Here is a 57,671-nt window from a genome sequence, read left to right as displayed (position 1 = left end):
TGCGGTCTTTACTGAGTTGTCATGAGTATACGGCAGTGTGAGGAGAAGGTCATTTTTTGCCATTTCTCCCTGTTTTTGAGTGGGTTTTATATTTTACTGCTAGCGTCCTGAGCCATCAGTGATATGCTTTTGCCTGTATTTAGCACTTTTCATATCTAAGTATTTCGGTACTTAGACTAGGCAAGGAGAATCTAGTGTCTGTTTCAATTCAAGGTCAATTCCCAGGTCGCCGTATGCGCCGTATGCGTAAGCACGACTTTAGCCGTCGCCTAATGGCAGAAAATCAATTGTCTGTGGATGATCTAATCTACCCAATGTTTATCCTAATGGGTAAAGACCGCCGCGAGCCTGTAGAGTCTATGCCGGGTGTTGAACGCCTGTCGATCGACCTTATGCTTGAGGAAGCGGATTACCTTTCTAAATTGGGTGTTCCTGCGATTGCTCTATTCCCAGTCGTGAACCAAGATGCTAAAAGCTTATGCGCGGCTGAAGCCCATAACTCTGAAGGCTTGGTTCAGCGTGCTGTACGCTCACTAAAAGAACATGTGCCGAACATTGGCGTTATCACAGATGTCGCGCTAGACCCGTTCACCACCCATGGCCAAGATGGCATCATCGATGACGATGGTTACGTGATGAATGATGAGACAACAGAAGTGCTGATCAAACAGGCACTGTCTCACGCTGAAGCGGGTGCTGACGTGGTTGCCCCATCGGACATGATGGACGGTCGTATCGGTAAGATTCGTGAAGCGCTAGAAGAAGCGGGTTATATTCACACTCAAATCATGGCGTACTCTGCGAAATACGCGTCGTGCTACTACGGCCCATTCCGTGATGCTGTCGGCAGTGCGTCTAACCTGAAAGGTGGTAACAAGAAGAACTACCAGATGGATCCTGCAAACAGTGATGAAGCCATTCACGAAGTCGCTATGGATCTTAACGAAGGTGCGGACATGGTGATGGTGAAACCGGGCATGCCTTACCTAGATATCGTGCGTCGTGTGAAGCATGAGCTGCAAGCTCCGACGTATGCATACCAAGTGTCTGGCGAATACGCGATGCACAAAGCGGCGATTCAAAATGGCTGGCTGAAAGAGCGCGATACAGTAATGGAATCACTACTGTGCTTTAAGCGTGCTGGCGCGGATGGCATCCTAACTTACTTTGCTAAAGATGTAGCTGAGTGGCTAGCTGAAGACAATGCAAAGGCTGCTGAGCATTTAAGAGAAAAGTAACGACTTTAGGTTAAGTTAAAAGAGTATTTAAAGGGTTGGCCGTCGTGCCAACCCTTTCGTTTATGAGGGTGGAAAGTATGTCAGTCATCGTACGTGAAGGCTCGCTGGAAGAAGTGGTTTCGGTTGTTGAGCAGATTAATGAGTTTGCTCAAAAAGAGAGTGTGGCTTCTCTTTCACAACGCTTATCAGACAAAAAGGGTTTGATTTTAGTCGCGGAAGAAGCGGGCGTGCTACTGGGTTTTAAGATCGGCTATGAATTGGAGCCGAACACTTTTTACAGTTGGTTTGGTGGTGTATCGCCGCTCGCGAGAAACAAAGGAGTCGCACAGGCTCAATTAGATGTTCAGGAGCAGTGGGTGAAACAACAAGGCTACCAACAACTCAAAGTGAAATCGCGTAATCAGTTTCCTGCCATGTTACGTCTACTATTGAGGAATGGTTATCAGATCGAAAAACTGGAAGAAAAAGAGGATATTCGAGAACATCGCATTCACTTCGTAAAACAGTTATAGGTTTAATCAACGCGTTGAAGTCGTGGCATTAATCAGTCAATTAAAATTAAATGAGATTTATTATCATTTAGTGGTTGACTATTAAATGAGAATCATTATTATTAAACCTGTCTTAGGGAATGAGGAAATGTTCACAAGGATGTTAAGTAATCAAGTATCAACTTGGTTACCCAACAGAATTCTCGCGAACTTGTACTAAGTTCTTTTTGACACGACATTGCTCACATTGCTTCCAGTGTAATTTATAGCTTTTAGGTAAAGCTGTGGTATTCAATTTGAATGGCTTTACCGGTTTTTGCTAGGCGACATCTTCGGGTGTCGCTTTTTTTATGTCTACCATTTCAACAGGATGCATATTTAGTAGCACGTATTTTTATGAATAAAACGCCATCAGCATTCTTTTCCACAATGCAAGATCTTAAAAAGATCGTTGATCATCTGTTCGATCTGTAAATTTTTGCTTTATTTTCAATGGTTTGTTTGTGTTTTCTGCTTTATCTGTCTTAGTTCTCAACAGGGTGGATAAATAATATAAACAGAGTTATCCACAGAACGCCTGTATCTAAGAACAAAAAATAACAACAAATTGATTATATCGAACACAACCGAGTGAACGGATACGGATCGACAACGTGGAATCCAACCAACAGACGTGGCATTCTTAACAGATAATTTCTGTACTTACTGGATACACAAACATTATGGCTCGTATTCCTGATAATCCATTGATTCTGATCGATGGCTCTTCTTACTTATATCGCGCGTTTCATGCTTACCCTGGCACCATGAGCAATGGTGATATCCCAACTAACGCGGTTTACGGTGTAGTTAACATGCTGCGCAGCATGATGCGTCAATTTGCTTCTGATCGTATTGCGGTTATTTTTGATGCGAAAGGAAAGACGTTCCGTGATGACATGTACCCAGAGTACAAGGCTAACCGTCCACCTATGCCGGATGATCTGCGTTGCCAGATCGAACCTTTGCACAACGTGATTCGTGCTATGGGTCTGCCACTTATCTCGATCCCTGGCGTTGAAGCGGATGACGTGATCGGTACGCTGGCTTCGCAAGCATCTAAAGCGGGCATGCCGGTTTTGATCAGTACTGGCGATAAAGATATGGCCCAACTGGTTGATGACAACGTTACTTTGATCAACACCATGACTAACGTAGTGATGGATCGCGAAGGTGTTATCGAGAAATTTGGCATCCCACCTGAACTTATCATCGATTACCTTGCTCTGATGGGTGATAAAGTGGATAACATTCCTGGCGTACCAGGTGTCGGTGACAAAACAGCAACAGCTCTACTGCAAGGCATTGGTAGCATCGAGAAGTTGTACCAAAACCTAGATGATATTGCAGCGCTTGGTTTCCGTGGTTCTAAGACGATGGCTAAGAAGCTTATCGACAATAAAGACAACGCTGAAATGTCTTACCAACTGGCGACGATTAAACTGGATGTTGAGCTTGAAGAGACACCAGAGTCACTCGTAAAAACCCAACCAAACACCGATGAGCTAATTAAGCTATATGGTCAACTGGTCTTCAAATCTTGGCTAAATGAACTCCTTGAGGGTGGTACTGGTGTCGTTGAAGCTGATGAGAAATCTGGCGCTGTACGTAGCAGTGGTTCGTCTGCAGCCTCAACCGTTGAAATGAATACTTCAGCAGTGACGATTGATCGTAGCAAGTACGAAACCATTCTTGATGAAGAGACTTTCAACGCTTGGCTAGAAAAGCTGAAAGCGGCAGAGGTGTTTGCTTTTGACACTGAGACAGACAGCCTAGATTACATGGTGGCTAACCTGGTTGGTCTATCGTTCGCAACTGAAGAAGGTGTTGCCGCTTACGTACCGGTTGCTCATGACTACCTAGACGCACCACAACAGCTGGATCGCGATTGGGTACTAGAGCAGCTTAAGCCGATTCTTGAAGATGATGCACAAGCTAAAGTGGGTCAAAACCTCAAGTACGATATGAGCGTCTTAGCGCGCTACGGTATTGAGATGAAAGGCATCAAGCATGACACCATGCTAGCGTCTTACGTTTTCAATAGCGTTGGCGGTAAGCATGATATGGACAGCTTGGCGTTGCGTTTCCTACAACATAGCTGCATCTCGTTCGAGCAGATTGCAGGTAAAGGTAAGAAACAACTGACGTTCAATCAGATTGAGCTGGGTGAAGCTTCTCCATATGCGGCTGAAGATGCTGATGTAACACTGCGTCTGCATAATCGCTTAATGGAAAACATTGAGCAAGACGAAAAGCTAAAAGCGATCTATGAAGAGATCGAAGTACCGCTGATTCCAGTCATGTCTCGCATTGAACGTACCGGTGTATTCGTTGATGACATGTTGCTAGGTGCACAGTCACAAGAGATTGCGGTTCGTCTTGATGAGCTAGAACAAAAAGCTTACGAGATTGCTGAGCAAGAGTTCAACATGAACTCCCCGAAACAGCTGCAAGCGATTCTGTTCGAGAAAATGGGCCTGCCTGTTATCAAGAAAACGCCATCTGGTTCGCCTTCAACCAATGAAGAAGTACTACAGGAACTTGCGCTAGATTACCCGCTACCTAAATTGATCATTGAGTATCGTGGTCTTGCGAAACTGAAGTCTACTTACACCGATAAGCTGCCGAAGATGATCAATGCTGAAACGGGTCGTGTTCATACTTCGTATCATCAAGCGGTAACGGCGACAGGTCGTTTGTCTTCGACCGATCCAAACCTACAGAACATCCCAATTCGTAATGAAGAAGGCCGTCGTATCCGCCAAGCATTCGTTGCACAGCACGGTTGGAAGATTCTAGCGGTCGATTACTCTCAAATTGAATTGCGTATCATGGCGCACCTATCGGGTGATAAAGCGCTTCTGGAAGCTTTCCAACAAGGCAAAGATATCCACGCGGCAACCGCAGCTGAGATCATTGGCGTTAATATTGAGGATGTGACTTCTGAGCAACGTCGTCGTGCTAAAGCGGTTAACTTCGGTCTTATCTACGGCATGAGTGCCTTTGGCTTGGCTAAGCAGCTAGGTATTCCTCGTGGTGAAGCACAGCACTACATGGATACTTACTTCGAGCGTTACCCTGGTGTGATGCAGTACATGGAAGACACACGCAGCGCAGCTTCAGAGCAGGGCTTCGTTGAAACCATTTACGGTCGTCGTCTGCACCTACCTGAAATTCAATCTCGTAATGGCATGCGTCGTAAGGCAGCTGAGCGTGCAGCGATCAACGCGCCAATGCAAGGTACAGCCGCAGACATCATTAAGAAAGCGATGCTGTTGGTGGATGAGTGGATTCAAGCGGAAGGTGATGGCCGAGTTAAGCTATTGATGCAAGTACACGATGAATTGGTATTTGAAGTGGAAGAGTCATCTTTAGCCGAAATTGAAAGTAAAGTACAAGAATTGATGGAATCTGCTGCTGACCTAGATGTACCGCTTGTTGCGGAAGCGGGTCACGGTGACAACTGGGATCAAGCCCACTAATCAGTTTTTGACCTTATTGAGCAAATTAGTATGAGCCAGTGCACAAACACTGGCTTTTTTTTGTCTCGAATAAAGTTCAATCCCACAAAGGGTTTAAGTGTTTTAATAAAACATTCATGAAAAAAAACTACAAAAATTGTTTTCATTTCTGAGCAATTGTTGTACATTAAATCTCGTAGGGTACAGAGGTAAGATGTTCTATCTTTCAGACCTTTTGTTTCACGTTATTGGATTAGGCTGATTCAGCCGCCCCAGTCAGTATTTGACTGGGGCGTTTTTTCTTGTGCGAAAGAAAAATATTTCCAACCTACCATTCCCCTGAAAAATGCTTCATTTCTAGTGCTTTTGTTACGCTTTTTAAGTGCCTTCTTTATCTATTCCATTCGTTGTGAATTTGGAATTCAATCAGCAATTGGTAATTTAAATCCACACATAAAATGATTGTTTTATCATTTGAAATAACTTTTATTTTACAAAGTGCCGATAAAGGATTGATCGCTCGCGCCTTATTTATCAGTGCATTGAGTGGGTGAATGCTCAATATAGTCCATGATTTTCTGTTGTTTTTCTGTGCTGTATTTGAGGGCTTCGGCGGTGATCTGTATGGACTGCGCCATTGAAGAGATATTGTTGGTCGCTTTTACCAAGGTTTGCTGCATAGGCTTCAAGATCAGTAGGTAAATCGCGGTTAGGGCGATAATAATCACACCCACAACGGCAACCAACGCGATGATGATTTTGGTTTGGATATCATCGATCAGCGTTTGGCTTGTTTGCTTAAAGGCGACGCGTGATTGGTCTAAGGCTTGTGGCAGTTGCTTGAGCGAGGTTTTGGTGGTGTCGGCGAGTTTGTTAATGCTTTCAACCGTTTGATTAAGCGCCAGTTGTTGTTCGTCACTAAGGTTAGGGTTATTAACGATGGCTTGCAGTGACTGAGATATCACCTCCAGAGATTGGCTCGCATCTTGAGCATACCTCTCCATGCCATCAAGGTCTAAAGTCATATCAACGTTGATCAGTGGCGTTTCCGTTGCTTCTTTTTCAGAGGCGAGTCCTGAAAATGAAACCATTATCAGCGCTATTACGATTAGGGGCATTTTCCACATGAGTGTTCCTTTCTCATTGTACTGTTTATAAAAGTTTGTCTTTTAGTATGGTTCACTTCTGTTGTTTGTAACGGGTTTATCTTACTTTTTATTCTCGGTTTTAGAGTTTAACCCGCTAATTTATAGACAAAAAAATACCCCACCTATATAAGGCAGGGTATTGATAAGGTGCGATCCCTTGGAGTCGCGATCGATTCGCTATGTGTTCCCTCTATATAAAGAGGCTACTCTGAATCGTTGTGTTCTTCGCTTTCTAGTTCGTCGATGAGTTGATCAGCAAGCGCTGGCGCGAACCATTCATCCATCTTGTTACGCAGTTGGTCAACACCAATGCCTTTCAGTGAAGAGAAAACATCAACAGCGACATCACCACCGAAAGATTGCGCATCTTTACGAATCTTCAGCAGCTGTGCTTTACGTGCACCTTGCTTCAGCTTGTCGGCTTTAGTTAGCAGCACTTGTACTGGAATACGGCTATCAATGGCCCAGAAAATCATTTGTTGGTCTAGGTCTTTCATTGGGTGGCGAATGTCCATCAATACCACCAAACCTTTCAACGATTCACGTTTTTGAAGGTATTCACCTAGCGACTTCTGCCACTTTTTCTTCATCTCAAGCGGTACTTGAGCAAAACCATATCCAGGTAAATCGACGATATGACAACCGTCCGTCACCTTAAATAGGTTAATAAGCTGAGTACGACCAGGTGTTTTACTGGTTTTCGCCAAGCTTTTTTGGTTTGTAACGCGATTTAACGCGCTAGATTTACCAGCATTGGAGCGTCCTGCAAACGCAATTTCGATCCCTTCGTCTTCTGGTAAGTGACGAATATCAGGTGCACTGGTAATGAAATGCGTGTTTTGATAATGAATTTTTACGCTCACTGTTAACTCCATCTCGACTTTGTGTAGTCGATTGATTACTTTTTTGTGAATTTGTGTAAAATAACCGTGCTCGGCATAAGGTCGCCTATTGTACCATGAGTGGCAACATAGAGTGGTACTGGAAGCTTGATAATTATAATGGAATGTCATGAAGAAATTAGCGCTAATTTTGAGTCTTTTAGCCAGCTGCTCAGTATGGGCTCAAGGTAGTATTGAAGCTGGTAAAGCCAAATCACAAACATGTGTTGCCTGCCACGGTGCTGACGGCAACAGTCTGATCACTCAGTACCCTAAGTTGGCTGGCCAACATGAGAAGTACCTAGAGAAGCAGTTAAAAGAGCTTAAGCTAGGTATGACAAGTGGTGGTAAGCAAGGTCGTAATGAACCTGTAATGGGTGCAATGGCGATGCCTCTGTCTGAACAAGACATGGCTGACCTAGCGGCATACTACGCATCTCTGCCAATCTCTAACAACTCTACTCCTGAGAACGTAGTTGAAGAAGGTAAGATCCTATACACAGCGGGCAACGCAGAGCGCGGCCTAACAGCGTGTATCGCTTGTCACGGCCCTCGTGGTAACGGCACCGAGCTGTCAGGCTTCCCTAAAATTTCAGGCCAACACGCAGAATACATCAAGGCTCAACTTGAAAAATTCCGCGATGGTAGCCGTAATAACGACATGAATGCGATGATGCGTGATGTAGCTAAAAAGTTAACAGACGCAGAAATTGATACCTTATCGAAGTACGTTGGTGGTCTACACTAATTTGTCGGTTTCTCGCTCTTAGCCAGAGTGAAGAAATGTACGTTCGAGCGAGATTGAAGAAGACGCCCCGATCAGAAATGATTGGGGCGTTTTCTTTTTTCAGGCTTCACCAATAGATATTTGTGATGGTTTATCTTTTTGTGTCTAATTTATCAATGTGTGATCAATTAGTGTTCGAAAGTGTGAAGTCGCACTATTGTAGTCTTTTTGTAACACGGTAAAGTAACCGCCATCAGCTAGGAGCTGACTTAGATACGGATGATCATCTAGTCTAACGGTATAGACAGAAACGGATCAGGCTAGGACAGCCCAGCAACAAGGTGTTAGAAAAGGATAGCCAAAACTCATCAGGACGATGAACAACAAACAAATTTGGCATGGAAAGCACCAATAACAAATGGAGATTTGTGTACCAAGTTGAGTATGCAAATTTTGGCCGATATAGGCAGATTTAGAGAGCGATAGGTTTTCCTATCGCTTTTTTTATTGATTTGATGAAAAAACACCCAATACCTCTCCACTATAAACGCAGTTTCTGGTATGTTTCGCATCCCTGTTTAAGGATGTGCTATGTATACTTGTCCCTTATGCCATCACCAAGGCGTGAATCACTATTTTGAAGACAAACGCAGAGCCTATCTGCAGTGTCAGCAATGTGAGCTGGTATTTGTAAAACCAGATCAAAGGTTAGAAGCAAACGAAGAGAAAGCGCACTATGATCTCCATGAGAACGATCCTAGTGATGCCGGCTATCGCCGCTTTTTATCTCGCATCGCGGATCCATTAACAGACAAAATTTCATCTAACTCACACGGGTTGGATTTTGGTTGTGGCCCGGGCCCTACGCTATCTATTATGTTAGAAGAAGCCGGACACACCATGGAGTTGTACGATATTTACTACCACCCAGAAACTTCTGTGCTGGAGAAAACGTATGACTTTATGACTGCCACCGAGGTGATAGAGCATCTCTACCATCCAGATAAGGTGTGGCAGCAATGGTTGAATTTAGTTAAGCCCAAGGGCTGGATTGGTCTGATGACCAAGCTAGTAATAGACGTGGACGCGTTTGCTGGTTGGCACTATAAGAATGACCCGACACATGTCGTCTTCTTTAGTCGTCAAACATTCCAGTTTTTGGCAGAGCGGGATAAGCTCGAACTCGAATTTATTGGAAATGATGTAATTTTACTGAGGAAGACCCAGTAATGAGCCGTAGTAAAAAATCTAGAAAGCCGGGAGCATATGGTGCTCCTGAAGTTATCGTTACTCGTAACCGTAGCGAATCTGACGTTGAAGGTCGTGAACGTAAGCGTCTGAAAAAGCGTAAAGGCCTAAAATCAGGCAGCCGCCACTCAGATGGTAGCGACGCGAAACAGCGTAAAGCAGCGCAAGCTCGCGACCCACGTTTAGGCAGCAAGAAAAAAATCCCACTGATCGTTGAACCAGTGAAGAAGCTAACTAAGCAGGAGCGCAAGCTATCTAACGAGCAAGAGTTAGAGATGCTTGAGAATGATCCACAACTGAACACGCTACTAGACCGTCTCGAAAATGGTGAAAACTTAGGTGCAGGTCTACAGAAGTTCGTTGATGAGAAGCTTGATCGTATTGAGCACCTAATGGGCCGCTTGGGTCTATTAGAGCCAGAAGACGATGAAGAAGAGTTCTTCGAAGAAACGCCGGTAGTATCGAACAAGAAAGCAAATTCTGATGAAGACTTGCTATCTCAATTCGAAGATATCGACTTAGACAGCTTTAAGGGTTAATAGCCAATGAACGTAACCTTATTAGCAATTGCTGGTGGAATTATCATTCTCGGCTTGGGCTCTTACGCAGGTTACCTTCTACTTCAAGTGAAGAAGCAGACGGAGTTGCAAAAGCAGCATCAAGCACTAGCGATTGAAAAACGTAACGCGACGATTTACGAAAACGTAAATACTTTGTGCCTTGCGGGTATTCAAGGCCAGTGTGATTTGCCTGAGATCAGTATCCGAGTGTGTATCATCATGGATAATGTTCAGGGAGATGAGCGTGTCGATCTTGACGCAGAATATCCGGCCCTTTCCGAGCTGTACCATATTGTTAAAGATATGGCGCGCGGAGAAGAAAGGCAGGAACTGACAAAGAAAGAGCGCATGCAGCAGAATCTCACACGCCACAAGGCAGAGACTCGCTTGAACGATGCAGTCATCGAGGATTTGAAAAGGTTGCAGGAGAAGGTTAAGCCTCTTAACAACCAAATCAACATCCAGATGATCTAGTCGCTAAGACTATTAAATATAGAGGCTTGTTTACTACCGGTGTTTTTAAGATGAATTATCTTTAACCCGAGTGCTAAATGAGCCTTCTTACCTTTTGCACCTCCGTATTCCGGTGCATTGTTAGTGATCAAGCTAGCAGTTCTGAGTTTTTATCTAGAAAATGGATTTTGTCTTGAAACGACCTTACAGGTCGTGTGGCAAAATAACCCGTCTATATTTTAATGTATGTAAATTGATTTGAGAGAGCCTAGGTTCTCGCGGATCTAAATTGGAAGTACCGCTATGTCGAGCAAGCCAGTAACAACGAATCAGCAAATCGTTTGGGACCAAGAAATCTTAAACAAGTACAACTATTCGGGACCTCGTTACACTTCATACCCAACTGCGTTGGAGTTCCATGAAGCGTTTACCGTCTCTGATTACGACATGGCGTGTACGCAATACCCAGAGCGTCCACTGTCGCTTTACGTACATATCCCGTTCTGCCATAAGCTTTGTTACTACTGTGGTTGTAACAAGGTGATTACTCGTCACTCGCACAAAGCGGACGAGTACCTAGATGTGATTGAACATGAAATCCGCCAACGTGCCTCTTTATTGAATGGCCGTGAAGTGACTCAATTGCACTTCGGTGGTGGTACGCCAACTTTCCTAAGCAAGGCTCAAATCACGCGTCTAATGATGATCCTACGTGATGAGTTTAACTTTACTGCTGACGCTGAGATCAGCATCGAGGTAGACCCACGTGAGATTGAACTCGATGTACTGGATCACCTGCGTAATGAAGGCTTCAACCGCCTGAGTATCGGTGTTCAAGATTTCAATAAAGAAGTGCAAAAGCTGGTGAACCGCGAGCAAGATGAAGAGTTCATCGTAGCTATGGTCCAGCGTGCTAAAGAGCTTGGCTTCCGTTCAACTAACCTAGATTTGATTTACGGCTTGCCTAAGCAGACTCAAGCATTGTTCGCTGAAACGCTGAAGCAAGTACTTGAGATGAAACCTGGTCGTCTATCGGTCTTTAACTACGCTCACATGCCACAACTGTTTGCGGCGCAGCGTAAGATTAAAGATGAAGACCTGCCAAAAGCTGAAGAGAAGATGGCTATCTTACAAGATACTATCGAGACTCTAACGGGGGCGGGTTACCAGTTTATCGGGATGGACCACTTCGCCCTTCCTGAAGATGAGCTAGCAGTGGCACAGCGTGAAGGTGTGTTGCACCGTAATTTCCAAGGCTACACGACTCAGGGCGAGTGTGACCTAGTAGGCTTTGGTGTGTCGGCTATCTCTATGGTGGGTGACTCTTACGCGCAAAACCAAAAAGAACTTAAGAAATACTACGCTCAAGTGAATGACCTTCGTCATGCGCTTTGGAAAGGTGTAGCACTGGATAACGATGATTTGCTGCGTCGTGAAGTGATTAAGCAGCTTATTTGTAACTTCAAACTCGATAAGACGATGATCGAATCTGAGTTCGCTGTTGATTTTAATCGTTACTTCAAAGAAGACTTAGAGCTTCTGCAAACCTTCATTAACGATGACTTGGTTGAAGTAGACGACAAAGAAATCCGCGTAACGCTTCGTGGTCGTCTGCTGATTCGTAACATCTGTATGTGTTTCGATAAATACTTGCGTGCTAAGGCTCGCCAACAGCAATTCTCTCGCGTTATCTAATCACTCACTCGAGAATCAAAACATAAAAAATGCCAGCATCATGCTGGCATTTTTGTATTCGGCTTACGCTAATCTTAGCTTGTTTAGGCAGGAGTCTCTTTGCGGTCTTGTTTAGCGTTAGCAAGATCAGTTGGCCACTGCTCAAACGGTACCGGGCGGCTGTATAGGAAGCCTTGCGCTTGTGGACATTGCAGCTGTTTAAGCAAGTCAGCTTGCTGCTGAGTCTCAACACCTTCTGCGACTAAGCTAACCTTGAAGCCTTTGGTGATATTGACGATAGCGGCAACAATTGAGCTATCTAGGTTCTCTTTATCGAGCTTGCTGACAAAGCTGCGGTCGATCTTAAGGCAGTCGAATGGCAGTTTTTGTAGGTAGGCCAGTGACGAATACCCGGTACCAAAATCATCAATTGCAATCGAGATACCTAAGGCTTTGAGTGTCAGCATATTGTCGATGACAGTCGGGTCGTTATCTACGATTCGTGACTCGGTGATTTCTAAAGTGAGGTTTTTCGCTGGTAGCTTGGTCTCACTCAGAGTCTTCTTAACTAAATCAATGAACCCACTCTCACTAAGCTGGTCAACTGAGAGATTAACGTGAATAGAGAAGTCTTCACTCCACTTGCCTGACTCAATCGCGATAGCCGTATCTCGGCAAGATTTATGTAGGATCTGCTTACCTATGTCGTAGATGAGCCCGCTCTCCTCGGCAAGAGGAATAAACTCTAGTGGCGAGATAATACCTTCATCCGTTACCCAACGAGCGAGAGCTTCAGCCCCTATGGTTGAGCCAGATTCAAGATCAATGATTGGCTGATAAAACGGTTCGAACTGTTGAAGGTCGATCGCTTTATTGAGGCGCGCCAACATCTTGGTTCTGTGCCTGGATGCATTGCCCATCTCAGAGCTGTAAATACTGACTCGAGCTTTGTCTTGCTTGGCATTACTCAATGCAATGCTGCTATTACGAAGCCACACTGTAATATCTTGCTCGTTGGGCACATGGACAATACCAATCGAGACTTTAATCACCACGCTCTCTGATTCCATTGCAAACGGAGAGGCGAAGGTTTGCAATAAGCGGTTTGCTAGCAGTTGAACTTCACTCTCTTGGGTGACATTTGGTGCGTAGATAGCAAATTCATCACCACCGGCGCGGGCGAGTAGATATTCTGAAGGTAGCATGCCACGTAAGCGCGCCGCGGAGATGATCAACAGTTGGTCACCATTGTAATGACCAAGGCTGTCATTGATGTCGCGAAAGCGGTCAATGCCGACTAAGAAAAGCGTGCCTTTCTCATTAACCGCGCTCTTCTTAGCTGCATCGATAAAACCTTCTCTACTATAAAGCTTAGTGAGCGAATCGTAAGTCAGTTGAGACTGCAATTGCTTAAATGAAGCCTTTAGATTGTTGGCCATCTCATTGAATGCTTCGACCAACATACTGGTTTCATAAATATGGCCAGACTTCGGCATATTGGTATCCCAATCACCGTTGGCAAGGCGCTTTGCCGCATCAGCGGTTGAGGTGATTGGCTGGGTCACGCGGTTGAAGGCGATTAAGCCGAGTAAGATGCCAATGCAACTCACAGTGAGCCCAATCAGCCAGCTATCCCTTTGGTTTTCAGGCAGCTCGCCAAGCAAGTTGGTTTTGGGAATTGACATACCGATAAACCAAGTGATGCCATGTTCATCCTGGTAGGGAGTAATTTGATTGAAGTACTGTTCGCCATCTAAGGTGAATCTGAAGCGTTGGAGCCCCTCTTTTTCAATCAAGTGCTGTTGGTCAACGTAGCTAGCACTCTCGCGTATGACTGGGTTAGCGCTCTCGGTAGCTAATAAGCGTTGGCCTCTATTGGTTTTGCCTGTACCCCAAGAAACCACACTGCCACTGCCAGAGTGAGCGACTAAGCGTTGCTGTTGATCGATGATGTAAACCGACGCATCGGTTTTTTCCTTCACTTCTCTCAAGAACGCGTTAAAGGTGTTGATCTTGATATCACTGACGATCACCGCTTTGAACTCATTGTCGTCATAGATCGGGGCGAGAGCTGACAAGGTGATTTCTTGGCGTTCATCGGCGTTGGCATAGATCGGAGACCATGACGCCTCTTTGGTGTTCACTACTGGGCGATACCAAGGGCGAACTCTTGGATCGTATCCAGAAATGACCGAGCGAATATCGTCACTGATCTTGCTGCCGCGATAGATAACTAGCTGATCTTGAGTGCGGTCATCCTGCACCATTAAGGTATAGCCGTTATTAGCCTCTTTACGAAAACCAACGTAGTTGCCGTCTTCTGAACCAAAGCCGATCACATCCAATTGCGGCACAGCCGTGAAATGGTCAGAGAACTTGTAAAGGATGTAGTCTTGAACCTTGCCAAGGTTTCCTGGCTGATAAAGCTTGTGATAGCCGATGTTTTGGCTTAACGAGAGGTTGGCGTGAAATGGCTTCTCTAAGAATTCATCTAGGCTTTGATGAACATTGTCTGTGAGTGATGTTAGCTGGCGTGCACTAATATCACTCACCATCTCTTTGTAGCTTTGCTTTTGAGTGAAAACCATTACGCCCATAGTGAATAGAAAAATCAGCACGAAGGGCAGAACCACAGCGGTTCTCAATGTAATTTGTGTTTTCAAAGACATCGTTGCTACAACTTTGGTGAATAGTGTACTGTAATTGTACCGACACTATTCAAACCAAGCGACACTTTTTTGGTTAAAAAGTAGCTGCATCGAGAGTCATATAAGGCCTAGTACAGTTCTTTAAGTTTACGAGTTAGGGTGTTTCTTCCCCAGCCCAAAACCTTGGCTGCGTCTTGTTTGTGACCATTTGTATGGTTGAGTGCAGCCTCTAGCAGTATACGTTCAAACTCTGGCAGAGCATAAGTGAGCAGCTCTTTTTCTCCTGAATCAAGTGCACATTTTGCCCAATTAGCAAGCAGCTGCTGCCAGTTATCGCCGGTACCTGATGGTGCGACGGTTTTCTCTTCCAATAGCTCCGGTGGTAGGTCTGAAGGAAGGATTTCACTGCCACTCGCCATCACGGTCAGCCAACGACAAATGTTCTCTAGCTGACGCACGTTACCTGGCCAATTTAGCTGGTTCAGCTTGATTATGGTTTCTGGGTGCAGTGTTTTCACTTCCACACCCAACTCTTCAGCCGCTGAGGCTAGGAAATGATGAGTCAGCTTTTCGATATCTTGTTTACGTTCACGTAGGGCAGGAATGTGAATCCGAATAACATTGAGTCGGTGGAACAAATCTTCACGGAAATCACCTTCATGCACTAGTCGTTCTAGATCTTGGTGGGTAGCGGCAACGATACGAACGTCTACCTTAACTGCTGAGTGACCGCCGACACGATAGAACTGACCATCAGAAAGTACACGCAACAAACGAGTTTGAATGTCGAGTGGCATGTCACCGATCTCATCCAGAAATAGGGTGCCACCGTTGGCTTGTTCAAAGCGCCCTTGGCGAACGCTGTTAGCGCCGGTAAAGGCACCTTTCTCGTGACCAAACAGTTCGGACTCGATGAGGTCTTTCGGTATTGCCGCCATATTTAGGGCAATGAAAGGCTTCTTTGCTCTTGGGCTGTGGCGATGTAAAGCATGGGCAACTAGCTCTTTACCAGTACCCGATTCACCGTTAATCAATACCGATATCGATGAGCGAGATAAACGACCGATAGCACGAAATACTTCCTGCATTGCTGGTGCTTCACCAATAATTTCAGGGGCGTTGGTCTCTTCAGAAGCTTCGTTAGCTTGTTCGCGCTTTTGTTCTTGGCTGTGAGCGATCGCTCGCTCTACGAGGGTAAGTGTCTCATCGATATCAAACGGTTTAGGCAGATATTCAAAGGCGCCTTTTTGATAAGCATTCACCGCAGCATCTAAGTCGGAGTGCGCCGTCATGATAATCACAGGTAGATCGGGAGAGCGTTGGTGCACTTGATGCAATAGCTCAATCCCGTCAATGCCGGGCATGCGGATATCTGACACCAGTACATCGGGTGTCTCGCGTTCAAGCGCAAGTAGTACGCTCTCTGCATCAGCAAATGTTTCACACTTTATATCCGCAGATGAAAGTGTCTTTTCTACTACCCAGCGGATAGAGCTGTCGTCATCGACGACCCAAACGTATCCCTTACTCATAATTCAATTCCTTTGCAGCCAAATCTATTGTGATAATCATTGTTTTTATTGTTCTGTATTCGTTCCTTGCCTGAAGCTTGGTTTCTCCATCGAGAGGCGTTGCTTCGTTTAAATGGGCAAGTAAATCGTAAATGTTGTGTTCCCCGGCCAGCTCTCGACATCGATTTTTCCGTTGTGCTGGTCGATCAGGTTTTGAGATATCGATAGCCCTAATCCAGTGCCCCCTTCACGCCCACTGACCATGGGGTAGAACAGGGTGTCTTTTAACTCATCGGGGATGCCCGGGCCGTTATCGCTGATCTCAATGCGTGCTGCGAGTTTGTGTCGCTGACCATGAATGTTGGCTTGATGCACCGTTCTGGTGCGAATGGTGATCTTGCCAGAGTCCTGTTCTTTTAAAATCTGCGCCGCATTGCTCACGATATTGAGCATCGCTTGTTCAACCTGCGCTGAGTCCATCACAATTGGTGGCAGACTTGGATCGTAGTCTCGTTCGATAGCTAATGTTGAGCCAGATTCGAGCTCGACCAACTGCCTGACTTTTTCGAGTATCTGGTGGAGGTTCTCTTCTGACTTGGTTCCTGGTTTTTGCGGGCCAAGCAGACGGTCGACCAAGGCGCGTAAGCGATCGGCTTGCTCAATAATGATCTGGGTGTATTCATTCAGTGATTGATCGGGAAGCATCTTTCCAAGCAGTTGTGCCGCCCCTCTTAAGCCACCCAACGGGTTCTTTATTTCATGCGCCAAACCACGCACTAACAGCTTCGCTGCTTGTTGTTGTGCATGTTGGTTTAACTCTTGGCTGAGACGTCTTTGTTGGTCGATCTTGCGCATCTCAACAAGTAATAGGGTCTCGCGCTGCCAGGTGATCGGGCTTACCGTCACTTCAAGCATCAGCGGGCGGTTATCGACAACAAAGGTCACGTCACTGTCGGTAATGCTCTGGCCGCTTTGTAGAGGCTGAGTAAGCAGTGCTAGGTCGAGCGAGGCATGTTGGATAAGTTGACTCAGTGGGTGATCAACAATGCGTCTCGCACTTTGTGAAAAGAGCTGTTCAGCTGCCGGGTTGGCGTATCGCACGTATAACTGTTCATCGAGCATCAATGTCGATGTCACCATATTGTCGAGAATGGCGTTGGAAAGATGGTGTGTATCTATGCTGTCGCTTTTGGCTGATCGATTCACTATTTCGTCCTTGAACTGGTGTTTTTCTCACTGCACCAAATTGGTGCGTAGCGAAGTTCAAGTATGGCGCATATCAATCAGAAGCTAAAGATAATTCATAAAAGTCGCGAAAAGCTGCTGAGAACAGGTAAAAATTTGATGTTATCTAGTCTCTTTTAACCCATTGGCCTACTTGATCGTCGCTCGATGTAAATACACGGTGACTGGACTAGTAGATGCAATAAGCTTGCCGCTTCTATGTGCTTGAATTGCAATGGTGTGAGTGCCGCGATCGATATCTTTCAACTGCCAGTTAGGTTGGGTTTGTGGTGCGCCATAGCGTCGCCCATCGAGCATCAATTGCAGCTGCTCACCTATGCCCAGTTTACGGTTGAGTTCGATTTGAATTGAGATGAAGCCACGATTACTGCGAATAGTTTGGTCGTGAATGGGAGTAAGCATAGTAAGAGCTAATGGTGCTGGGACTTCTCGCTCGGTCTGTTGTGTTTTTGGTTGCTCTTGGCTTGGAATAGCCGAGGCGCTTTGTCCGTCAACGGGTTTCGATGGCTCGAATTTAGGTGCGGGTGCTGAGGCTTGAACATCCGGAAGCTCAAGAGATTTAGCCCCCTTGCCTGTAGGTGTATCACTAAAATGAAGTACGCCATCTTCATCTACCCAGGTATAAACCGTTTGAGCAGAGCATGAGAATGCGACTGTTAACCCGAACAGGAACAGTATTTTTTTCATATGGTTGGCCCCTTTCACCGTTAGGTGATTTCACGTTTATCGTTATTTTGTTATTGATTTTATTGTATTTAGTTCGACAGCCTCTGAGGACTTTTGTCTATTATCTAAGGCATGTTACGAAGAAGGAGAGGGTGGGAGAATATAAAAAAGGCCCGCCTGCGAGGCGAGCCTAATATTTAGTCAGCGATTCTTACATGATTGCAGTAAGAAAGCTTATCTACCAGAGATTAAACAGAGTAGTACAGTTCGAACTCAAGTGGGTGAGTTGTCATGTTTACTTTCTCTACATCTTGAGACTTAAGGTCGATGTAAGAGTCGATGAAATCGTCAGAGAATACACCGCCAGCTGTTAGGAACTCACGGTCAGCGTCTAGACACTCTAGAGCTTCTTTTAGTGAGTAAGCCACTGTTGGGATTTCTGCCGCTTCTTCAGCTGGTAGGTCGTATAGATCTTTATCCATAGCTTCGCCTGGGTGGATCTTGTTCTTAATACCGTCAAGACCAGCCATTAGCATTGCTGAGTAGCATAGGTATGGGTTAGCTGCTGGGTCACCAAAACGCAGCTCGATACGACGTGCTTTAGGGCTTGGTACCACTGGGATACGGATAGAAGCAGAACGGTTACGTGCAGAGTAAGCAAGCATAACTGGAGCTTCGAAGCCTGGTACAAGACGCTTGTACGAGTTAGTTGATGGGTTAGCAAATGCGTTGATAGCGCGAGCGTGCTTGATTACACCACCGATGTAGTAAAGTGCCATTTCAGATAGGCCGCCGTACTTATCACCAGCAAATAGGTTAACGCCGTCTTTTGCTAGAGATTGGTGAACGTGCATACCTGAACCGTTATCACCAACTAGTGGCTTAGGCATGAATGTCGCTGTTTTACCAAATGCGTGAGCAACGTTGTGTACAACGTACTTGTAGATTTGAGTTTCGTCAGCTTTCGTTGTTAGCGTGTTGAAGCGAGTTGCGATTTCGTTTTGACCCGCAGTTGCTACTTCGTGGTGGTGCGCTTCTACAACTAGGCCCATCTCTTCCATTACTAGACACATTGCTGAACGGATGTCTTGAGATGAATCAACTGGAGCTACTGGGAAGTAACCGCCTTTAACGCCTGGACGGTGACCTTTGTTACCGCCTTCTACGTCAGAACCTGTGTTCCATGCTGCTTCGATGTCGTCGATCTTGAAGAAAGAACCTGACATGTCAGTTGCAAATTTAACGTCGTCAAATAGGAAGAACTCTGGCTCAGGACCAATTAGAACTGTGTCTGCGATACCTGTAGAGCGCATGTACTCTTCAGAGCGTTTTGCGATTGAGCGTGGGTCACGGTCGTAGCCTTGCATAGTTGCAGGCTCTAGAATGTCACAACGGATGTTTAGCGTTGCGTCTTCTGTGAATGGGTCTAGAACAGCAGATGATGCGTCTGGCATCATTACCATGTCAGATTCGTTGATGCCTTTCCAACCAGCTACTGAAGAGCCGTCGAACATTTTACCTTCTTCGAAGAAGTCTGCGTCAACTTGGTGAGAAGGAATAGAGATATGCTGCTCTTTACCTTTAGTATCTGTAAAGCGTAGGTCTACAAATTTAACTTCGTTCTCTTGGATCAGCGATAGTACGTTTTCTACTGACATCTTGGATAACCTCCAGTGTTATTAATTTGGTATTAGCTCGATTCGGTTGAAACTAGCATTGATTAATGTCTAACAAGTGCATTAATCGATGCTGATTTATCTATAGCCAAAAGCGTGCCAAAAAAATTATTCCATTAATTTCAATATGTTACTTGTTTTACTGTTTCGCCTGCCTCTAGTTTTGCACCAAAATGATCTTTGGTTGCACTGTATTGGTGCGTTTGTTTGTCGATGCACCAATATGAGACAAAAGCGAACACCATTCAGCAATGAATTGCAGACATTGTCAATCCACTTTTGTTATTTAGCCGGAGTTTTGGCGAGTTACTCGCGTACGAGACTTTTTAGAATCCTACAGATTTTGCTAGCCAACACTGTACTGAATCAAAGTTAAGCCAATGTGAATCGCTAACTAAGAAAAAAGCCTTGGTTCAGATCACATATTTCTGGGTTTTTGTCTAGAATCTGGTATATTATTGACCGTTTTTTTAATCAAGCTAGTGGCATTTCCTCTATTTTCAGAGGTCATTTGCGGCTACTTTTATGAGTGAATCGAGAATCCATGTCTACTCCACAGATTGATAAGTTAAGAAATATCGCGATCATCGCGCACGTTGACCACGGTAAAACGACTTTGGTTGATAAACTGCTACAACAGTCAGGCACTCTAGAGTCTCGTGGTGAAGCTGAAGAGCGTGTCATGGATTCGAATGACATCGAAAAAGAGCGTGGCATTACCATTCTTGCTAAGAACACAGCAATCAACTGGAATGATTACCGCATCAACATCGTAGATACCCCGGGACACGCGGACTTCGGTGGTGAAGTTGAGCGTATCATGTCTATGGTTGACTCTGTTCTACTGATCGTTGACGCAGTTGACGGCCCAATGCCTCAAACTCGTTTCGTAACGCAAAAAGCATTCGCACACGGTCTTAAGCCAATCGTTGTAATCAACAAGATTGACCGCCCAGGCGCTCGTCCTGATTGGGTTATGGATCAAGTATTCGACCTTTTCGACAACCTAGGTGCGACTGATGAGCAACTAGACTTCACAGTTGTTTACGCTTCAGCTCTAAACGGTTGGGCAACAATGACTGAAGGCGAAACTGGTACAGACATGGAACCACTGTTCCAAGCTGTTGTTGATACAGTAGACGCGCCAGCTGTTGACCTTGACGGTCCACTACAAATGCAAGTTTCTCAACTAGATTACAGCTCTTACGTAGGTGTTATCGGTGTTGCACGTGTTACTCGTGGTTCTGTTAAGCCAAACCAACAAGTATCTATCATCGGCGCTGATGGTAAGAAGCGTAACGGTAAAGTAGGTACTGTACTAGGTTACCTAGGCCTTGACCGTCACGAAGTTGAACAAGCTAACGCGGGTGACATCATTGCAATCACTGGTCTTGGTGAGCTTAAAATCTCTGACACTATCTGTGACGTGAACAACGTTGAAGCGATGACTCCGCTTTCTGTTGATGAACCAACAGTAACAATGACGTTCCAAGTAAACACTTCTCCGTTCGCGGGTAAAGAAGGTAAGTTCGTTACTTCACGTAACATCCTTGAGCGTCTAGAGAAAGAACTAGTACACAACGTAGCACTACGTGTTGAACAAACAGACGATCCAGACCGTTTCCGTGTATCTGGTCGTGGTGAACTTCACCTTTCTATCTTGATCGAGAACATGCGTCGTGAAGGCTTCGAGCTAGCAGTATCTCGTCCAGAAGTAATCATCAAGAAAGATGAAGATGGCAACCTAACAGAACCGTTTGAAACTGTGACTATCGACGTGCTTGAAGAGCACCAAGGTGGCATCATGGAAAACATCGGTCTACGTAAAGGTGAGCTAACTGATATGTCTCCAGATGGCAAAGGTCGTGTTCGTATGGACTTCATGATGCCTTCTCGTGGTCTTATCGGTTTCCAAACTGAGTTCCTAACGCTAACGTCTGGTTCTGGTCTTCTTTACCATACGTTCGATCACTACGGTCCACACAAAGGTGGCGTAATCGGTCAACGTAACAACGGTGTTCTAATCTCGAACGCAACGGGTAAAGCTCTGACTTACGCACTATTCAACCTACAAGAACGTGGTCGTCTATTCGCTGAGCACGCGGACGAAGTATACGAAGGTCAAATCATCGGTATTCACAACCGTTCAAACGACCTGACAGTAAACTGTCTGAAAGGTAAGCAGCTAACGAACGTTCGTGCATCTGGTACTGATGAAGCACAGGTTCTTTCGCCACCTATCCGTCACACTCTAGAGCAAGCTCTTGAGTTCATCGACGAAGACGAACTAGTAGAAGTAACGCCAGAAAACATTCGTATCCGTAAGAAGCTTCTTACTGAAAACGAACGTAAGCGTGCAGCACGTCCAGCTAAAGCTTAATTGCTCGCTGACTAGCTTCTAGCTAAGTAAATAAGAAAGCCCTGAGTAGCCAAGCTGCTCAGGGCTTTTGTTTTTTAGTGAGCTAAGATACGAGTGCACGAGATGCGGGATACGAAGAGCGTGTTTAGACTAGAGATAGCTAGATACTAAGAGGGAGAGTGTCTTATGTGCCTGTTCTCCCTCATCCATTTCCTATCATCGAATCGTCATTCCAGAGTTGAGGAACGAGATATCTGGAATCTAGCTTTTAATTTCCAGGTGGCTTTCAACGTATTGCACTCGCTCAGCGACCGACATAAACGGCACTTCAACTACCTCATAACCAAGCTCTTGATAGACTTTGACCAGCGCGTGGTGAATCTCTAATGCTTCTTCAAAGGGATAAGGGCGCACTTCATCTTGAACATAGATCGAAGTCTCTGGGCGGCAGAATAAGACTTGTGAGTGATAGCCTTGGCTTGCTTCTCGGTAGGTCGCATCTATCTCTAGGTTAGCCTGAGCCAAATAGCCACAAATGTCGGGAATGGCGCGATCGAGAAAGGCAATCGGATGTTGATTGGCTTGGCCCTTTTGCTTGTCCATCACACCCAAACAAAGCTCAGCAAAGCCGGGAAGGTCTACCCAAGGTAAGATACCGTCTTCAAGCTGACTTTGCTGTTCTATTAACTGACGAGAGGACTCTGCGAAGGTGAGGTAACCCGCATCAGCCAATGCATTAATCAGAGTGGTTTTTCCGGCGCCAGGGCCGCCAGTTATAATGATTGGATTCATACGGGCTTATCTTGTTTTGTCTTTTTAGGCGTTACTTCTGATTGAGTTGAGCAAGGAACTTATCCGACTCAGCAATCGCTGCATTCATCTGTTTGATCGCGTACGTGATGTCTTTTTCTAGACTCATAAACTCACCTTGTAGTGAGCCAACCGCACTCGCATTGAGGTTGTGTTTCAGATAAAGGGTGTTGTCGCGAAGGGTATTGAGTACTGGGCCCATCTTCTTCTCAGCACGCTTCATAGCTGACAGCATGGTTTGGTAAGACGATTTAGTTTCACGCAGCTTTTGCTCACTCGAACGACGTAGGGAATCACTGGTGTAGAGATCGAGCTCGGCTTGCCACTCTTCAAACAGCGCATCAGACACATCTTCAATCGCAGCTATTCGGTCAGTTACATTTTGCGCTGCTTTTTCACTGTCTTGGTATTTATCGTTTATCTTGTTGTAGATGTCTTCTAGGTCGCCGCCACTGAAATTAGTCAGGCTGCTGAGTGCTTCAAGTGCGCTGGTAAACTCTTCCTGAGCATCCTGCTGCGACTCTTTTGCATCTTCTACTCTGTCGACCATGATGTCACGTTTGTGATAACCCACTTGTTCCATTGCAGAGTAATAAGCGGATTGGCATCCAGTAAGAGTAAAAATAGAGAGGACTATAACTATTAAATAAGGCATCCTTGTTTCCTATAGTTAAGTAACGGAATATTAATTAGAACTATGAACGAGTTACCAGGGAGATACAAGTTGAAGATAACAAAGGTCGGCATACTTAGTATCCAGTATTTTCGCTACCTTTTAGCGCGTATGACGCATGATCGAGTCAATGTGAATGCGGGCTATTTGGCGTACATTACCTTGCTTTCAATCGTACCCATGTTGACGGTTTTGCTCTCTATCTTGTCATCATTTTCTGTGTTTGCGGATGTGGGTATCGTGATTCAAAACTTCATCATTACTAACTTTGTTCCAGCATCAGGGGATGCGGTGCATGGTGCCTTGTTAGAGTTTGTGGCTAACACGGGAAAAATGACGGCGGTTGGTAGTGTGTTCTTATTTATCGCCGCGTTGATGCTGATCTCTAACATCGATAAGAACCTCAATTACATCTGGCGTGTTACCGAGAAGCGACGTGCAGTGCTGTCTTTCTCGATGTACTGGATGGTGCTCACTCTCGGGCCAATCTTGGTTGGGGCGAGCATTGCAGCCACCTCATATGTGACATCACTAAGTTTGCTACAAAACGAAGTGGTGTCTGGTGCCTTTAATACTTTGATTCGCAAACTCCCTCTGATTCTCTCTTTCTTTGCGTTCTTTGGTTTATACCTATTGGTACCTAATAAGAAAATCCACTTTTCTCATGCAGCTGCTGGCTCTTTGGTGGCGGCATTACTGTTCGAACTCAGTAAGAAAGGCTTCGCTGCTTACATCACTCAGTTCCCTTCATATCAGGTGATCTATGGTGCGTTGGCGGCGATCCCGATTCTGTTTGTTTGGGTTTATTTATGTTGGTTGATCGTGCTGGTGGGTGCTGAGGTGACGGCTGCGCTCGGTGAGAAGGAAGAGTGGAGTGAGACGCAAAAAATAATGGTACACTCCACGGATAACGACAAAATCACAGAGCAAGGAAACAACAGTGATAGCACTGATTCAGAGAGTAAGTGAAGCTGCCGTCCGTGTTGATGGCGAAGTAGTTGGTGAGATTGAACAAGGCTTATTAGTATTATTAGGCGTAGAAAAAGGTGACGACGAAGCCAAAGCGAAGCGTTTGATGGAACGAGTGACGACTTATCGTGTCTTTGGAGATGAAGACGATAAAATGAACCTCAACGTGAAGCAGGTGAATGGCAAGGTGCTAGTAGTTTCTCAATTCACACTGCCAGCCGATACCAAAAAAGGTACACGAGCCGGTTTTTCTCGTGGTGCTCACCCAGAAGATGCCGAGCGTCTTTACAATTATTTCTCTGACCAATGTGAATCAGTATTGCCAACGGAACGTGGCCGATTTGCAGCCGACATGAAAGTGTCTCTGGTTAATGATGGTCCAGTAACATTCTGGCTGCAGGTTTAAGCTTAAAGGAATAAGCATGTTTAAACTCATAACCCCAACCACCGAAAATCAACTGAACAAGTATTACCATTTTCGCTGGCAGATGTTGCGCGAACCTTGGCGAATGCCAGTGGGTTCCGAGCGTGATGAATACGATGGCATGAGTCACCATCGCATGATTGTAGATGGTCGAGGTCGTCCGATGGCGATTGGTCGTCTGTATATCACTCCAGATCTCGAAGGTCAGATCCGCTACATGGCGGTAAAAAACTCTCGCCGTAGTAAAGGCATGGGCTCACTGATTTTAGTCGCACTAGAGTCGCTGGCTCGCCAAGAGGGCGCTAAGCGCCTGGTGTGTAACGCGCGAGAAGATGCGATCTCATTTTATGAGAAGAACAGCTTTGAGCGTCGTGGTGAGATTAACGACCAACGTGGTCCTGTTCGTCACCAACAGATGGTGAAGCCGCTGGATCCAATGGCAGATGTTCTGCGTAAGCCTGAATGGTGTAATGAGCTTCAGCAGCGTTGGGAGCATCAGATCCCTATCAGCGATAAGATGGGCATCAAGATAAACCAGTACACAGGTTATCAGTTCGAGTGTAGTGCTCAGCTAAACCCGAATCTGAACCCACACAACACCATGTTTGCAGGCTCTGCTTTTACGCTAGCAACACTGACTGGTTGGGGAATGACATGGCTATTGATGAAAGAGCGCGGTCTGACGGGCGATATTGTTCTAGCAGACAGTAATATTCGTTATCGCCACCCTGTGGAGCAAAACCCTGTAGCCTCTACTTCTTTAGATGGTATCAGTGGTGACTTGGATCGCCTCGCATCAGGGAGAAAGGCTCGTATCATTATTCACGTGACCATCCACAGCGGTGACGTGGAAGCGGTAGAGTTTACTGGCACCTACATGCTGATCCCTGACTATAAGAAGATCCTGTCAAGTGACAGCAAGGTGAGCGAATAACTTCACGCTTGCTTGATGATAGGTTGAGTTATGAATTGAAAGCGCTACTCCTCTGGAGTGGCGCTTTTTTGTTGGCAGTCATTAATCGCTGCGTACTCCGGTTGATCAAGCTTGCCAGATATTTGGTTACATGGGTCGGACAGCATAACTGAGAGAGTGTGTTGTTCTGGTTTAAGCAGGTCTAGCTCTCCAGAAACTTCGCCATTCAAAGTTTGAACTCTCTGTGAACCTTCCTCTGCAGCGGATGCACCAATAATGTGCATCGGTTGAAGCGTGAAGCGACCACGGTCAAAACTCGCGTTTAATTCAGGGATTTCAAACACGTTATCGGTCGAGGTTTCAGAAAGCGTATCGTTAAAGGTCATCACACCCTGGCGAACGCTGCCTTTCAGCTGACCAGTGGCTGAATAGCCCAGCATGAGTGAATCGCCGTAGAGACCAGAAGCTTGCAGTTCAAATTCACCATAGCCTGTGGCATCGAGTGGTAAGTCGAGTTGCTGCAGCATTGGTGAGATAGGCAAGCCATCCGCTGAGATGTCGACACTCCACGGTTTGCTGATTTGGTTAAAATCGAGTGTCGCATTAGCTTCGATATAACCCTGCTTCAGTGGAGCAAACAGGCGTGTTAGTGTCCATTTTCCTTGGTCACTGTTCATTTCAATCACAGGTTGAGCGCTGAGAATGCTTTGATAGCTGGCGTCGTTTGCGCTGGCCATCAGTTCTCCTTGCCACAATCCTAGCTTTCTATCTTGCAGCAGTTGAACTTGGTGTCCTTCAATATACAGCCCAGAGACTTGCCAGTAAGGTTTTTGTGCAAGTTGGATGAGTTGGGTGCGTTCTACATTCAATCGTTCTATAGAGGCTTGTTGAAGCTCTTTAAGCCAGGGTGAGAGGCGCGCTACTCGCTGTGTTTTATTTTGGCTTTCAGTGACCCATTTAATGCCCTGTAGGTCGAGCTGAGCCAATCTAATGCTGCTAGGGGTGACCTCACCATTGAGCTGAACGGTGCCTTGCAGAAATTGAGTATAGAAATCTTCAATCAGTATCTGGTTTGGCTCTAGGCTTAGCTTGATATTTGGCTCGATGAAGATGTCATCATCAACAGTGACCCCTTCGGCTTGCAGCGAGAAAACTGCTTTCTGTTGTCGCCAAATCTCGAAAGGCAATTTGATGTTTTCTAGTGAAGCGTCAAAGGCCGCAAGGTGTCTGCCTGGCCATTCGATGTCGCTGCGTAAAATATCTAAGCTGTTGATATGGTTAATATGAATGCCCGCTACGTCCCACTCTTTGCTTAATAGGCTCTGACTTTGCTGCTGGTTGAGGCGTAAGCCATCTACAGTAACATTCACTAGTGACCAATCATGCTTATATTGTTCTGCTTGCCCTGAAATTTTGGCACCGCGCCATTCAAACGAAGCACCATAAAGTGTGCTGTCGCTCGGTTTAAGGTCAAGGTCGATCAGAAGATTATCGAAGGCTTCACCTTGCCAATAGAGTTGTGAAGCGGAAAGTTGGATTTTACCGTAAGGCAGCAGCGTTTGGTTATTGTTAAAGGCTGGCTCGGCAATCTGCAGATCGATGCCTCGCACGTTAAAGCTGTTGGTCGAAAAATCCAGATTATTGATCGCCAACTGGCGGAGCTTGAGGTTTTGCTCGGTTAACAGTGGTGAGAGCGTTTCTAGATCGCTCGCTTCCAACTGGATACCACTGATTAATACAGAGTCTAAGACGAGTTTGGCTTCAATGAGAGAGTCTGGGCTGAACCAGAGATCGACCTTATCGATATACAGAGGTGGTTGCTTTTCTGGTTGGGTATAGGTGATTCCCATTAGGGTGATGTGATAAGGCGTTTGATAGTCGACATCTTCAATGACCACCGGTTGGTCAACCGTGTGCTTGATAAAAAAGTTAGCAACATCCGCACGGTATTGAGTCTGTAGGCTTAATAGCAACGCTGCGATAACCGCAACGGCGATAGCCAACACAATGCCCAACACCATGAATACCTTTTTCATTCCCTAAAAGCCTTACATTTCAATAGTCTTAAAACAGAGTGGAACAAAAAGGGGCAAGCATCAACAAAAAAGCCCCTCAAAAGAGGGGCTTGCTACAAAAATATCGTTTTAAATGGGCGTTCGCTTTTGGCTTAGCCCGAGCAGATGCTTGGATTAGTCTAGTTGTGGACCAGCTGCAACCAGTGACTTACCTTCAGCGTTGTCAGTGTACTTATCAAAGTTGTTGATGAAGCGTTCTGCTAGATCTTTCGCTTTGCTTTCCCATTGTAGTGGGTCTGTGTACGTGTCGCGTGGATCTAGGATCGCAGGGTCAACATCGTGCAGCGCTAGAGGCACTTCTAGGTTGAACATAGGGATAACCTTAGTCTCAGCCTTGTCGATAGAACCATCTAGGATAGCGTCGATGATGCCACGCGTATCTTGGATAGAGATACGTTTGCCAGTACCGTTCCAACCAGTGTTTACTAGGTAAGCTTCAGCGCCAGCTGCTTCCATGCGTTTCACAAGTACTTCAGCGTACTGAGTTGGGTGAAGCGTTAGGAACGCCGCGCCAAATGCTGCAGAGAAGGTTGGAGTCGGCTCTGTGATACCACGCTCTGTACCTGCTAGTTTCGCTGTGAAACCAGATAGGAAGTGGTACTTTGTTTGCTCCGGAGTCAGTTTAGAAACTGGTGGTAATACACCAAATGCATCAGCAGTCAGGAAGATAACCTTTTGAGCGTGACCTGCTTTTGATACTGGCTTAACGATGTTGTCGATGTGGTGAATCGGGTAAGAAACACGAGTGTTTTCTGTTTTAGAACCGTCATCAAAATCGATAGAACCATCGCCACGAACCGTTACGTTTTCTAGCAGTGCATCACGACGGATTGCATTGTAGATTTCTGGTTCTGCTTCTTTAGATAGACGGATCGTCTTCGCGTAACAACCGCCTTCAAAGTTGAAGATACCGTCGTCATCCCAGCCGTGCTCATCATCACCAATTAGCTCACGTTTAGGGTCTGTTGATAGCGTTGTTTTACCTGTGCCCGATAGGCCGAAGAATACCGCCACATCGCCTTTCTCGCCAACGTTTGCACTACAGTGCATTGAAGCGATACCTTGCAGAGGAAGTAGGTAGTTCATCATTGCGAACATGCCTTTCTTCATCTCACCGCCGTACCAAGTACCACCGATGATTTGAACACGCTCTGTTAGGTTGAACGCTACGAAGTTCTCAGAGTTTAGGCCCTGTTTTTCCCAGTTCGGGTTAGTTGTTTTAGCACCGTTCATTACCACGAAATCAGGTTCGAACGTTGCTAGCTCTTCGTCAGTTGGACGAATGAACATGTTCTTAACGAAGTGCGCTTGCCACGCTACTTCTGTGATAATACGTACACTTAAGCGTGTATCAGGGTTAGCACCACAGTAACCGTCAATGACAAACAGGCGCTTGCCAGATAGCTGAGTTGTTACAAGCTCTTTTAGCTCATTCCATACTTCAGTTGTGATCGGTTTGTTATCGTTTTTGCCTTGATCTGACCACCACATGGTATCGCGGGTCGTGTCATCTTTAACAATGTACTTATCTTTCGGTGAGCGGCCAGTAAAGATACCAGTGTCAACAGCAACAGCACCTAGTTCCGTTACTACGCCTTTTTCGTAGCCTTCCAAACCTGGCAGTGTTTCTTCAACGAATAACTGCTCATAGCTAGGATTGCGAAGAACTTCGGTAACGCCAGTAAGTCCGTGCTTAGTTAGATCAATTTGTGCAGCCTTAGTATGTTCCATAACGGTCATAGGTGCTCCTTGTAGGATATTTTGTAGGGATTTTGTATTAATTTTTTATTGTTATCTGCTCACCATGCTAGCAACGAGACTCGGGGGAAACAGGGATACAGCTCAAAAAATATCCATATTAACCGTGTGGTTTTAAGTGTCTCGTCACATATTGGCCTAACTAGTCTATCCTGTACGCAAACCTTTGCGCTAGGGGCGGGAACATTATTAATTGATTAAAATTAAGCAGTGATTTTATTACGAGATGTTACGAAGTTTGCGCTATTTTGATCACAAAAAAGGCCAGCTTAGTGCTGACCTTTTTGGGGTAAATTACGTGTTTTTGGTACGACGTAAATTAATGAACCGTATTGCTGCCTTTATCTGCTGCTTCTGCATACAGTGCATCAACATCGTTCTTGTCGAACGAGTAGTTCGTACCACAGTAATCACAGTGAAGAGCGACGCTACCTTCAGTACTTAGGATGTCGTAAATCTCTTCTTGAGCAACGGTAATGATCGCTGCTGCGCTTCGTTCACGAGAACAACCACAGAAGAATTCAACTGGCTGTGGTGTGAAAAGTTGTACTTTCTCTTGGTTGTACAAACGGTAAAGCAGTTCGTTTGCTTCTAGAGAGAATAGCTCTTCGTTTTTCACGGTGTCTGTTAGCTGCTCTAGGTGCTCGAAGTCATTTGGAGTACCAGTGCCGTCAGGCATAACTTGTAGCAACATACCAGCAGCGTGTGCTTTGCCTTCGTGCTCACCAGTACGCAGCCATAGACGAGTCTTAAGCTGCTCAGAGTTTGCGAAGTAACCTTCAAGTACTTGAGCTAGTGTGTCGCCTTCAAGACCAACGATACCTTGGTAGCGTTCGCCTTTCTTAGGATCAATAGTGATCACTAGGTGGCCTTTGCCCATTAGGTCGTGTAGGCCAGCATCATCGGCTATATCACCTTCAAAACGAGCAACACCACGGATCTTTTGGTTATGGTCGCCATTGATAACTGCTAGAGATACTGGGCCATCACCTTGCAGCTGCATAGTGATAGAGCCTTCAAATTTTAGGGTCGCAGTCAGTAGCGTGGTTGAAACCAATAGCTCACCCAGCAGCTTTTGTACTGGAGCTGGGTATTCCTTGCTAGAAATAATCTGTTGGTACGCTTCATCCATTTGTACCAATTCACCACGTACTGATAGGTCTTCAAATAGGTAGCGATTTAAAACATTGTTTGCCATTTGGCTATTCCTTCTAGCTTATTGATGCTTGAACTTGATGATGTCACGACGTTGCTTTTTATCAGGGCGACGCTCTGGAGCTGGATTGTGTGCGTGTAGCTTGCGTTGTTTCGCAAACTCTTCTCGTTTCGCCAAGCTCTCGGTGGTTTCTTCATAGAGGGTTTGAGCGATCGGCGCTCCGCCACGATGGGCTGAAATTTTCTCGATCGTTACCGTCTTTTCTTCATTACCTTGGCGCAGTGTAATGACTGCACCAAGTTCGACAATCTTACTTGGCTTGCTGCGCTGACCATTATAGTGGACTTTGCCACCATCGACCATATTGCGAGCAATAGAGCGAGTTTTGTAAAAGCGCGCTGCCCACAACCATTTATCGAGTCTGACAGCTTCATTAGAAGTTTTCATATAGGCTGTGCCTTTTTAGTGAGAAGTGAGTAGCATTGAACTGTTATCAACACTATGCGACTTGTTTTATTTGATGATGCTTATCGCATTTGTTAGAAGCTTATGTGGAGGCAACGTGCTTTTTTTTCAAGGAAGATTACAAAATAGCTTAGGTAATGAAGATTTATAGATTGTCTATGATATAGTTTAAGATCTTATGCTTTAAAGAAAGCATGGATAGAATTTAAGCATAAAAAGCTGAAAGTTTAGTAAGTTACAGTTTTCTTAGTTATGGATGGGTCAGTTAAAGTGAACTTTTTAGAGCTCAAAAGTCGTATGGGGAATTCCCCGCTGCTGAGCCGCTTATTAGATAATGGATTTGTGCTTCAGCAGAAACTGAGCCTCGCTATTTGTTGTGTGCTTATTGCAGCCTCTGCATGGATTTTAGGACAGCTTGTCTGGTTTATTGAACCGGCCGAGCAAACCGTCGTGCCTTGGAAAGCAACAGTCTCCTCGTCTGCGACTCCTCAATCAACCTTAGACATCTCTTCTTTGCAAAAGAGCAACATGTTTGGTGCTTACAACCCAAGCAAGCCTGCAGTGGTTGAACAACAAGTGATTCAGGATGCGCCTAAGACTCGCCTTAACTTAGTGTTAGTGGGTGCGGTTGCCAGTTCTAACCCAGAATTGAGCTTAGCGGTGATTGCCAACCGTGGCACGCAAGCGACTTATGGGATTAATGAACAGATAGAAGGCACCAGAGCCAAACTCAAAGCCGTATTAATTGATCGCGTGATCATTGATAACTCAGGTCGAGATGAAACCCTGATGCTAGAAGGCATCGAGTATAAGCGTCTGGCTGTATCTGAACCCGCACCACGCCGCGCTTCTTCTGTGCGTGGTAACAACCCAGCTTCTGCAGAAGAGAAGCTCGATGAAATTAAAGCGAAGATAATGAAAGATCCACAGCAAATCTTCCAATATGTTCGCTTATCTCAAGTGAAGCGCGATGACAGTGTGATTGGTTATCGTGTGAGCCCTGGCAAAGATTCAGAACTTTTTAACTCTGTTGGGCTCCAAAACGGAGATATTGCGACTCAGTTAAATGGTCAAGACCTGACAGACCCAGCTGCTATGGGCAACATATTCCGTTCAATCTCAGAACTGACAGAATTAAACCTGGTCGTCGAGAGAGATGGGCAACAACATGAAGTGTTTATTGAATTTTAAAACTTTGCGTCTAATGAAAGACGAAAGTGTAGGAGAAGTACGTGAAGCATTGGTTTAAGAAAAGTGCATGGTTACTGGCAGGAAGCTTAATCTGCACACCCGCAGCCATCGCTAATGATTTTAGTGCCAGCTTTAAAGGCACTGATATTCAAGAGTTTATTAATATTGTTGGCCGTAACCTTGAGAAAACGATCATCGTTGACCCATCGGTGCGCGGAAAAATTGACGTGCGCAGCTATGACGTGCTCAATGAAGAACAATATTACAGCTTCTTCCTAAACGTCTTAGAGGTTTACGGCTATGCCGTCGTCGAAATGGACTCTGGTGTTCTGAAGATCATTAAGGCTAAGGATTCTAAGACTTCTGCAATTCCTGTTGTGGGTGATCGTGACTCGATCGCAGGCGACAGCGTAGTCACTCGCGTTGTGACGGTCCGCAATGTTTCGGTTCGTGAACTTTCTCCTCTGCTTCGCCAACTGAACGACAATGCGGGTGCGGGTAACGTTGTTCACTACGACCCAGCCAATATCATCCTAATTACTGGTCGAGCGGCAGTCGTAAATCGCTTAGCTGAAATCATCAAACGTGTTGACCAAGCCGGTGATAAAGAGATCGAAGTGGTTGAGCTAAAGAATGCTTCAGCCGCGGAAATGGTACGTATTGTTGATGCACTGAATAAAACCACCGATGCGAAAAACACCCCAGCATTCCTACAACCTAAGCTGGTGGCCGACGAGCGTACCAATGCAATTCTTATTTCTGGTGACCCTAAAGTTCGTAGCCGCTTAAGAAAGCTGATTGAGCAACTTGATGTCGAGATGGCAACCAAGGGCAACAACCAAGTTATCTACCTTAAATATGCAAAAGCAGAAGACTTAGTCGATGTACTGAAAGGTGTGTCGGACAACCTGCAGTCGGAGAAGCAAACTTCAACTAAAGGCAGCTCGTCTCAACGCGATAAAGTCGTGATTTCAGCGCACAGCGATACCAACTCGTTAGTGATTACCGCACAGCCAGATATCATGAACGCACTGCAAGATGTGATTGCTCAGCTGGATATCCGTCGTGCTCAAGTATTGATTGAAGCTTTGATTGTTGAAATGGCAGAGGGCGATGGCGTTAACCTTGGCGTGCAATGGGGTAACCTAGAAACGGGTGCCATGATTCAATACAGCAACACTGGTGCTTCGATTGGTGGCGTTATGGTTGGCTTGGAAGAAGCTAAAGACACCGAGACAACAACCGCTGTATATGATGAGAACGGTAAGTTCCTACGTAATGAAACCACGACAGAGCAGGGTGATTACTCAACATTAGCTTCTGCGCTTTCTGGCGTAAACGGTGCCGCGATGAGTGTGGTGATGGGCGACTGGACGGCTTTGATCAGCGCAGTTGCGACCGATTCAAACTCAAATATCCTATCTTCTCCAAGCATTACCGTCATGGACAACGGTGAAGCGTCGTTTATCGTTGGTGAAGAAGTACCGGTTCTTACTGGCTCGACGGCGGGTTCAAGCAACGATAACCCATTCCAAACGGTTGAGCGTAAAGAAGTGGGTATCAAGCTTAAAGTGGTTCCACAAATCAACGAAGGCGACTCAGTTCAGTTGAATATTGAGCAAGAGGTGTCGAACGTATTGGGCGCGAACGGCGCGGTTGATGTTCGTTTTGCCAAGCGTCAGCTAAATACGTCAGTGATTGTTCAAGACGGTCAAATGCTGGTTCTTGGTGGTCTAATTGATGAACGTGCATTAGAAAGTGAATCTAAAGTCCCATTCTTAGGTGATATCCCAGTGCTTGGTCACCTATTCAAATCAACCAGTACTCAGGTTGAGAAAAAGAATCTAATGGTATTCATCAAGCCAACCATCATTCGTGATGGTATGACAGCCGATGGTATCACTCAGCGTAAATACAATTTCATCCGTGCTGAACAGCTGTATAAGTCAGAGCAGGGCCTGAAGTTGATGGATGACGATAATATTCCAGTACTGCCTAAATTTGGCGAAAGCATGAATTACCCGGCTGAACTTCAAGCCTTCATTGATCAGATGGAAACAGAATAATGGCTGAATTGGTAGGGGCGGCACGAACTTATCAGCGCTTGCCGTTTAGCTTTGCGAACCGTTACAAGATGGTGCTCGAGTATCAGCATCCAGAGCGTGCGCCGACACTGTATTACGTTGAGCCTCTGAAATCGGCGGCGATCATCGAAGTGAGTCGTGTGGTGAAAAATGGTTTTACACCACAAGCGATCACTGCAGATGAGTTTGATAAAAAACTGACCGATGCGTACCAACGCGACTCTTCAGAAGCGCGTCAATTGATGGAAGATATCGGCGCCGACAGTGACGACTTCTTCTCATTGGCAGAAGAGCTGCCACAAGATGAAGACTTACTTGAGTCAGAAGACGATGCGCCAATCATCAAGCTGATTAATGCGATGTTGGGTGAGGCGATCAAAGAAGGTGCTTCGGATATCCATATCGAAACCTTTGAGAAGTCGCTTTCGATCCGCTTCCGTATTGATGGTGTATTACGTGATGTTCTTGCACCAAGCCGTAAACTTGCGCCGCTGCTCGTGTCGCGTGTAAAGGTTATGGCGAAGTTAGATATTGCGGAAAAACGCGTGCCACAAGATGGTCGTATTTCATTGCGTATTGGTGGCCGAGCCGTCGACGTTCGTGTCTCTACCATGCCTTCATCACACGGTGAGCGTGTGGTAATGCGTCTGTTGGATAAAAACGCGACTCGCCTAGACCTGCACAGCTTGGGTATGACGGAAGAGAACCACGAGAACTTCCGTAAACTGATTCAGCGTCCACATGGCATTATCTTGGTAACGGGTCCTACAGGTTCGGGTAAATCCACAACTTTGTATGCAGGCCTGCAAGAGCTGAACAGCAACGAACGCAACATTCTTACCGTTGAAGATCCAATCGAATTCGATATTGATGGTATCGGCCAAACACAAGTAAACCCTAAGGTGGATATGACCTTTGCTCGCGGTTTACGTGCGATTCTTCGTCAAGACCCGGATGTGGTAATGATTGGTGAGATTCGTGACTTAGAAACTGCTGAGATTGCGGTTCAAGCCTCTTTGACGGGTCACTTAGTGATGTCGACCCTCCATACCAATACCGCAGTAGGTGCCATTACGCGTCTACGTGATATGGGTATCGAACCATTCCTTATCTCTTCTTCACTGCTTGGTGTGTTAGCGCAGCGCTTGGTTCGTACCTTGTGTAACGACTGTAAAGAGCCTTACGAAGCAGACAAAGAGCAGAAGAAGCTATTTGGCTTGAAGAAGAAAGAGAGTTTGACGCTTTACCATGCCAAAGGGTGTGAGCATTGCAGCAACAAAGGTTATCGAGGCCGTACTGGTATTCATGAGTTGTTAATGGTTGATGAGTCGGTACAAGAGCTGATCCACAGTGAAGCCGGCGAACAAGCGATTGAAAAAGCAATTCGTGGCACAACCCCAAGTATTCGAGAAGATGGCTTGAGCAAAGTTCGGAAAGGGATAACGTCTCTAGAAGAAGTGATGCGCGTGACCAAGGAAGTCTAATATGGCGGCATTTGAATACAAAGCACTGGATGCCAAAGGCAAAAGTAAAAAGGGTTCGATTGAAGCGGATAACGCTCGTCAGGCTCGTCAGCGCTTAAAAGAGCAAGGCTTAATGCCGGTCGAGATGACCGAAGCTAAAGCGAAAACAGCGAAAGGCTCACAGCCATCGACTAGCTTTAAGCGTGGTATCAGCACGCCAGACCTTGCTTTGATCACTCGCCAGATCTCCACTCTAGTGCAATCAGGCATGCCCTTAGAAGAGTGTTTGAAAGCCGTAGCAGAGCAGTCTGAAAAGCCTCGTATTCGTACTATGCTACTCGCGGTTCGCTCTAAGGTAACGGAAGGTTACTCGCTAGCGGATAGCTTAGCTGATTACCCACATATCTTTGATGAACTGTTTAGAGCCATGGTCGCGGCTGGTGAGAAATCTGGGCACTTGGATGCGGTACTAGAACGATTAGCCGATTACGCTGAAAACCGCCAGAAGATGCGCTCTAAGCTGCTGCAAGCGATGATCTACCCTGTGGTGCTGGTGGTGTTTGCGGTGACTATTGTGTCGTTCCTGTTAGCAACGGTAGTACCCAAGATTGTTGAACCTATTATTCAGATGGGACAAGAGCTTCCTCAATCAACTCAATTTTTATTGGCATCGAGTGAATTTATCCAGAATTGGGGCATCCAATTACTGTTGCTGATCATTGGTGTGATTGTGTTGATTAAGACTGCGCTCAAAAGACCAGGCGTGCGTCTAAGTTGGGATCGAAAATTGTTGAGTATCCCGCTGATCGGCAAGATAGCGAAAGGCATTAATACTTCTCGTTTTGCCCGTACACTTTCAATTTGTACTTCAAGTGCGATTCCAATCCTTGAGGGGATGAAGGTTGCGGTTGACGTGATGTCGAATCACCATGTGAAACAACAAGTGTTACAAGCATCAGATAGCGTGAGAGAAGGGGCAAGCCTGCGTAAAGCGCTTGATCATACTAAGCTCTTCCCGCCGATGATGCTGCATATGATTGCCAGTGGTGAGCAGAGTGGTCAATTAGAGCAGATGCTGACTCGTGCAGCCGATAACCAAGACCAAAGCTTTGAGTCGACGGTAAATATTGCGTTAGGCATTTTTACCCCGGCACTTATCGCTCTGATGGCGGGTTTGGTACTGTTTATTGTGATGGCGACTCTGATGCCAATGCTTGAAATGAACAACTTAATGAGCGGCTAATACTGTTCATAGAACGTTTTTGGATTATCGAGAAGAAGGACACCATTCCCCTCAACTCGTTGTCTGTACTTTGGAGAAAATAATGAAAAATAAAATGAAGAAACAATCAGGCTTTACCCTATTAGAGGTGATGGTGGTTGTGGTTATCCTTGGCGTTTTGGCTAGCTTTGTTGTACCTAACCTATTGGGTAACAAAGAGAAGGCTGACCAACAGAAAGCCATCACAGATATTGTGGCGCTAGAGAATGCGCTAGATATGTACAAACTGGATAACAGCGTGTACCCAACAACGGATCAAGGTCTTGATGCACTGGTTTCTAAGCCAAGCAGCCCAGAGCCTCGTAATTACCGCGACGGTGGCTACATCAAACGCCTACCTAACGACCCATGGGGCAACGAGTACCAATACCTAAGCCCAGGTGATAACGGCACTATCGACATCTTTACTCTTGGCGCAGATGGCCAAGAAGGTGGTGAAGGTGTTGCTGCGGATATCGGTAACTGGAACATGCAAGATTTTCAGTAAGCTTAGGCTTATTGTCGCTTGATGCCGTTATTTGATGGTAGGACGTAAACAGATGGAGTCTGCAAGGTGAAAACTACGCACAAACAGCCAGGTTTCACCTTGATTGAGATTCTTTTGGTGTTGGTATTACTATCAGTAACGGCGGTCGCTGTTATTGCGACCATTCCTACCAATAGTAAAGACGTCGCCAAAAAATACGCTCAAAGTTTCTACCAACGAGTTCAGCTACTCAGCGAAGAAGCGATTTTGAGTGGTCTGGATTTTGGCATTCGCATCGATGAAAAGAAATCGACTTATGTTCTGATGACGCTTAAGTCTGAAGGCTGGCAGGAAGTCGAATTCGAAAAAATACCCTCTTCAACAGAATTACCGGAAGAGCTCGCACTATCACTCAGCTTAGGCGGTGGCGCGTGGGCAGACGATGATCGGTTATTCAACCCAGGAAGCCTATTTGATGAAGATATGTTTGCTGATCTTGAAGAAGAAAAGAAACCTAAGCCACCACAGATCTACATCTTGTCGAGTGCTGAAGTGACACCATTTACACTCTCTTTCTATCCCAATACTGGCGATACCATACAAGATGGCTGGCGCATTAAAGCGTCGGATAATGGTGTGATTCGATTGCTAGAACCAGGAGAAGAAGATGAAGAGGAATAACCGTTCTCCTTATCGCTCTCGTGGTATGACGCTGCTTGAAGTGTTGGTGGCGCTTGCGATCTTTGCTACTGCGGCGATCAGTGTGATTCGCGCCGTAACCCAGCACATCAATACATTGAGTTATTTAGAAGAAAAAACCTTCGCGGCTATGGTTGTTGATAATCAAATGGCTTTGGTGATGTTACACCCGGAGAAGCTAAAAAAGACGCAAGGCACGCAAGAGCTAGCAGGTCGAGAGTGGTTTTGGAAAGTTACCCCAATCGATACGGCTGATAATTTGCTAAAAGCTTTTGATGTCAGTGTGGCAACTAGCAAGCAGGCTTCTCCAGTCGTTACGGTGCGCAGTTATGTGGTTAACTAAAAGCGTGTGGTCAACTAAGAGAATGCGGTTAGTTAAAAGCATGACGGTAAATAACAGTATGCCTCGCAAACAAGGTCTATCTTCAAAAGGGAGAGGCTTTACTTTAATTGAGGTGCTTGTTTCGATTGCTATTTTTGCCACGCTGAGTATGGCGGCCTATCAAGTAGTGAATCAAGTGCAGCGAAGCAACGAACTTTCAGCTGAGCGTAGTGCTCGTCTGAATCAACTACAGCGCAGTTTAGTTATCTTAGATAATGATTTTCGCCAGATGGCAGTGCGACAATTTCGTACTGATGGTGAAGAAGCATCATCTAAGCTGGTTATAGTGAAAGAGTATTTATTGGATTCCGATAGTATTGGTATCGTGTTTACTCGTCTTGGCTGGCACAACCCACAGCAACAGTTTCCTCGTGGTGAAGTGACGAAAGTGGGCTATCGCCTCAAAGAAGAGACGCTCGAACGCGTGTGGTGGCGTTACCCAGATACACCTGCAGGGCAGGAAGCGGTTATTACCCCTTTGCTTGATGATGTTGAAGCCTTGGAGTTCGAGTTCTACGACGGAAAGCGTTGGGGCAAAGAGTGGCAAGCCGATAAGTCGCTACCGAAGGCGGTGAGACTTAAGCTGACGTTAAAAGATTATGGTGAGATTGAGCGAATTTATCTGACACCAAGTGGCACTCTAGATCAGGTTGGTGGTGACTCAAATAGTGACTCTTCAGGTAGTAGCGAGGGGAACGATGATGCGTCGAACTAATCAGCTTGCATTATCAAGACGAGCGCTAGGGCGTAAGCAACGTGGTGTCGCGCTGATCATTATCCTGATGTTACTGGCGATAATGGCAACCATTGCTGGCAGCATGTCGGAACGCTTGTTTACTCAATTCAAACGCGTTGGTAACCAGTTGAATTACCAACAAGCTTATTGGTATAGCATAGGTGTAGAAGCGCTAGTACAAGATGGTATTAGGCAAAGCTACAAAGACAGCGATACGGTCAACCTAAGTCAGCCGTGGGCATTGGAGGAGCAGGTATACCCATTAGATTATGGACAAGTTAAAGGGCGTATTATTGACGCACAATCTTGTTTTAATCTCAATGCATTAGCGGGAGTGACAACCACTTCCAGCAACCAGACTCCGTATTTAGTGACGGTTTGGCAAACCTTATTGGAAAACCAAGACATTGAGCCTTATCAAGCTGAGGTTATCGCGCATTCAACTTGGGAATTTGTCGATAGCGATACTCGAGCAACCTCTTCGACTGGTGTTGAGGACAGCACTTATGAGGCGATGAAGCCGCCTTATGTTACGCCAAATGGTTTAATGGCAGATGAGTCTGAATTGAGAGCGGTGTACCAGGTGACTGGTGAGGTCATGAATAAGGTTCGACCTTTTGTGTGTGCCTTACCGACCGATGACTTCCGGCTGAACGTGAATACATTGACGGAGCAACAAGCGCCGTTATTGGAAGCAATGTTCGCACCTGGCTTGAGTGAGTCGGATGCAAAGCAGCTGATTGATAAGCGCCCATTTGATGGCTGGAACACAGTAGATGATTTTATGGCAGAAAGCGCCATTACGGCGGTGAGTGCAGAAATCAGCAAAAAAGCAAAAGCATATTTGACTGTAGATAGCGCCTACTTTGAGCTAGATGCAGAGGTTTTAGTTGAGCAATCTCGTGTACGTATACGAACGCTTTTCTATAGTAGTAATCGAGAAACAGTGACGGTGGTACGCCGTCGTTTTGGAGGAATCAGTGAGCGAGTTTCTGACCGTTCGACTGAGTAGCGAACCACAGAGCCCAGTGCAGTGGTTAGTTTGGTCGACAAGCCAACAAGAAGTGATAGCAAGTGGCGAACTGTCTAGCTGGGAGCAGCTCGATGAGTTAACCCCTTACGCTGAAAAACGCAGTTGTATCGCTTTATTGCCGGGAAATGAGTGCTTAATTAAGCGTGTTGAGATCCCGAAAGGTGCTGCTCGCCAGTTCGATTCTATGCTGCCGTTTTTATTAGAAGACGAAGTTGCGCAAGATATCGAAGACTTACATCTGACTATTTTAGATAAAGACGCAACCCATGCCACCGTGTGTGGTGTTGAGCGTGAGTGGCTTAAGCAGGCGCTGGATACCTTCCGCGAAGCGAACATTATCTTTCGTAAAGTACTGCCAGACACTTTAGCCTTGCCTTTAGAAGAGCAGGGCATCAGTGCGCTGCAGATCGACCAACATTGGTTATTGCGTCAAAGCAACTATCAAGCTGTGTCGATCAATGAGGCATGGCTACCGATGTTCTTACAAAGCGATTGGGTTGCCTTGGATGATGAAGAGCAGTCACCAACGATTTTTAGCTACACCACATTGCCAAGTGATGACGTTCAACAGCAAAGTGGCATTGAATGGCAAGCCAAGCCTGCTGAACTGGTGATGTCTTTACTGAGCCAACAAGCCATCACAAGTGGCGTAAACTTACTGACTGGCACCTTTAAAACCAAATCTTCATTCAGTAAGTACTGGCGCGTATGGCAAAAAGTAGCGATTGCAGCTTGTTTGCTGGTGGCGGTAATTGTCACTCAACAAATCTTGAAGGTTCAGCAATACGAGGCACAAGCTGAAGCGTACCGAACGGAGAGTGAACGTATTTTTAGAAGCGTACTTCCGGGTAAGCAACGTATTCCGACGGTTAGCTACCTTAAGCGCCAGATGAACGACGAAGCTAAGAAATATGGTGGCTCGGGTGATGGTGATTCCTTACTTGGATGGCTAGCGTTACTGCCAGAAACCTTAGGGCAAGTGAAAGCCATCGAAGTGAATAGTATTCGCTACGACGGCAACCGCTCTGAGGTGAGATTGGAAGCGAAAAGTTCTGACTTCCAACATTTCGAGACTGCGCGAGTGAAACTTGAAGAGAAGTTTACTGTTGAGCAAGGGCCATTGAATCGTAATGGTGATGCCGTATTTGGTAGCTTTACCCTTAAACCCCGTCAATAAACTGCGTAAGGAGATCAGTGATGAGAAATATGATTGAGCCACTCCAAGCGTGGTGGACTTCAATAAGTCAAAGAGAGCAACGATTAGTGATCGGTTGTTCCATTCTATTGGTGGTAGGCATCGTGTACTGGGGGCTATTGCAGCCGCTTAGTCAGCGAGCTGAGATGGCGCAAAACCGTATTCAAAGTGAGAAGCAACTGCTGACTTGGGTAACCAATAAAGCCAACGAAGTAGTGGAGCTGCGAGGAAGTGGGGGAATTGTTGCTAGTCAACCTTTGAATCAATCTGTGCCAGCTTCTATGCGTCGTTTTAAGATTGAATTAATTCGAGTTCAGCCGCGTGGCGAGATGCTACAAGTTTGGGTGAAACCTGTGCCTTTTAATCAGTTCGTAGATTGGCTGACATACTTGAAAGAGAAGCAGGGTGTCGAGGTTGAGTTTATGGACATTGATCGCTCCGATAACCCAGGGGTTATTGAGGTCAACCGACTACAGTTTAAACGAGGTTAATGTGAAACGCGGTTTATCTTTGAAGTTAGGTTTACTCTTTGGCGGCATCTTTATTGTCTTTTTCTCGGTTAGTCTGTTGCTGCATCTACCGGCCTCTTTTGTACTCAAACATGCACCTGCTGTGCGTGGCTTGAATATTGAAGGTGTTGAAGGAACGGTTTGGCAAGGCAGCGCTAATAATATTTCTTGGCAGCGTGTTAATTACGGTTCAGTGCAGTGGGATTTTCAGTTCTCTAAACTTTTCCAAGCTAAAGCTGAATTAGCGGTTCGTTTTGGTCGCAATAGCGACATGAACTTGTCAGGAAAAGGACGCGTTGGGTACAGCATGAGCGGTGCGTATGCGGAAAACTTAGTCGCATCAATGCCTGCCGCGAATGTGATGAAGTATGCGCCAGCGATTCCAGTCCCGGTTTCAATTGGTGGACAAGTTGAACTGACGATCAAGCATGCGGTTCATGCTCAACCTTGGTGTCAGTCTGGAGAAGGCACAGTGGCTTGGTCTGGTGCAGCAGTAGACTCGCCAGTGGGTTCGTTGGACCTTGGTCCTGTGATTGCTGACATCACTTGTGAAGATAATACACTGGCAGCCAAAGGCTCTCAGAAGAGTGCTCAAGTGGATAGCGAGTTTTCTGCGAGTGTCACACCAAATCAAAGCTATACCTCGGCAGCATGGTTTAAGCCGGGTGCAGAATTCCCGCCAGCTATGCAGAGTCAGCTGAAATGGCTTGGTAATCCAGATAGCCAAGGTAAGTACCAATTTAGCTATCAAGGGCGCTTCTAGTTAGTTTCTTAATAACTAAGCTCTGCTGGTTATCCGATAACAAGACATAAAAAATGGGCACCTCATCGAGGTGCCCATTTTATTTGAATATCAGATTGTTATGAGGCTAAGTGGTTTTAGTCTTTACCCTGTAAGATCTCGGCCCATGGTAAGTCAGCATCACCCAGTACAATGAAGTTCGGGTTTTCTAGCGTCTCTCTTTCATTGTAAGAGAGTGGCTCTAATTGAGTGCTTAAGATGCGTCCACCCGCCTCTTCAACAATGCACTGCGTCGCAGCGGTATCCCACTCGCCAGTAGGCCCGAGGCGCAAGTAACAATCGACAGCACCTTCTGCGACTAAACAGGCTTTCAAAGCTGCTGAGCCTAATGGCACTAAGTCATAGTTCCAAGCGGGACTCATACGGCTAGTGATACGATTGATGTCTTGGCGACGGCTGATCGCCATTGCAATAGATTGGTTTGGTAGTTCATGACGATGCGTTTTGATTTTAACGCTGTCGTTAAGGTCTGGAATCTTCCAAGCTCCTTTACCGCTGTATGCGTAATAGCTCACACCAGAAACTGGAGCATATACCACACCCATTACCGGCTTGTTGTGCTCAATTAGGGCGATAATTGTCGCGAAATCACCGCTTCTTGCGATGAACTCCTGCGTTCCATCTAGTGGGTCAACCAGCCAGTAGCGGTCCCATTGTGCGCGCTTTTCTAGGCTAATGTCAGCGGCCTCTTCAGATAGCACAGGGATATCTGGCGTGAGCTCACTCAGTTTTTTCGAGATCAGTTTATGCGCTGCCAGATCGGCACTGGTGACTGGCGTGTCGTCACTCTTGGTGAACTCTTCGTAATCTTTCTTTTCGTAGATCTCTAAAATGAGCTGGCCTGCAGAGCGAGCAACCTCAATCACAGAGGGTAGGAGATGAGACAAATCTTTTGTTGTTGGCATAAATATTCTCTTACTCTTCGGGGCGCTTATGGCTTTAGTTATTATTTAGCGAGCGAAGGGTCAATAGTAGGGCGGTAATACTGCGAGCTTCACAGAAGTCGAGATGCGTTAATAGCTCTTCGGCTTGAGCAAGCGGCCAGCGCACAATGTCCAGTGGTTCAGGTTCATCACCTTCTAGCTTCTCTGGGTAGAGGTCTTCTGCGATAAACAGCGTCATTTTGCTAGAAAAATAAGAGGGAGCGAGAATCACTTCCTTGAGTGGAGTGAGTTTGTTAGCACCAAAGCCAATCTCTTCTTTGAGTTCACGAACCGCAGCGTCACTTGGTTGCTCACCCGGATCAATCAGCCCTTTTGGAAAGCCGAGCTCGTAGCGTTCAGTTCCCGCTGCATATTCACGTACTAATAGAATATCGCCTTGCTCAGTAATCGGAACCATCATCACTGCGTTGCGCCCGCTAGGCTTCATGCGTTCGTAAGTGCGCTCTTCACCGTTTGAAAAGCGTAAGTCGAGAGACTCGATAGAGAATAGTCTTGATTGAGCGACAGTTTGTTTAGCCAAAATCTCTGGCTTGGTCCTTTTTGTCATTGCGCTCGCTCCTTAGCTCATTGGAATTCTTTCTTATAAAGTCATTCTAATATAGGGGAAATGACCTTGAGTTCCTAGATCCGAGTTTTCATATCCGAAAATTATTGAAGCAGGAATCGATTACGATCACTTGAATACCTTACTCAAGATGGTAACGAGGTGAAATTTTACTGGATAACAAAAGAGTATAGAGAGAACGAGATAGTCCTAACTTGCTCATCCATAAAACAAAAAAGGTTGACGCTTGCGCATCAACCTTTCAAAAGATCATTCGTACTTAATCAGAGATTAGTAGTAAGAGTGCTCACCACGATCGTGCTCAGTTGCATCACGAACAGCAGTCAGTTCACCTTCGAACTGTTGAAGAAGTTCTTTTTCGATACCTTCTTTAAGCGTTACATCAACCATAGAACAACCATTACAACCACCACCGAATGCTACGATAGCTGCGCCGTCTTCAGTGATCTCAACCAAGCTAACGTGACCGCCGTGACCAGCAAGTTGTGGGTTAACTTGTGTTTGAATTGCGTATTCAACACGTTCTAGAAGTGGTGCATCGTCAGCTACTTTACGCATTTTTGCGTTTGGTGCTTTAAGCGTTAGCTGAGAGCCCATTTTGTCAGTAACGAAGTCAATTTCAGCTTCGTCTAGGAACGGCAGGCTTAGCTCATCTACATATGCAGAGAAAGCTTCGAATTTAAGTTCTGTGTCAGACGCTTCAATAGCATCTGTCGGGCAGTAAGAAACACCACACTCTGCGTTTTGTGTACCCGGGTTTACCACGAACACACGAATGTTTGTACCTTCAGGCTGCTGTGACAGCAGATTGGCAAAATGAGTTTGAGCTGTTTCTGTAATAGTAATATTTGACACGACGAATACCTGAGTAAATTTGTAGGCTATTAGCGCCATTCTACTCCTGTCAGATTTGTAATTCAGCCCTTTTTTGTTGGATTGCTGTACAAGTAGCGACTCACGCCAGTTATCCAGAGGGCTCAGGAGTGCGGCAGATGCAGTAAATATCAATCCTTTTCACCCCTACTTCAAGTAATAATTGGCATAATTGATACACAGTACTGCCTGTGGTTACAACATCATCAATTATCGCGACATGCGAGTCATCGTTCGCTGAAAAGTGGGTATTTCTCATCGCGAATGCCCCTTTCAAATTACTTTTTCTTGCTGATTTAGTTAGCCCTTGTTGCGAAGCGGTTGAGCGGATGCGCTTGAACAAAACGGCATGGCCTATTTTGAGTTCTTGAGCGGTGTAACGCGCCAGTAGCTGACTCTGATTAAAACCGCGATGAAGGTATCGACGCCAATGCAAGGGAACACTGGTGATGAGAGATGCAGGCTCTTCGATACGTGACGCGAGCAAGGTTGAGAGATCTCGGGCAAACCAGAATTTATCAGCATACTTCATCTGTTGGATATAGCCTGCGGTTGGAAAGGTGTAATCACCAACACAATAGAGTCGATGCCAAGGTGGCGGGTCAGCTAAGCACTCACCACATTGTTCGACGGCTGTGACCGTTTTTAATCCGCACCTTTTACAGCGAGGCACGAGCTCGAACAGTTTTAGGCAACTATTACACCATCGAGGGTGGTTATCATCAGGCCGCTTATCTAGCTTACACATGTGGCATTGAGGTGTGACCAGACGTGGTGTGTGTTTTTGTAGCCAATCGGATAACATAGCTCGCGATGCTTTTGGGTTATGGTGTTCCTTTTGCTCACCATACTGAAAAGTGCAGGTTATCGCTGATGGAAAAAGTAGGGAATATTGAGAATGAGTGACGCGTTATATTGGCATGTTTCAGGGCAGGGACCCGATTTGGTGTTAGTCCACGGCTGGGGAATGAATGGTGCTGTCTGGCAGCAAACCGTAAATGCGTTAGAGGCTGATTTCCGAGTTCACGTTGTCGATTTGCCCGGTTACGGTCATAGTTCTCATTGTCACGCTCAAGATCTTGAAGAGATAGCCCAGCAATTGTTGGCCGAAGCACCTAAACAGGCGATTTGGGTCGGTTGGTCACTTGGTGGCTTGGTCGCGACGCATATGGCGCTGCATCATTCCGATTATGTAAGCAAGTTGGTGACGGTTGCTAGTTCACCGAAATTCGCAGCCGCGAAAGAGCCAGTACTATGGCGAGGCATCCAACCCAACGTATTAACGGCATTCACCGAACAACTGGTTGAAGATTTCCAAACCACCATCGAGCGTTTTATGGCGCTGCAAGCCATGGGCAGCCCTTCGGCAAGGCAAGACGTAAAACAGCTTAAGCAAGCGGTACTGTCTCGCCCATTACCAAACCCTGATTCATTATTGGCAGGACTAAAGATGTTGTCTGATGTCGATTTAAGAGAGCAATTACCGGAGGTTTCCGTTCCTATGCTGCGCTTGTATGGTCGATTAGACGGGCTGGTACCAATCAAGGTTGCCAAAGACCTGGGCAATGCACTGCCTCACACCGAGCAGTACATCTTCGCCCAATCCTCACATGCACCCTTTATGACGGAAGCGGATGCCTTCTGCAGTGAGCTAGTCAGTTTCGCACAAAAATAATTGCTAAATTTATCACCATCTTGGTCGATATATAATCTAACCAATGCACTGCATGATACTCAGACATCTCTCTCTCACCTGAGCAGAGTGCAGTAACTTGGGCCACACCTGTTGTGCTAACTCAGTACAAGAGTGTTATGGCAGCAGCGATGGGCGATTCTTGAGGAGAGTTCGCGATGATTGTGTCACCTGCAACTGCAGTGAGTGTGCCACTAATCGCCCCGTCCGTTAATGTGCAAACAGAGCAAGTTGCGCGTGATAATAAAGTCCGAGAGCCTGTTGCTCCCGCAGTAGCATTGGCGAGAACCAATGCAGAGCGCAAGGTAAAGTCGGACGATAAACGAAGGCAGCAGTCGGCTTGGGATCCTTCAGACCATCCAGGTTATGAAATGGAGAACGAGTCAGAGGCTAATTCGGTTAGCCAAGAAGAGTCACAAGATCCTTTTGATAGACTGTTCAGCTTGTTGGCGCTGAGAACATACAGTGCCGACCAAGGAAAAGGCTATACCATGCGTTTCCGCCTGCCAAAGCATGTTTTAGATGCGGCGATTCAGGAGGGACAGATGGAGAAACGACGTAAGGTCATAAAGTATCATTATGGTCATGCTGTTGCGCCTCATGCTCCATCTGAAATGTTAGTCGTGCTATGAATCGAAAATTCATGATTCAACTACATTTCGATGTCTTTTTTGAACAAATAATAAAAAACCTGCATACCCTAAGGGATGCAGGTTTTCTGTTTTAGGCGAACCCGTTTCTCAGATGTGCTAAAGGATTACTTTTTCGCTTTAGCAAAAGCAGCTGCGAATGCACCACCCATCGCGCCATTTTGTTGTGGCTCCTCACGACGGCGTTGTCCACCTTGCGAGTGTTGATTCGGGCGGCTTTGCGTGCGAGGTGCGCTTGAACGTTGAGCTCGGTTATCTTGTCCCGGCTCATCTTTCATACGCATGCTGAGTGCAATACGCTTACGCTGAACATCCACTTCCATCACTTTCACTTTCACGATGTCACCCGCTTTAACCACTTCACGTGGATCAGAGACAAAGCGATCGGTAAGCGCTGAAATGTGTACTAAACCATCTTGATGAACGCCAATATCGACGAAGGCACCGAAGTTAGCCACGTTTGATACCACACCTTCTAGAATCATGCCTGGTTCTAAGTCTGAAACGCTGTTTACGCCATCGGCGAAGGTAGCAGTCTTGAACTCTGGGCGAGGGTCACGGCCCGGCTTATCTAGCTCTTTGATGATGTCGGTCACCGTCGGCACACCAAAGTTTTCATTGGTGTAATCAATCGCATGCAAGCCACGTAGGAAGTCTGTGTTACCTACCAGAGACTTGATGTCTTTTTGGTTTTTCTCAGCGATGTTCTTCACCACTGGGTAAGCTTCTGGGTGCACCGATGATGCATCTAGCGGGTTCTTGCCATCCATAATACGCAGGAAGCCAGCACACTGTTCAAAGGCTTTTGGCCCCAAACGAGCGACTTTTTTCAGTGTCGTACGCGCTTCGAAGCGGCCATTTTCATCGCGGTAGTCGACGATGTTCTGAGCGATAGCGCTAGAAAGGCCAGCGACACGTGTCAGTAGTGCAGCAGAAGCCGTATTCACATCAACACCCACCGCGTTTACACAGTCTTCGACAATCGCATCTAGGCGCTTAGCAAGCATGGTTTGGCTTACATCGTGTTGGTATTGGCCCACACCGATCGATTTAGGGTCAATCTTCACAAGCTCTGCTAGAGGATCTTGTAGACGACGCGCGATAGATACAGCACCGCGTAGTGATACGTCCATGTTCGGGAACTCTTTCGCTGCTAACTCCGATGCTGAGTACACTGATGCACCAGCTTCGCTCACAATGATTTTTTGCGCTTTTAGGTTGCCACGCTTAATCACATCAGCCACAAAGCTGTCGGTTTCGCGTGAAGCGGTACCGTTACCAATCGCAATCAGGTCAACGTTGAACTGACGAACCATCTGCTCAACAACGTGAGCTGATTTGTCGTATTGCTTCTGTGGTGGGTGAGGGTAAATGGTTTCTGTCGCGAGAACCTTACCTGTTGAATCAACAACCGCGATTTTCGAACCGGTACGTAAACCTGGATCTAGGCCTAACGTTGCACGAGGGCCAGCAGGCGCAGCCATCAGTAGGTCTTTTAGGTTGGTCGCGAATACTTCAATCGCTTCGATCTCTGCACGCTCTTTCATCGCGCTCATGAGTTCGGTTTCCATGTGCATAGAAACCTTAATACGCCATGCCCAGCTGATCACTTGCTTACGCCATGCATCTGCAGGAGCACTGCTCAGAGTAATACCGTAGTGATCAGAGATGATGTTTTCACAGTAAGAACCACGAGCACCTTCTTCTTGTTCAGGATCGGCATTCATTGCCAGTGTTAGGAAACCTTCATTTCGGCCACGCAACATCGCAAGTGCACGGTGAGACGGCACTTTGCTGAGTGTTTCGTTGTGCTCGAAGTAGTCTTTGAACTTCTCGCCTTCTTGCTCTTTACCTGTCACCACACGAGCGACTAGCTCTGAGTTGCGTGTTAGGTGTTGGCGAATCTTTTCTAACAGGTTTGCATCTTCCGCAATGCGTTCCATGATGATCGCACGAGCGCCATCAAGAGCGGCTTTGGTATCGGCAATGCCTTTATCGTTGCTTATGAAGTTCGCTGCTTCCGTTTCTGGATCGTGCTGTGGTTCATTCCACAGTGTGTCGGCAAGTGGTTCTAAACCTGCTTCAATCGCGATCTGGCCCTTAGTGCGGCGCTTTGGTTTGTAAGGTAGGTATAAATCTTCTAGACGAGTCTTACTGTCGGCTTGAGTGATATCACGCTCGAGTTCTGGCGTGAGCTTACCTTGGTCTTGAATCGACTTAAGAATCGTTTGGCGACGATCATCAAGTTCACGAAGGTAAGAAAGGCGACTATCAAGGTTACGTAATTGGGTATCGTCTAAGCCTCCCGTAACCTCTTTACGGTAGCGGGCAATAAAGGGAACGGTATTACCGTCGTCAATTAGGGTTACTGCGGCGGTGACTTGCTCAGAACGAACATTCAGTTCTTCAGCGATCAGTCGACAGATAGCTTGGCTCATCCGATGAATCTCTTATTTAATATCGTGACAAATATATGGGGGTGAGCGTACGCTTTTTCTAGCTTTGACTGTGTAATTATCCTGTCAGAAGTCGAATTTCCGTTTGTGATACCCGCTTTGTGCGAGATCTCTTACAAGTGATGTGAGACTAAGTCACTTTAAACTCAGAAAATTGTCCTAATAAAATCGTAAGTTAATGATTTTGTTGGTTTTGGTGTTTTTGGGCGTATTTCCCACAGTAAATGTTTTTTAGGACTATCTAGGAAACTCGGCCATTTGCCGTAATATTTAACTTGTCGACAGGGAGTTGGCAGGAACAGGAAAAAGCCTAATGGACTAGGTATCTTCAGGATGAAGATTTGATTACTTAGGATGAGTGGTCAGCAAGGAAGTGATAATCTCTGGATGAGATTCGCCAGTCAGGACGACAGGCTAGAATGGACACCGCTAGGATGGCGATGAACAAAAAGGAAATTGGTTAAAGGATTTAGCCACTATCAAGGAAAGATGCAGGGAGCACCTTATCTCGAAGAGATAAACAGTAGCCGGATTGCTGCGATAGAGACTTAACCCCGCTAGGCGAAAGCCTTGCGGGGTTTTCTTTTATCTGCGTTAAATGTTCTAGAAAGAACTCGCTACACGCATCATTACTTCCTTGTACAAGAACCTGACTCCCTTTCTCTTATACACTCGCTTTTAATATCAAGATGTTACTTATCGTCGATATATCTCTTTCATGACTCAAACGAGTTGGAAGCCACGAGTATTGTATCTCTCGCTATTCACTATATTGCTGGCTACTTTATTGATGGCGACTTTGTAGTGCTAAGTCCGATAAAATGTACACTTAGAAGTGTTGAATGGCTTGAATAGGGTGTAGAGCAGGATCTATCATCATGCGCTCAGTTTGTTTCTATGATAAACATGACGTTATTAAAGCCCTTACCGCATTTATAGACACTCAAGGTTATTGAATTGAAGACTAAATTAATTACCCGAGAAGGTTACAACAAGCTTAAAGCTGAACACGATCATCTATGGCATGAGAAACGTCCTGAGATTACTAAGATTGTGACTTGGGCTGCGAGCTTAGGGGACCGCTCTGAAAATGCAGATTACACATTTAATAAGCGTCTGCTTCGTCAAATTGATCGCCGTGTACGCTTCTTACGAAAGTTCTTGCCTGATGTCACTATTGTGGACTATTCACCACAGCAGGAAGGGAAAGTCTTTTTTGGGGCTTGGGTAGAAATTGAAAATGAAGAAGGTGATGTGAAGACCTTCCGCATTGTTGGCCCTGAAGAGATTTATGGCGATGCTAAAGGCTACATCTCGATTGATTCTCCAATGGCACGTGCGCTACTCAAAAAAGAAGTGGATGATGAGTTCGTTGTTCGTACTCCAGAAGGAGATAAAGAGTGGTTTATAAATTCTATCTCATACGATAAACCTTAGGTTAGATGTCTAAATATGCGCGCATTTATTCACTTTTTGTGTCGTGGAGTAAAATGCGCTGAAAAAATAAAGCGATCTATTGTTGTTTTTAAAATTTTAGCAGACCTTATGGAGAAAGGCTTTCAAGTGAAAATAGGTAGTTTTCATCTAAAATAAAAAGCCAGTTATTTTTATTTAATGAAAATATCGCTTTACAATGAACAGGCAATGACTAACAATGGCGTCGCTCTGTTGTTCAGAGTTATTAAATGAAACATCCAGTTGTAAAAGTAAAGCCCTCAGAATTCCTTCGTTATTGTCGTTGTCCTCAGTGTTTCCCTTAGCTTCATAGATACATTAAATAATTCAAGCTTTCAGCGCATCGCACTATTCTTGCGATTAATTTTTATTTTATATAAGGGACACAACATGTCTAATAAAACAAACGGCGTAGTAAAATGGTTTAACGAAGAGAAAGGTTTTGGTTTCCTAACTCAAGACAACGGTGGTGCTGACGTATTCGTTCATTTCCGTGCAATCGCTTCTGAAGGTTTCAAGACTCTTAAGGAAGGCCAACAAGTGTCTTTCGAAGTAGAGCAAGGCCAAAAAGGTCTTCAAGCTGCAAACGTTGTAGCTCTATAAGATTTAAGTAGACGCAAGTGGTCGCTGACTGCTTGCGTCACTTCCCCATACCTAAATTTATATTTATATCACCTCGCGAAAATATTCAACATTCCCCTCATACTCTTTGTATTTGTCGTTACGTTTCTTATTTACCTCGTTTTTATAAATAAAATAATTGATACATATCATTAGTAGTATTTTAAATACTACGGACTCGTTATATCTAACGAAAATAAATAAGGAATAAATATGTCTCGTTCTGTAGGGCGTAAGCTTTTTTGGTTTCAACAAAATAGACAAAAACAAAATCTTAATAAGAAGTAGGAATAATATGAATATTACATTTAATTTATTTAAAGATAATCTCTCTTGGAGCGGTGTGATACATCAGCTCAATAGCGATATTTTAAAGCGCCACGTGCTTGTGAATGGCAATGTGGATTCAGTCGAGATGAGGTTTTCATACTGTGAAGCGACATCAACAGGTAGTATCACGGATCAGCACGATGATGTTTTAGGCGAGTTTAGTATTCTGGCGTAAACGCGAGCATTTGGATGCTTCATTCAGCTTCTTCATTGACGATCCCTTCCATTTATCTACCAACCTAATCTCTTTCCCTCAGCTTTGCGTTACTTAATGCCAGCCGACCCTGTGTTAGAACAACCAATAAAAATCACGACACAAAGAATCGTAATTGACGCTTCATCAGCGCTCACTATGGTATTTGCAATTTGCTGATTGTTTACTCAAGCATGTTTGATTATTCTTGTAGATTAGTGACTTAACTTTCATCAATCTTTCTTAAGTGCATGGTGTGATGAGTTACAATAAGAGAAGGCAACATACGTTAACAATTCTTAAGGCGACTTTTTCCCCAGGAATGTTACATTTTTAATGTATTAAACTCATTAGACTGTGCCCAAAAGCTTATAACCCAATAAGCGATTAATAGGTGGAACCATACATGCAAGAAAACTACAAAATTTTAGTGGTCGATGACGATGCTCGTTTACGTGCTTTGTTAGAGCGCTATCTGTCAGAGCAAGGCTTTCAAGTGCGTAGCGTGGCAAACAGTGAGCAGATGGACCGCCTGTTAACCCGTGAAAACTTTCACTTGATGGTATTGGATTTAATGTTGCCGGGCGAAGATGGTCTATCGATCTGTCGTCGTCTAAGAAACGCAAACAATTCGCTGCCTATCCTGATGCTGACGGCAAAGGGTGATGAAGTGGACCGTATTGTTGGTTTGGAAGTTGGTGCTGATGACTACCTACCAAAACCATTCAACCCACGCGAACTGCTTGCTCGTATCAAAGCAGTATTACGTCGCCAAGTAATTGAAGCACCAGGCGCACCAAGTACAGAGGAATCTGTGGTTGAGTTTGGTGAGTTCCGCTTGAACCTAGGTACACGTGAAATGTTCCGTGGTGAAGAGCCAATGCCGCTTACTTCGGGTGAATTTGCTGTACTTAAGTCACTAGTAACTAATGCACGTGAGCCAATGTCTCGCGATAAGCTGATGAACATGGCTCGTGGTCGTGAGTATTCAGCGATGGAACGTTCTATCGATGTTCAGATTTCACGTCTGCGTCGTCTAGTGGAAGAAGATCCAAGCAAACCTCGCTACATCCAAACGGTGTGGGGCTTAGGTTATGTCTTCGTTCCTGATGGTAAGGCTGTGTAATCTAGTATTAAAAGCTCGACAGCAGCTTTATTGATTCTGTGATTCAGAATTCTCTATTTACGGGCCATCTCATTGATATGTGATGGCCCGTTTTGTATTCAGCACAAGGGATTAGAGTTATAGTTTCTATCATGTCTCTGTTTCCCTAACCTCCATTTTAGGTCTTCTATGCGCATACGTAGCTCCTTTACTCAGTCGATAGTGCTTTTCTTAACGCTCTTGGTCGCTAGCCAAATCTTTTCTTACTACGCCGTGTTCAACTACGCTTTGATGCCAAGTTTGCAGCAGTTCAATAAGATATTGGCACACGAGTTAAACCTGGTATTGGACCAAGGCAATAATATTGAGATCGATGCACCACTGCGCCAGCGTGTACTTGAGCAACTTGGAGTAACGGTCCATGCCAAGGACAGCGAAGCGGCGGGTGAGTATTACCACGCAGTCTCGATTGACCTGATGAGTGAGGAGATGACCAAAGAGTTAGGCTCTGAAACTGAGGTGCGGCTTATCTTGGGTAAAGAGAGTTATGTGCTGTGGATGGACATAGCACAGCTGCCAAACTCATTGATTCGAATTCCACTCTCTGAACTACAAGAAGAAGATTTTGCGCCACTATTTCGTAATAGCTTGATCATGGCGATGTTGATTGTCGCTGGTGGCTGGCTGTTTATCCGATTGCAAAACCGCCCGCTGATTGCGCTTGAGAAGGCCGCGCAAGGTGTCGGTCGTGGTGATATTCCACCGCCATTGCCAGTGCAAGGTGCGCAAGAGATTCGCTCGGTAACTCGCGCCTTCAACCAGATGTCGAAAGGCATTCAAGAATTGGAAGAAGACAGAGCTTTGTTAATGGCCGGTATCAGCCATGATTTACGTACTCCATTAACGCGTATTCGTTTGGCCACCGAGATGATGTCACCAGAAGATGCCTATTTAGCGGAAGGCATTATCAGTGATACCGAAGAGTGTAATGAGATCATCAGTCAGTTTATGGACTACTTGAAGCCCGTCGATCGTGAATCATTCCAAGCGGTGTTTGTGGATGATATTGCACGTGAGGTATCAAGCTCTGAAGGTGGCTATGAGGTACAGATTGAAACAGATATCCCGAATACCATGAAGCCTGCATTAGGCAATCCGATCGCGATGAAGCGTGCCGTGAGTAACTTGGTGGTGAATGCGCTGCGTTATGGCAATGGTTGGGTGAAAGTATCAACGGGTATGACAGCGGATAACAAACTGGCTTGGGTGACAGTAGAAGATAATGGTCCGGGCATCCCACAAGACCAGATCGGTAAGCTGTTTGAACCCTTCACTCGAGGCGATACCGCTCGTGGCAGTGAGGGAACAGGCTTAGGTTTGGCAATCGTGAAACGTATTGTCAGCCAACACCAAGGTGCGGTAGTAGTGAATAACCGCAGCGAAGGTGGCTTAAAAGCACAGATCAGTTTCCCAGTTAAGCCCTAGGCTTTATTGGGTAGTAGGGGAGCCTGAACATAGATCCCCGACTTGGTCATTCTTCCCTCTCGGGGATGACGGTGTGATAAGTATTCAGGTTCATTAAGCACAAACGGTGTGCTTAACCTTGAAGCTATTTCTTACTACGTAGAGCTGACGCTAGAGAGAGGCGGGGATTAAGACTGGTGGTAAAATCTAAGTCGGACGATATCAATCCGCAACCTTTCGTCATTCCCTATCGTGAGGAACGAACGAGTAGGGAATCTCGTTCTTGGTTTATTAAAGTAATGCAGATAAAAGGCTTCCTAGTGGAAGCCTTTTTACGTTGTAAGCGAGAATAGGTTGGCTAATTACGCTTTAGAATACACATCACGTTCACCCAACCAGCGATTGATGATCGCCTTAGCGTTATCTGGGTAGTTATCATGAATATGGCGTGCGATACGTTGCACTTCAGGGATTAAACGTTGGTCTCGCACCAAGTCGGCAATCTTAAAGTCAGCCAAGCCTGTTTGTTTAGTACCAAGCAGTTCACCTGGGCCTCTGATCTCTAAGTCTCGCTGAGCAATCACAAAACCATCGTTACTTTCACGCAGTACCCCTAAGCGCTTCTGAGCGGTTTTCGATAGTGGAGAGTGATACAGCAGCACACAGTGACTTGCGACCGAACCACGGCCAACACGGCCTCGTAATTGGTGCAGTTGCGCTAGGCCAAGACGTTCTGGGTTCTCGATGATCATTAAGCTCGAATTCGGTACGTCCACACCCACCTCAATCACAGTTGTGGCAACCAATAGGTGCAGTTTGTTCTCTTTGAACTCCTGCATTACGGCTTGTTTCTCGGCAGGTTTCATTCGGCCGTGTACTAAACCAATTTTCACATCAGGCAGTTTGCGTTGCAGCTCTTCTGCAGTGTCTGCAGCAGCTTGCGCTTCCAATACTTCTGACTCGTCAATCAGTGTACACACCCAATAGGCTTGCTTGCCCTCGTTGAGGCAGGCATTACGTACGCGCTCAACAATGTCATCACGTTTGGTATCTGGGATGGCGACGGTTTGAATAGGTGTTCGACCCGGCGGCAGTTCATCAATGATTGAAGTTTCGAGATCGGCATAGGCCGTCATTGCTAGCGTTCGTGGAATTGGCGTTGCGGTCATCACCAATTGGTGAGGGTAATAACCCTGCTTAGCGCCTTTTTCTCGTAGCTCTAATCGCTGGTGGACACCAAATCGGTGCTGCTCATCAATGATGACGAGGCCAAGGTTTTTGAACTCGACGTGTTCTTGGAAGAGAGCATGAGTACCGACCACCATTTGCGCTTCGCCACTGGCAATGCGTGCAAGCTCAGTCTCACGAGCTTTACCTTTGAGTTTACCTGCAAGCCAACCGACTTGAATGCCCATGGCTTCAAACCAATTGGCGAAGTTAATCGCGTGCTGTTCTGCCAATAGCTCGGTTGGTGCCATCAAAGCGACTTGTTGCCCATGTTCCAGTGCGCGAACGGCCGCTAGTGCAGCAACCAAGGTTTTACCTGAACCTACATCGCCTTGTACTAAGCGCATCATTGGGTGTGGCTTTTCTAAGTCAGTTTCAATCTCTTGGGTTACGCGCGCTTGAGCATTGGTTGGCGAGAACGGTAGCTGAGCCAGTAGTTTATCTTTGAGTGTATTCACTGGAGGAAGCGGCATCGCTTTATCTTGCTGTCCTTTACTGCGGACTGACAGCATCGATAGGTTTTGAGCCAGTAGCTCTTCCATAATCAGACGCAGTTGTGCAGGGTGTTTACCTTCATCAAACAGCTCTAGGTCGATGCCCGGAGGCGGTCTGTGAATGGTATGCAGTGCTTGTGCGAGAGTGATTTGATGATCGTATAAGCCAGATGGTAACAGTTCATTGACGGCTGCTTTGTCGATCAACTCTAACGCTTGGTCGGTCAGGTTGCGTAGCGTGACTTGTCTTAGCCCTTCAGTGGTTGGATACACCGGAGTTAGGTTCGCTTCCACGTCTGGTTGCTGTCTTGGAGCAAAGAATTTGTAATCCGGATGGACGATCTCAAGCCCCATATTGCCACGCTTGATTTCACCATAAGCATGGACTTGCTTACCCTCGGCAAAGTTGTTCTTCATACCGGCAGTGAAGTTGAAAAAGCGCAGCGTAATGGTGCCATTACCGTCGCTGATCTTTACCGCCAACATCTTAC

At 45.8% G+C, this 57,671-nt stretch carries 50 protein-coding genes (1 of these 50 running past the window's edge); 31 read left to right on the top strand and 19 right to left on the bottom strand.

All coding sequences use genetic code 11. The features are described 5' to 3' along the window. Window positions 1–194: 194 nt before the first annotated feature. The 3 genes from hemB to polA all read left to right on the top strand — a co-directional run bounded on the left by hemB (window position 195) and on the right by polA (window position 5,250). Entirely contained in the window at window positions 195–1,238 is a 1,044-nt protein-coding gene (gene hemB, locus L0991_12930) for a porphobilinogen synthase (protein ID XGB62279.1), read from the top strand. Between the two features lie 77 nt (window positions 1,239–1,315). After that, window positions 1,316–1,750 (top strand): GNAT family N-acetyltransferase, encoded by a 435-nt coding sequence (locus L0991_12925; GenBank protein XGB62278.1) that lies wholly within the window; start codon window positions 1,316–1,318, stop codon window positions 1,748–1,750. A 701-nt stretch (window positions 1,751–2,451) separates the two neighbouring features. Then, complete coding sequence (polA, locus tag L0991_12920; GenBank protein ID XGB62277.1) at window positions 2,452–5,250, top strand: DNA polymerase I; 2,799 nt, start codon at window positions 2,452–2,454, stop codon at window positions 5,248–5,250. Between the two features lie 506 nt (window positions 5,251–5,756). On the opposite strand, the gene L0991_12915 is transcribed toward polA, so the two are convergent. Further along, complete coding sequence (locus L0991_12915) at window positions 5,757–6,356, bottom strand: GTP-binding protein (GenBank protein XGB62276.1); 600 nt, start codon at window positions 6,354–6,356, stop codon at window positions 5,757–5,759. A gap of 224 nt (window positions 6,357–6,580) precedes the next feature. Next, complete coding sequence (gene yihA, locus L0991_12910; GenBank protein XGB62275.1) at window positions 6,581–7,240, bottom strand: ribosome biogenesis GTP-binding protein YihA/YsxC; 660 nt, start codon at window positions 7,238–7,240, stop codon at window positions 6,581–6,583. A 148-nt stretch (window positions 7,241–7,388) separates the two neighbouring features. Between yihA and L0991_12905 the strand changes: the two genes are divergently transcribed. The 5 genes from L0991_12905 to hemN all read left to right on the top strand — a co-directional run bounded on the left by L0991_12905 (window position 7,389) and on the right by hemN (window position 11,941). Further along, window positions 7,389–8,006, top strand: coding sequence for a cytochrome c4 (locus L0991_12905; GenBank protein ID XGB62274.1), 618 nt, complete (start codon window positions 7,389–7,391; stop codon window positions 8,004–8,006). Window positions 8,007–8,576: 570 nt separating this feature from the next. Continuing rightward, the gene (locus tag L0991_12900; GenBank protein ID XGB62273.1) at window positions 8,577–9,215 is read left to right on the top strand and encodes a class I SAM-dependent methyltransferase; all 639 of its coding nucleotides are present in this window, start codon (window positions 8,577–8,579) and stop codon (window positions 9,213–9,215) included. Beyond that, entirely contained in the window at window positions 9,215–9,772 is a 558-nt protein-coding gene (gene yihI, locus L0991_12895; GenBank protein ID XGB62272.1) for a Der GTPase-activating protein YihI, read from the top strand. The genes L0991_12900 and yihI overlap by 1 nt, the downstream gene beginning before the upstream one ends. A 6-nt stretch (window positions 9,773–9,778) precedes the next feature. Then, complete coding sequence (locus tag L0991_12890) at window positions 9,779–10,267, top strand: DUF2489 domain-containing protein (GenBank protein ID XGB62271.1); 489 nt, start codon at window positions 9,779–9,781, stop codon at window positions 10,265–10,267. Between the two features lie 282 nt (window positions 10,268–10,549). Further along, window positions 10,550–11,941, top strand: a complete 1,392-nt coding sequence (gene hemN, locus L0991_12885) for an oxygen-independent coproporphyrinogen III oxidase (GenBank protein XGB62270.1) — start codon at window positions 10,550–10,552, stop codon at window positions 11,939–11,941. An 83-nt stretch (window positions 11,942–12,024) separates the two neighbouring features. Here the strand turns inward: hemN and L0991_12880 are convergent, their stop codons facing one another. The 5 genes from L0991_12880 to glnA form a co-directional block, all read right to left on the bottom strand. Continuing rightward, a complete protein-coding gene (locus L0991_12880; protein XGB62269.1) occupies window positions 12,025–14,589 on the bottom strand; it encodes an EAL domain-containing protein in 2,565 nt (854 codons plus the stop codon). A 107-nt stretch (window positions 14,590–14,696) separates the two neighbouring features. Continuing rightward, on the bottom strand, window positions 14,697–16,100 hold the full coding sequence (glnG, locus tag L0991_12875) for a nitrogen regulation protein NR(I) (protein XGB62268.1): 1,404 nt from the start codon (window positions 16,098–16,100) through the stop codon (window positions 14,697–14,699). Window positions 16,101–16,208: 108 nt separating this feature from the next. Further along, entirely contained in the window at window positions 16,209–17,285 is a 1,077-nt protein-coding gene (gene glnL, locus L0991_12870) for a nitrogen regulation protein NR(II) (protein ID XGB62267.1), read from the bottom strand. 168 nt (window positions 17,286–17,453) lie between these two features. Next, window positions 17,454–18,011 (bottom strand): DUF4124 domain-containing protein, encoded by a 558-nt coding sequence (locus L0991_12865; GenBank protein ID XGB62266.1) that lies wholly within the window; start codon window positions 18,009–18,011, stop codon window positions 17,454–17,456. A 227-nt stretch (window positions 18,012–18,238) separates the two neighbouring features. Next, entirely contained in the window at window positions 18,239–19,648 is a 1,410-nt protein-coding gene (glnA, locus tag L0991_12860) for a glutamate--ammonia ligase (protein ID XGB62265.1), read from the bottom strand. A gap of 562 nt (window positions 19,649–20,210) precedes the next feature. On the opposite strand from glnA, the gene typA reads away from it, so the two are divergent. Beyond that, window positions 20,211–22,046 (top strand): translational GTPase TypA, encoded by a 1,836-nt coding sequence (gene typA / locus L0991_12855; GenBank protein XGB62264.1) that lies wholly within the window; start codon window positions 20,211–20,213, stop codon window positions 22,044–22,046. Between the two features lie 240 nt (window positions 22,047–22,286). On the opposite strand, the gene L0991_12850 is transcribed toward typA, so the two are convergent. Both L0991_12850 and L0991_12845 read right to left on the bottom strand, forming a co-directional pair. Beyond that, window positions 22,287–22,817 carry an AAA family ATPase gene (locus L0991_12850; protein ID XGB62263.1) on the bottom strand — a complete coding sequence of 177 codons (531 nt, stop codon included), beginning with the start codon at window positions 22,815–22,817 and terminating at the stop codon, window positions 22,287–22,289. Window positions 22,818–22,848: 31 nt separating this feature from the next. Next, window positions 22,849–23,490 (bottom strand): DUF2959 domain-containing protein, encoded by a 642-nt coding sequence (locus tag L0991_12845; protein XGB62262.1) that lies wholly within the window; start codon window positions 23,488–23,490, stop codon window positions 22,849–22,851. A 42-nt stretch (window positions 23,491–23,532) separates the two neighbouring features. On the opposite strand from L0991_12845, the gene L0991_12840 reads away from it, so the two are divergent. Genes L0991_12840 through L0991_12830 form a run of 3 tightly spaced genes read left to right on the top strand, consistent with a single transcriptional unit; the run spans window position 23,533 to window position 25,835 of the window. Further along, window positions 23,533–24,477 carry a virulence factor BrkB family protein gene (locus tag L0991_12840; protein ID XGB62261.1) on the top strand — a complete coding sequence of 315 codons (945 nt, stop codon included), beginning with the start codon at window positions 23,533–23,535 and terminating at the stop codon, window positions 24,475–24,477. Then, the gene (gene dtd / locus L0991_12835; protein XGB62260.1) at window positions 24,449–24,883 is read left to right on the top strand and encodes a D-aminoacyl-tRNA deacylase; all 435 of its coding nucleotides are present in this window, start codon (window positions 24,449–24,451) and stop codon (window positions 24,881–24,883) included. The genes L0991_12840 and dtd overlap by 29 nt, the downstream gene beginning before the upstream one ends. A gap of 16 nt (window positions 24,884–24,899) precedes the next feature. Next, a complete protein-coding gene (locus L0991_12830; protein XGB62259.1) occupies window positions 24,900–25,835 on the top strand; it encodes a bifunctional GNAT family N-acetyltransferase/hotdog fold thioesterase in 936 nt (311 codons plus the stop codon). A 44-nt stretch (window positions 25,836–25,879) separates the two neighbouring features. On the opposite strand, the gene L0991_12825 is transcribed toward L0991_12830, so the two are convergent. From L0991_12825 to hslR, 4 genes are all read right to left on the bottom strand, one after another. Next, entirely contained in the window at window positions 25,880–27,850 is a 1,971-nt protein-coding gene (locus L0991_12825; protein XGB62258.1) for an AsmA family protein, read from the bottom strand. A gap of 153 nt (window positions 27,851–28,003) precedes the next feature. Further along, window positions 28,004–29,629: a phosphoenolpyruvate carboxykinase (ATP) gene (pckA, locus tag L0991_12820; GenBank protein ID XGB62257.1), complete on the bottom strand. Its 1,626-nt coding sequence runs from the start codon at window positions 29,627–29,629 to the stop codon at window positions 28,004–28,006. Window positions 29,630–29,966: 337 nt separating this feature from the next. Continuing rightward, window positions 29,967–30,845 carry an Hsp33 family molecular chaperone HslO gene (hslO, locus tag L0991_12815; GenBank protein ID XGB62256.1) on the bottom strand — a complete coding sequence of 293 codons (879 nt, stop codon included), beginning with the start codon at window positions 30,843–30,845 and terminating at the stop codon, window positions 29,967–29,969. Between the two features lie 18 nt (window positions 30,846–30,863). After that, window positions 30,864–31,250, bottom strand: coding sequence for a ribosome-associated heat shock protein Hsp15 (hslR, locus tag L0991_12810; protein ID XGB62255.1), 387 nt, complete (start codon window positions 31,248–31,250; stop codon window positions 30,864–30,866). A 315-nt stretch (window positions 31,251–31,565) separates the two neighbouring features. On the opposite strand from hslR, the gene gspC reads away from it, so the two are divergent. From gspC to L0991_12750, 12 genes are all read left to right on the top strand, one after another. After that, complete coding sequence (gene gspC / locus L0991_12805; GenBank protein ID XGB63900.1) at window positions 31,566–32,459, top strand: type II secretion system protein GspC; 894 nt, start codon at window positions 31,566–31,568, stop codon at window positions 32,457–32,459. Window positions 32,460–32,500: 41 nt separating this feature from the next. Beyond that, window positions 32,501–34,525, top strand: a complete 2,025-nt coding sequence (gspD, locus tag L0991_12800; protein ID XGB62254.1) for a type II secretion system secretin GspD — start codon at window positions 32,501–32,503, stop codon at window positions 34,523–34,525. Next, complete coding sequence (gene gspE, locus L0991_12795; GenBank protein ID XGB62253.1) at window positions 34,525–36,027, top strand: type II secretion system ATPase GspE; 1,503 nt, start codon at window positions 34,525–34,527, stop codon at window positions 36,025–36,027. The genes gspD and gspE overlap by 1 nt, the downstream gene beginning before the upstream one ends. Window position 36,028: 1 nt before the next feature. Beyond that, the gene (gspF, locus tag L0991_12790; GenBank protein ID XGB62252.1) at window positions 36,029–37,249 is read left to right on the top strand and encodes a type II secretion system inner membrane protein GspF; all 1,221 of its coding nucleotides are present in this window, start codon (window positions 36,029–36,031) and stop codon (window positions 37,247–37,249) included. An 82-nt stretch (window positions 37,250–37,331) separates the two neighbouring features. Further along, on the top strand, window positions 37,332–37,775 hold the full coding sequence (gene gspG / locus L0991_12785; protein ID XGB62251.1) for a type II secretion system major pseudopilin GspG: 444 nt from the start codon (window positions 37,332–37,334) through the stop codon (window positions 37,773–37,775). Window positions 37,776–37,841: 66 nt separating this feature from the next. Further along, a complete protein-coding gene (gene gspH, locus L0991_12780) occupies window positions 37,842–38,435 on the top strand; it encodes a type II secretion system minor pseudopilin GspH (GenBank protein XGB62250.1) in 594 nt (197 codons plus the stop codon). Continuing rightward, window positions 38,422–38,796, top strand: coding sequence for a type II secretion system minor pseudopilin GspI (gene gspI / locus L0991_12775; protein XGB62249.1), 375 nt, complete (start codon window positions 38,422–38,424; stop codon window positions 38,794–38,796). The genes gspH and gspI overlap by 14 nt, the downstream gene beginning before the upstream one ends. Then, window positions 38,783–39,550: a type II secretion system minor pseudopilin GspJ gene (gspJ, locus tag L0991_12770; protein ID XGB62248.1), complete on the top strand. Its 768-nt coding sequence runs from the start codon at window positions 38,783–38,785 to the stop codon at window positions 39,548–39,550. The genes gspI and gspJ overlap by 14 nt, the downstream gene beginning before the upstream one ends. Beyond that, window positions 39,534–40,583, top strand: coding sequence for a type II secretion system minor pseudopilin GspK (gene gspK / locus L0991_12765; GenBank protein ID XGB62247.1), 1,050 nt, complete (start codon window positions 39,534–39,536; stop codon window positions 40,581–40,583). The genes gspJ and gspK overlap by 17 nt, the downstream gene beginning before the upstream one ends. Then, window positions 40,552–41,781, top strand: coding sequence for a type II secretion system protein GspL (gene gspL / locus L0991_12760; GenBank protein XGB62246.1), 1,230 nt, complete (start codon window positions 40,552–40,554; stop codon window positions 41,779–41,781). Before gspK ends, gspL begins: the two co-directional genes overlap by 32 nt. Before the next feature lie 20 nt (window positions 41,782–41,801). Then, window positions 41,802–42,290, top strand: coding sequence for a type II secretion system protein M (locus tag L0991_12755; GenBank protein XGB62245.1), 489 nt, complete (start codon window positions 41,802–41,804; stop codon window positions 42,288–42,290). A gap of 1 nt (window position 42,291) precedes the next feature. Then, window positions 42,292–43,071 (top strand): type II secretion system protein N, encoded by a 780-nt coding sequence (locus L0991_12750; protein XGB62244.1) that lies wholly within the window; start codon window positions 42,292–42,294, stop codon window positions 43,069–43,071. 116 nt (window positions 43,072–43,187) lie between these two features. Here L0991_12750 and cysQ read toward each other — a convergent pair whose 3' ends face one another. The 4 genes from cysQ to L0991_12730 form a co-directional block, all read right to left on the bottom strand. Beyond that, window positions 43,188–44,015, bottom strand: coding sequence for a 3'(2'),5'-bisphosphate nucleotidase CysQ (gene cysQ, locus L0991_12745; protein XGB62243.1), 828 nt, complete (start codon window positions 44,013–44,015; stop codon window positions 43,188–43,190). Between the two features lie 34 nt (window positions 44,016–44,049). After that, window positions 44,050–44,601 carry an ADP compounds hydrolase NudE gene (gene nudE / locus L0991_12740; protein XGB62242.1) on the bottom strand — a complete coding sequence of 184 codons (552 nt, stop codon included), beginning with the start codon at window positions 44,599–44,601 and terminating at the stop codon, window positions 44,050–44,052. Between the two features lie 288 nt (window positions 44,602–44,889). After that, on the bottom strand, window positions 44,890–45,474 hold the full coding sequence (gene nfuA / locus L0991_12735) for a Fe-S biogenesis protein NfuA (protein ID XGB62241.1): 585 nt from the start codon (window positions 45,472–45,474) through the stop codon (window positions 44,890–44,892). Window positions 45,475–45,583: 109 nt separating this feature from the next. Continuing rightward, window positions 45,584–46,297, bottom strand: coding sequence for a ComF family protein (locus L0991_12730; protein XGB62240.1), 714 nt, complete (start codon window positions 46,295–46,297; stop codon window positions 45,584–45,586). Window positions 46,298–46,390: 93 nt separating this feature from the next. Here L0991_12730 and bioH point away from each other — a divergent pair, with 93 nt between their 5' ends. Beyond that, window positions 46,391–47,167, top strand: a complete 777-nt coding sequence (gene bioH, locus L0991_12725; protein ID XGB62239.1) for a pimeloyl-ACP methyl ester esterase BioH — start codon at window positions 46,391–46,393, stop codon at window positions 47,165–47,167. A gap of 176 nt (window positions 47,168–47,343) precedes the next feature. Continuing rightward, on the top strand, window positions 47,344–47,817 hold the full coding sequence (locus L0991_12720; GenBank protein XGB62238.1) for an ATP-dependent Lon protease: 474 nt from the start codon (window positions 47,344–47,346) through the stop codon (window positions 47,815–47,817). 125 nt (window positions 47,818–47,942) lie between these two features. Here the strand turns inward: L0991_12720 and L0991_12715 are convergent, their stop codons facing one another. Further along, window positions 47,943–50,273: an RNA-binding transcriptional accessory protein gene (locus L0991_12715; GenBank protein ID XGB62237.1), complete on the bottom strand. Its 2,331-nt coding sequence runs from the start codon at window positions 50,271–50,273 to the stop codon at window positions 47,943–47,945. A gap of 975 nt (window positions 50,274–51,248) precedes the next feature. On the opposite strand from L0991_12715, the gene greB reads away from it, so the two are divergent. The 5 genes from greB (at window position 51,249) to envZ (ending at window position 55,480) form a co-directional block, all read left to right on the top strand. Then, on the top strand, window positions 51,249–51,728 hold the full coding sequence (greB, locus tag L0991_12710; GenBank protein XGB62236.1) for a transcription elongation factor GreB: 480 nt from the start codon (window positions 51,249–51,251) through the stop codon (window positions 51,726–51,728). A 408-nt stretch (window positions 51,729–52,136) separates the two neighbouring features. Continuing rightward, window positions 52,137–52,349, top strand: coding sequence for a cold-shock protein (locus L0991_12705; protein XGB62235.1), 213 nt, complete (start codon window positions 52,137–52,139; stop codon window positions 52,347–52,349). Window positions 52,350–52,662: 313 nt separating this feature from the next. Continuing rightward, a complete protein-coding gene (locus L0991_12700; GenBank protein XGB62234.1) occupies window positions 52,663–52,872 on the top strand; it encodes a hypothetical protein in 210 nt (69 codons plus the stop codon). A gap of 424 nt (window positions 52,873–53,296) precedes the next feature. Continuing rightward, the gene (ompR, locus tag L0991_12695; GenBank protein ID XGB62233.1) at window positions 53,297–54,016 is read left to right on the top strand and encodes a two-component system response regulator OmpR; all 720 of its coding nucleotides are present in this window, start codon (window positions 53,297–53,299) and stop codon (window positions 54,014–54,016) included. A 168-nt stretch (window positions 54,017–54,184) separates the two neighbouring features. Continuing rightward, window positions 54,185–55,480 carry a two-component system sensor histidine kinase EnvZ gene (gene envZ / locus L0991_12690; protein ID XGB62232.1) on the top strand — a complete coding sequence of 432 codons (1,296 nt, stop codon included), beginning with the start codon at window positions 54,185–54,187 and terminating at the stop codon, window positions 55,478–55,480. 341 nt (window positions 55,481–55,821) lie between these two features. Here the strand turns inward: envZ and recG are convergent, their stop codons facing one another. Next, window positions 55,822–57,671, bottom strand: the 3' portion of a protein-coding gene (gene recG, locus L0991_12685; protein XGB62231.1) for an ATP-dependent DNA helicase RecG. It continues 229 nt past the right edge of the window; 1,850 of the gene's 2,079 nt are visible here — the last part of the coding sequence; its start codon lies beyond the right edge, outside the window; it ends in the stop codon at window positions 55,822–55,824.

This window comes from Vibrio chagasii (assembly GCA_041879415.1).
GTDB lineage: Bacteria > Pseudomonadota > Gammaproteobacteria > Enterobacterales > Vibrionaceae > Vibrio.
This window is presented reverse-complemented; position numbering and strand designations above follow the sequence as displayed.

Bases quoted from the DNA above. Each gene is read 5' to 3' on its own strand.
- L0991_12925 (XGB62278.1), top strand. From the start codon at position 1,316: ATGTCAGTCATCGTACGTGAAGGCTCGCTGGAAGAAGTGGTTTCGGTT.
- polA (XGB62277.1), top strand. From the start codon at position 2,452: ATGGCTCGTATTCCTGATAATCCATTGATTCTGATCGATGGCTCTTCT.
- L0991_12915 (XGB62276.1), bottom strand. From the start codon at position 6,356: ATGTGGAAAATGCCCCTAATCGTAATAGCGCTGATAATGGTTTCATTT.
- L0991_12905 (XGB62274.1), top strand. From the start codon at position 7,389: ATGAAGAAATTAGCGCTAATTTTGAGTCTTTTAGCCAGCTGCTCAGTA.
- L0991_12900 (XGB62273.1), top strand. From the start codon at position 8,577: ATGTATACTTGTCCCTTATGCCATCACCAAGGCGTGAATCACTATTTT.
- yihI (XGB62272.1), top strand. From the start codon at position 9,215: ATGAGCCGTAGTAAAAAATCTAGAAAGCCGGGAGCATATGGTGCTCCT.
- L0991_12890 (XGB62271.1), top strand. From the start codon at position 9,779: ATGAACGTAACCTTATTAGCAATTGCTGGTGGAATTATCATTCTCGGC.
- hemN (XGB62270.1), top strand. From the start codon at position 10,550: ATGTCGAGCAAGCCAGTAACAACGAATCAGCAAATCGTTTGGGACCAA.
- L0991_12880 (XGB62269.1), bottom strand. From the start codon at position 14,589: ATGTCTTTGAAAACACAAATTACATTGAGAACCGCTGTGGTTCTGCCC.
- glnG (XGB62268.1), bottom strand. From the start codon at position 16,100: ATGAGTAAGGGATACGTTTGGGTCGTCGATGACGACAGCTCTATCCGC.
- L0991_12865 (XGB62266.1), bottom strand. From the start codon at position 18,011: ATGAAAAAAATACTGTTCCTGTTCGGGTTAACAGTCGCATTCTCATGC.
- glnA (XGB62265.1), bottom strand. From the start codon at position 19,648: ATGTCAGTAGAAAACGTACTATCGCTGATCCAAGAGAACGAAGTTAAA.
- typA (XGB62264.1), top strand. From the start codon at position 20,211: ATGTCTACTCCACAGATTGATAAGTTAAGAAATATCGCGATCATCGCG.
- L0991_12850 (XGB62263.1), bottom strand. From the start codon at position 22,817: ATGAATCCAATCATTATAACTGGCGGCCCTGGCGCCGGAAAAACCACT.
- L0991_12845 (XGB62262.1), bottom strand. From the start codon at position 23,490: ATGCCTTATTTAATAGTTATAGTCCTCTCTATTTTTACTCTTACTGGA.
- L0991_12840 (XGB62261.1), top strand. From the start codon at position 23,533: ATGAACGAGTTACCAGGGAGATACAAGTTGAAGATAACAAAGGTCGGC.
- L0991_12830 (XGB62259.1), top strand. From the start codon at position 24,900: ATGTTTAAACTCATAACCCCAACCACCGAAAATCAACTGAACAAGTAT.
- L0991_12825 (XGB62258.1), bottom strand. From the start codon at position 27,850: ATGAAAAAGGTATTCATGGTGTTGGGCATTGTGTTGGCTATCGCCGTT.
- pckA (XGB62257.1), bottom strand. From the start codon at position 29,629: ATGACCGTTATGGAACATACTAAGGCTGCACAAATTGATCTAACTAAG.
- hslO (XGB62256.1), bottom strand. From the start codon at position 30,845: ATGGCAAACAATGTTTTAAATCGCTACCTATTTGAAGACCTATCAGTA.
- hslR (XGB62255.1), bottom strand. From the start codon at position 31,250: ATGAAAACTTCTAATGAAGCTGTCAGACTCGATAAATGGTTGTGGGCA.
- gspC (XGB63900.1), top strand. From the start codon at position 31,566: ATGGGGAATTCCCCGCTGCTGAGCCGCTTATTAGATAATGGATTTGTG.
- gspE (XGB62253.1), top strand. From the start codon at position 34,525: ATGGCTGAATTGGTAGGGGCGGCACGAACTTATCAGCGCTTGCCGTTT.
- gspF (XGB62252.1), top strand. From the start codon at position 36,029: ATGGCGGCATTTGAATACAAAGCACTGGATGCCAAAGGCAAAAGTAAA.
- gspG (XGB62251.1), top strand. From the start codon at position 37,332: ATGAAAAATAAAATGAAGAAACAATCAGGCTTTACCCTATTAGAGGTG.
- gspI (XGB62249.1), top strand. From the start codon at position 38,422: ATGAAGAGGAATAACCGTTCTCCTTATCGCTCTCGTGGTATGACGCTG.
- gspJ (XGB62248.1), top strand. From the start codon at position 38,783: ATGTGGTTAACTAAAAGCGTGTGGTCAACTAAGAGAATGCGGTTAGTT.
- gspK (XGB62247.1), top strand. From the start codon at position 39,534: ATGATGCGTCGAACTAATCAGCTTGCATTATCAAGACGAGCGCTAGGG.
- L0991_12755 (XGB62245.1), top strand. From the start codon at position 41,802: ATGAGAAATATGATTGAGCCACTCCAAGCGTGGTGGACTTCAATAAGT.
- cysQ (XGB62243.1), bottom strand. From the start codon at position 44,015: ATGCCAACAACAAAAGATTTGTCTCATCTCCTACCCTCTGTGATTGAG.
- nudE (XGB62242.1), bottom strand. From the start codon at position 44,601: ATGACAAAAAGGACCAAGCCAGAGATTTTGGCTAAACAAACTGTCGCT.
- L0991_12730 (XGB62240.1), bottom strand. From the start codon at position 46,297: ATGTTATCCGATTGGCTACAAAAACACACACCACGTCTGGTCACACCT.
- bioH (XGB62239.1), top strand. From the start codon at position 46,391: ATGAGTGACGCGTTATATTGGCATGTTTCAGGGCAGGGACCCGATTTG.
- L0991_12720 (XGB62238.1), top strand. From the start codon at position 47,344: ATGATTGTGTCACCTGCAACTGCAGTGAGTGTGCCACTAATCGCCCCG.
- L0991_12715 (XGB62237.1), bottom strand. From the start codon at position 50,273: ATGAGCCAAGCTATCTGTCGACTGATCGCTGAAGAACTGAATGTTCGT.
- L0991_12705 (XGB62235.1), top strand. From the start codon at position 52,137: ATGTCTAATAAAACAAACGGCGTAGTAAAATGGTTTAACGAAGAGAAA.
- L0991_12700 (XGB62234.1), top strand. From the start codon at position 52,663: ATGAATATTACATTTAATTTATTTAAAGATAATCTCTCTTGGAGCGGT.
- ompR (XGB62233.1), top strand. From the start codon at position 53,297: ATGCAAGAAAACTACAAAATTTTAGTGGTCGATGACGATGCTCGTTTA.
- envZ (XGB62232.1), top strand. From the start codon at position 54,185: ATGCGCATACGTAGCTCCTTTACTCAGTCGATAGTGCTTTTCTTAACG.